48 protein-coding genes are annotated in these 57,671 nt (G+C 71.4%); 33 read left to right on the top strand and 15 right to left on the bottom strand.

Translation table 11 applies throughout. The annotated features are described in order from the left end of the window. The 17 genes from AXW62_RS03195 to AXW62_RS03275 all read left to right on the top strand — a co-directional run. Positions 1-384: hypothetical protein (locus tag AXW62_RS03195; RefSeq protein WP_159060802.1), on the top strand; the 384-nt coding region annotated here is incomplete at its 5' end. A 31-nt stretch (positions 385-415) separates the two neighbouring features. Continuing rightward, entirely contained in the window at positions 416-1,480 is a 1,065-nt protein-coding gene (gene gmd / locus AXW62_RS03200) for a GDP-mannose 4,6-dehydratase (RefSeq protein WP_208618998.1), read from the top strand. Positions 1,481-1,752: 272 nt separating this feature from the next. Continuing rightward, positions 1,753-2,502, top strand: coding sequence for an FkbM family methyltransferase (locus AXW62_RS03205; protein WP_211282402.1), 750 nt, complete (start codon positions 1,753-1,755; stop codon positions 2,500-2,502). Next, on the top strand, positions 2,495-4,234 hold the full coding sequence (locus AXW62_RS03210; RefSeq protein WP_060943146.1) for an N-acyl-D-amino-acid deacylase family protein: 1,740 nt from the start codon (positions 2,495-2,497) through the stop codon (positions 4,232-4,234). The genes AXW62_RS03205 and AXW62_RS03210 overlap by 8 nt, the downstream gene beginning before the upstream one ends. Positions 4,235-4,321: 87 nt before the next feature. Next, positions 4,322-5,557: an aspartate aminotransferase family protein gene (locus tag AXW62_RS03215; RefSeq protein ID WP_169808107.1), complete on the top strand. Its 1,236-nt coding sequence runs from the start codon at positions 4,322-4,324 to the stop codon at positions 5,555-5,557. 2 nt (positions 5,558-5,559) lie between these two features. Beyond that, positions 5,560-5,811, top strand: coding sequence for an acyl carrier protein (locus tag AXW62_RS03220; protein WP_030831191.1), 252 nt, complete (start codon positions 5,560-5,562; stop codon positions 5,809-5,811). Further along, positions 5,808-6,944 carry a beta-ketoacyl synthase N-terminal-like domain-containing protein gene (locus tag AXW62_RS03225; protein ID WP_060943147.1) on the top strand — a complete coding sequence of 379 codons (1,137 nt, stop codon included), beginning with the start codon at positions 5,808-5,810 and terminating at the stop codon, positions 6,942-6,944. Before AXW62_RS03220 ends, AXW62_RS03225 begins: the two co-directional genes overlap by 4 nt. Beyond that, the gene (locus tag AXW62_RS42385) at positions 6,944-7,702 is read left to right on the top strand and encodes a 3-oxoacyl-ACP synthase (protein WP_030831182.1); all 759 of its coding nucleotides are present in this window, start codon (positions 6,944-6,946) and stop codon (positions 7,700-7,702) included. Before AXW62_RS03225 ends, AXW62_RS42385 begins: the two co-directional genes overlap by 1 nt. A gap of 2 nt (positions 7,703-7,704) precedes the next feature. Then, on the top strand, positions 7,705-9,060 hold the full coding sequence (locus tag AXW62_RS03235) for a class I adenylate-forming enzyme family protein (protein ID WP_252368484.1): 1,356 nt from the start codon (positions 7,705-7,707) through the stop codon (positions 9,058-9,060). Between the two features lie 65 nt (positions 9,061-9,125). Beyond that, a complete protein-coding gene (locus tag AXW62_RS03240; protein ID WP_030831176.1) occupies positions 9,126-9,416 on the top strand; it encodes an acyl carrier protein in 291 nt (96 codons plus the stop codon). Continuing rightward, a complete protein-coding gene (locus tag AXW62_RS03245) occupies positions 9,413-10,456 on the top strand; it encodes a cysteine peptidase family C39 domain-containing protein (RefSeq protein WP_252368485.1) in 1,044 nt (347 codons plus the stop codon). Before AXW62_RS03240 ends, AXW62_RS03245 begins: the two co-directional genes overlap by 4 nt. Continuing rightward, positions 10,453-11,193 carry a 3-oxoacyl-ACP reductase FabG gene (gene fabG / locus AXW62_RS03250; protein WP_060943149.1) on the top strand — a complete coding sequence of 247 codons (741 nt, stop codon included), beginning with the start codon at positions 10,453-10,455 and terminating at the stop codon, positions 11,191-11,193. The genes AXW62_RS03245 and fabG overlap by 4 nt, the downstream gene beginning before the upstream one ends. Before the next feature lie 34 nt (positions 11,194-11,227). Continuing rightward, positions 11,228-12,523 (top strand): glycosyltransferase, encoded by a 1,296-nt coding sequence (locus tag AXW62_RS03255; protein ID WP_060943150.1) that lies wholly within the window; start codon positions 11,228-11,230, stop codon positions 12,521-12,523. After that, positions 12,520-13,512 carry a Myo-inositol dehydrogenase Hyg17 gene (hyg17, locus tag AXW62_RS03260; protein ID WP_252368486.1) on the top strand — a complete coding sequence of 331 codons (993 nt, stop codon included), beginning with the start codon at positions 12,520-12,522 and terminating at the stop codon, positions 13,510-13,512. Before AXW62_RS03255 ends, hyg17 begins: the two co-directional genes overlap by 4 nt. A 91-nt stretch (positions 13,513-13,603) precedes the next feature. After that, positions 13,604-14,695 carry an inositol-3-phosphate synthase gene (locus tag AXW62_RS03265; RefSeq protein WP_060943151.1) on the top strand — a complete coding sequence of 364 codons (1,092 nt, stop codon included), beginning with the start codon at positions 13,604-13,606 and terminating at the stop codon, positions 14,693-14,695. Between the two features lie 59 nt (positions 14,696-14,754). After that, positions 14,755-16,005, top strand: coding sequence for an MFS transporter (locus tag AXW62_RS03270; RefSeq protein WP_060943152.1), 1,251 nt, complete (start codon positions 14,755-14,757; stop codon positions 16,003-16,005). Between the two features lie 4 nt (positions 16,006-16,009). Beyond that, complete coding sequence (locus AXW62_RS03275) at positions 16,010-17,125, top strand: hypothetical protein (protein WP_060943153.1); 1,116 nt, start codon at positions 16,010-16,012, stop codon at positions 17,123-17,125. A gap of 72 nt (positions 17,126-17,197) precedes the next feature. On the opposite strand, the gene AXW62_RS03280 is transcribed toward AXW62_RS03275, so the two are convergent. Then, positions 17,198-17,749, bottom strand: coding sequence for an ATP-binding protein (locus tag AXW62_RS03280; RefSeq protein ID WP_030831153.1), 552 nt, complete (start codon positions 17,747-17,749; stop codon positions 17,198-17,200). 174 nt (positions 17,750-17,923) lie between these two features. Here AXW62_RS03280 and AXW62_RS03285 point away from each other — a divergent pair, with 174 nt between their 5' ends. Next, complete coding sequence (locus tag AXW62_RS03285) at positions 17,924-19,189, top strand: acyltransferase domain-containing protein (protein ID WP_159060803.1); 1,266 nt, start codon at positions 17,924-17,926, stop codon at positions 19,187-19,189. Between the two features lie 9 nt (positions 19,190-19,198). Beyond that, on the top strand, positions 19,199-20,176 hold the full coding sequence (locus AXW62_RS03290) for a GDP-L-fucose synthase family protein (protein WP_060943155.1): 978 nt from the start codon (positions 19,199-19,201) through the stop codon (positions 20,174-20,176). Positions 20,177-20,196: 20 nt separating this feature from the next. Here the strand turns inward: AXW62_RS03290 and AXW62_RS03295 are convergent, their stop codons facing one another. Next, positions 20,197-21,060: a MaoC/PaaZ C-terminal domain-containing protein gene (locus AXW62_RS03295; RefSeq protein ID WP_060943156.1), complete on the bottom strand. Its 864-nt coding sequence runs from the start codon at positions 21,058-21,060 to the stop codon at positions 20,197-20,199. A gap of 112 nt (positions 21,061-21,172) precedes the next feature. Here AXW62_RS03295 and AXW62_RS03300 point away from each other — a divergent pair, with 112 nt between their 5' ends. After that, a complete protein-coding gene (locus AXW62_RS03300; RefSeq protein WP_060943157.1) occupies positions 21,173-21,814 on the top strand; it encodes an HAD family hydrolase in 642 nt (213 codons plus the stop codon). 19 nt (positions 21,815-21,833) lie between these two features. On the opposite strand, the gene AXW62_RS03305 is transcribed toward AXW62_RS03300, so the two are convergent. Beyond that, positions 21,834-22,649, bottom strand: a complete 816-nt coding sequence (locus tag AXW62_RS03305; protein WP_060943158.1) for a mycofactocin-coupled SDR family oxidoreductase — start codon at positions 22,647-22,649, stop codon at positions 21,834-21,836. 440 nt (positions 22,650-23,089) lie between these two features. Between AXW62_RS03305 and AXW62_RS03310 the strand changes: the two genes are divergently transcribed. After that, complete coding sequence (locus tag AXW62_RS03310) at positions 23,090-24,307, top strand: 3-deoxy-7-phosphoheptulonate synthase (RefSeq protein WP_214516835.1); 1,218 nt, start codon at positions 23,090-23,092, stop codon at positions 24,305-24,307. A gap of 91 nt (positions 24,308-24,398) precedes the next feature. After that, positions 24,399-26,111 carry an ABC-F family ATP-binding cassette domain-containing protein gene (locus tag AXW62_RS03315; RefSeq protein WP_252368487.1) on the top strand — a complete coding sequence of 571 codons (1,713 nt, stop codon included), beginning with the start codon at positions 24,399-24,401 and terminating at the stop codon, positions 26,109-26,111. Here the strand turns inward: AXW62_RS03315 and AXW62_RS03320 are convergent. Further along, complete coding sequence (locus AXW62_RS03320; protein WP_060943160.1) at positions 26,044-27,180, bottom strand: methyltransferase domain-containing protein; 1,137 nt, start codon at positions 27,178-27,180, stop codon at positions 26,044-26,046. The two genes, AXW62_RS03315 and AXW62_RS03320, sit on opposite strands and share 68 nt — an antisense overlap. A 394-nt stretch (positions 27,181-27,574) precedes the next feature. Next, the gene (locus AXW62_RS03325; protein WP_060943190.1) at positions 27,575-29,869 is read right to left on the bottom strand and encodes a thiamine pyrophosphate-binding protein; all 2,295 of its coding nucleotides are present in this window, start codon (positions 29,867-29,869) and stop codon (positions 27,575-27,577) included. A 205-nt stretch (positions 29,870-30,074) separates the two neighbouring features. Here AXW62_RS03325 and AXW62_RS03330 point away from each other — a divergent pair, with 205 nt between their 5' ends. The 3 genes from AXW62_RS03330 (at position 30,075) to AXW62_RS03340 (ending at position 33,790) form a co-directional block, all read left to right on the top strand. Further along, entirely contained in the window at positions 30,075-30,575 is a 501-nt protein-coding gene (locus AXW62_RS03330; RefSeq protein ID WP_060943161.1) for an Lrp/AsnC family transcriptional regulator, read from the top strand. A 525-nt stretch (positions 30,576-31,100) separates the two neighbouring features. Beyond that, entirely contained in the window at positions 31,101-33,089 is a 1,989-nt protein-coding gene (locus AXW62_RS03335; protein WP_079105580.1) for an ATP-binding cassette domain-containing protein, read from the top strand. A 218-nt stretch (positions 33,090-33,307) separates the two neighbouring features. Beyond that, positions 33,308-33,790, top strand: a complete 483-nt coding sequence (locus tag AXW62_RS03340) for a GNAT family N-acetyltransferase (protein WP_060943162.1) — start codon at positions 33,308-33,310, stop codon at positions 33,788-33,790. 42 nt (positions 33,791-33,832) lie between these two features. On the opposite strand, the gene AXW62_RS03345 is transcribed toward AXW62_RS03340, so the two are convergent. After that, entirely contained in the window at positions 33,833-34,303 is a 471-nt protein-coding gene (locus tag AXW62_RS03345) for a winged helix DNA-binding protein (protein ID WP_060943163.1), read from the bottom strand. Between the two features lie 279 nt (positions 34,304-34,582). On the opposite strand from AXW62_RS03345, the gene AXW62_RS03350 reads away from it, so the two are divergent. Then, positions 34,583-36,100: an APC family permease gene (locus AXW62_RS03350; protein WP_060943164.1), complete on the top strand. Its 1,518-nt coding sequence runs from the start codon at positions 34,583-34,585 to the stop codon at positions 36,098-36,100. A 171-nt stretch (positions 36,101-36,271) separates the two neighbouring features. Here AXW62_RS03350 and AXW62_RS03355 read toward each other — a convergent pair whose 3' ends face one another. From AXW62_RS03355 to AXW62_RS03365, 3 genes are all read right to left on the bottom strand, one after another. Beyond that, positions 36,272-36,829: a GNAT family N-acetyltransferase gene (locus AXW62_RS03355; RefSeq protein WP_060943165.1), complete on the bottom strand. Its 558-nt coding sequence runs from the start codon at positions 36,827-36,829 to the stop codon at positions 36,272-36,274. Between the two features lie 132 nt (positions 36,830-36,961). Further along, on the bottom strand, positions 36,962-37,813 hold the full coding sequence (locus AXW62_RS03360; protein WP_060943166.1) for a PaaX family transcriptional regulator: 852 nt from the start codon (positions 37,811-37,813) through the stop codon (positions 36,962-36,964). A 120-nt stretch (positions 37,814-37,933) separates the two neighbouring features. Then, on the bottom strand, positions 37,934-38,353 hold the full coding sequence (locus AXW62_RS03365) for a RidA family protein (protein ID WP_060943167.1): 420 nt from the start codon (positions 38,351-38,353) through the stop codon (positions 37,934-37,936). Between the two features lie 287 nt (positions 38,354-38,640). Here AXW62_RS03365 and AXW62_RS03370 point away from each other — a divergent pair, with 287 nt between their 5' ends. The 7 genes from AXW62_RS03370 (at position 38,641) to AXW62_RS03400 (ending at position 47,551) form a co-directional block, all read left to right on the top strand. Beyond that, positions 38,641-39,123, top strand: coding sequence for a cupin domain-containing protein (locus AXW62_RS03370; protein ID WP_060943168.1), 483 nt, complete (start codon positions 38,641-38,643; stop codon positions 39,121-39,123). Beyond that, the gene (locus AXW62_RS03375; RefSeq protein WP_060943169.1) at positions 39,120-40,025 is read left to right on the top strand and encodes an acyl-CoA thioesterase; all 906 of its coding nucleotides are present in this window, start codon (positions 39,120-39,122) and stop codon (positions 40,023-40,025) included. Before AXW62_RS03370 ends, AXW62_RS03375 begins: the two co-directional genes overlap by 4 nt. A 39-nt stretch (positions 40,026-40,064) precedes the next feature. Continuing rightward, on the top strand, positions 40,065-41,732 hold the full coding sequence (locus AXW62_RS03380; RefSeq protein WP_060943170.1) for an AMP-binding protein: 1,668 nt from the start codon (positions 40,065-40,067) through the stop codon (positions 41,730-41,732). A 10-nt stretch (positions 41,733-41,742) separates the two neighbouring features. Then, positions 41,743-44,124: a bifunctional salicylyl-CoA 5-hydroxylase/oxidoreductase gene (locus tag AXW62_RS03385; protein ID WP_060943171.1), complete on the top strand. Its 2,382-nt coding sequence runs from the start codon at positions 41,743-41,745 to the stop codon at positions 44,122-44,124. A 178-nt stretch (positions 44,125-44,302) separates the two neighbouring features. Further along, positions 44,303-44,569 carry a hypothetical protein gene (locus AXW62_RS03390; RefSeq protein ID WP_060943172.1) on the top strand — a complete coding sequence of 89 codons (267 nt, stop codon included), beginning with the start codon at positions 44,303-44,305 and terminating at the stop codon, positions 44,567-44,569. A 645-nt stretch (positions 44,570-45,214) separates the two neighbouring features. Beyond that, positions 45,215-45,616, top strand: a complete 402-nt coding sequence (locus AXW62_RS03395) for a cytochrome P450 family protein (RefSeq protein ID WP_060943173.1) — start codon at positions 45,215-45,217, stop codon at positions 45,614-45,616. A gap of 96 nt (positions 45,617-45,712) precedes the next feature. Then, on the top strand, positions 45,713-47,551 hold the full coding sequence (locus AXW62_RS03400) for a glycoside hydrolase family 15 protein (protein WP_060943174.1): 1,839 nt from the start codon (positions 45,713-45,715) through the stop codon (positions 47,549-47,551). 463 nt (positions 47,552-48,014) lie between these two features. Here the strand turns inward: AXW62_RS03400 and AXW62_RS03405 are convergent, their stop codons facing one another. From AXW62_RS03405 to AXW62_RS03430, 6 genes are all read right to left on the bottom strand, one after another. Next, on the bottom strand, positions 48,015-49,211 hold the full coding sequence (locus AXW62_RS03405; RefSeq protein ID WP_060943175.1) for an MFS transporter: 1,197 nt from the start codon (positions 49,209-49,211) through the stop codon (positions 48,015-48,017). A gap of 158 nt (positions 49,212-49,369) precedes the next feature. Continuing rightward, positions 49,370-50,638: a glycosyltransferase gene (locus tag AXW62_RS03410; protein ID WP_060943176.1), complete on the bottom strand. Its 1,269-nt coding sequence runs from the start codon at positions 50,636-50,638 to the stop codon at positions 49,370-49,372. Between the two features lie 528 nt (positions 50,639-51,166). Continuing rightward, complete coding sequence (locus tag AXW62_RS03415; RefSeq protein WP_252368488.1) at positions 51,167-52,183, bottom strand: MDR/zinc-dependent alcohol dehydrogenase-like family protein; 1,017 nt, start codon at positions 52,181-52,183, stop codon at positions 51,167-51,169. Then, positions 52,180-53,454 carry an aspartate aminotransferase family protein gene (locus AXW62_RS03420; protein WP_030841436.1) on the bottom strand — a complete coding sequence of 425 codons (1,275 nt, stop codon included), beginning with the start codon at positions 53,452-53,454 and terminating at the stop codon, positions 52,180-52,182. Before AXW62_RS03420 ends, AXW62_RS03415 begins: the two co-directional genes overlap by 4 nt. Before the next feature lie 23 nt (positions 53,455-53,477). After that, a complete protein-coding gene (locus tag AXW62_RS03425) occupies positions 53,478-54,971 on the bottom strand; it encodes a trehalose-6-phosphate synthase (RefSeq protein WP_060943178.1) in 1,494 nt (497 codons plus the stop codon). 93 nt (positions 54,972-55,064) lie between these two features. Beyond that, positions 55,065-56,003, bottom strand: a complete 939-nt coding sequence (locus AXW62_RS03430; RefSeq protein WP_244502921.1) for an SDR family oxidoreductase — start codon at positions 56,001-56,003, stop codon at positions 55,065-55,067. Positions 56,004-57,671 lie beyond the last annotated feature (1,668 nt).

Genomic DNA, 57,671 nt, shown 5'->3' on the forward strand with positions numbered 1-57,671 from the left:
GTTCCCGCCGCACGCGTCCGGCACATCGGGTGCCATATCCTGGGAGCCTCCCCCGGCACCCTGGTGATCGACCGCCGGTCGTCCATCCTCACCTCGGGCAAGGACGTCATCAGCGTGAACCGGGTCGTGATCGCCGGACGGGACAGCCAAAAACTGGTACCACCGCCCGAACAACCGCTGGGCCCCTACCTGAAAACGGCGGGATTCACACTGACCCGGGAACCGATCGACGTGTCACGGGACATCTGGCCGCTGGACAGCGCCGCACCCGCATGTGTGAGCAAGGAATACGTCATCGACTGCGGCAGCGCCGGGCGGGTGTACGTCCACGAGAAGTTCAACCCCGGTTTCGTACCCCTGGGAAGGGACGGTTCATCAGTATGACCTCTGGAATCCACGCACCCGGCTTGAGCGGATCACCGTGAAGCGGGCACTGATCACGGGAATCACCGGACAGGACGGCTCCTACCTGGCCGACCTGCTGCTGGACAAGGGATACGAAGTCCATGGCATCGTCCGCCGCAGCTCGACCTTCAACACCCGGCGGCTGGACCACATCTACCGCGACCCGCACGACGCGGGCCGGCGTCTGATCCTCCACTACGGCGACGTCAGCGATGCCAGCCGACTGGTGACGCTCCTGGCGCGCGTCCGGCCGGACGAGGTCTACCACCTGGCCGCGCAGTCCCATGTCCGGGTGAGCTTCGATGAACCGGAGAACACCGGTGACATCACCGGGATGGGCACCACCCGGCTGCTGGAGGCCATCCGCATGTCCGCGATGGACATCCGCTACTACCAGGCGTCGTCCTCGGAGATGTTCGGCGCCGCGCCGCCGCCGCAGAACGAGCGGACCACCTTCCACCCCCGCAGCCCGTACGGCGCCGCCAAGGTCTACAGCTACTGGATGACGCGCAACTACCGTGAGGCGTACGGGATGTTCACCGTCAACGGCATCCTGTTCAACCACGAATCGCCCCGGCGTGGCGAGACGTTCGTGACCCGCAAGATCGCCCGGGCGGCGGCGCGCATCAAGGCCGGTTTCGAGAAGCACGTCTTCCTGGGCAACCTCGACGCCGTCCGCGACTGGGGGTACGCCCCGGAGTATGTCGAGGGCATGTGGCGCATGATGCAGCTCGACCAGCCGGACGACTATGTGCTGGCCACGGGGATCGGCTCCACCGTGCGGGAGTTCGCCGAGCACTGTTTCTCCCACGTCGGCCTCGACTGGCGCGAGCATGTGCGGTACGACGATGTCTATCTGCGTCCGGCCGAGGTGGACACCCTGGTGGGAGACGCCGGCAAAGCCCGCGAAGCCTTCGGCTGGACCGCACGGACATCGGTGTACCGGCTGGCCCAGATCATGGTGGACGCGGAACTCGCGCGGCTCGGCTCGGACAGCCGGGAGACCTGGAGCGCGAACCCCTTCACCAGCGCGAGAACGCCCGTGGAGCACTCCGGACGGGTGCTCCCCCGCTGAGGCTCCCCCGCCCCGGCCACGCCCGTCAAAGCCCGGCCCCATTCCCCTTGCGGCCCCGACCCCCGGGAGCAGGTTGTGCCATGACCAGAAGTGACCGTACCGCTTGGCGGTCAGCGCTCGACCGTCGCTCCCACACGGCTGGGTTCCGCGGACTCGCGCAACGCCTGCGCCACCCGATCAGAACGTCGTACCCGAGCACCCGTGCGCTTCGGGCGGGCCGGCACCGTGGTGAGGGCCGCCCCTCGACCGCGAAGACCTTCTGGGGGCAGCGGATGTCGATCGCGCTGCCGGAAGAGGTGTCGGTGTCCATCCACCGCTACGGTTTCGTGGACTACGACCTGACCGCCTTCCTCCTCTCCCACGTGCGTCCCGGCTCCACGGTGGTCGACGTCGGCGCCCACATCGGCTACTACACGATGCTGGCGAGCGCGCTGGTCGGGCCCGCTGGGAAGGTGTGGTCGTTCGAGCCGACCCCGTCCACCCTCTCCGTCCTGCGGAGGAACGTCGATCGCCTCCCCAACGCCTCGGTCGTGCCCGCGGCGGTCTGGTCGAAGAGGGAAGAACTCGTCTTCCATGACCACGGACTCGGATACAGCGCCTACAACTCGGCCTTCCGGGCGCGCCTGCCCGATGCCGTCCGGGAGCGGGTCCCGTCCGTGCCGTTCACCGTGGACGCGGTCAGCCTGGATGAACACGTGCGCGCCGAAGGCATCGACGTCGACTTCGTGAAGATCGATGCCGAGAGCGCGGAGGCGCACGTCCTGGAGGGGATGCGTGATCTGCTGGCCCGCCGGCGACCGGTGATCTCGCTCGAGGTCGGCGATCTCGACGTGCCCGGCGCGCCATCGAGCCGGGAGCTGGTCGACACGCTGATGACCGCGGGTTACGAGCCGTGGGAACTGCGGCGCGGCACACCGGTGCCCCACCGGCCGCGAACCCACTACGTCTATCAGAACCTGCTCTTCGCACCGGCGGGGCAGTGGCACGCAGACGACACGAGGAGGCCGGACCACCATGCATGACCTGATCATTCGAAACGGCTCGCTGTGCGACGGGTCCGGTATTCCCGTGCGCACCGGCGACGTCGCGGTCGACCACGGCGTGATCACCAGGGTGGGCCGGGTCCCCGGACGCGGCCGGACCGAGATCGACGCCGGGGGCCACCTCGTCACCCCCGGGTTCGTGGACATCCACACCCACTTCGACGGCCAGGTCAGCTGGGACCCCCAGCTCACCCCGAGCTGCTGGCACGGGGTCACCTCGGTGGTGATGGGCAACTGCGGGGTCGGCTTCGCGCCGGCCCAGCCGGACCGCCACGACTGGCTCATCGGCCTCATGGAGGGGGTCGAGGACATCCCCGGCGCATCGCTGTCCGAGGGCATCACCTGGGAGTGGGAGACCTTCCCCGAGTACCTCGACGCCGTCGAGCGCCTGCCGCGGGTGATGGACGTCGCCGCGCAGGTCCCGCACGGTGCGCTGCGCGCGTATGTGATGGGCGACCGGGGCGCCGCCAACGAGCCGCCGACCGAGGAGGACCTGCGGCGGATGTGCGCGCTCGTCCGTCAGGGGCTCCAGGCGGGCGCCATCGGCTTCTCCACCTCCCGCACCGTCACCCATCTGGCCATCACCGGCGATCCGGTGCCCGGCACCTTCGCCGCCGAGGACGAGCTGTTCGCGCTCGGCGGTGTGCTCGGTGAGGTCGGCACCGGCGTGTTCCAGCTCGTGCCGTTGGGGGCGGGCGGCGAGAAGGTGGACGACCCGCTGGGCGAGATCAAGTGGATGCGCAGGCTGTCGGCCGCGGTCGGCCGGCCGATCACCTTCGGGCTGTTCCAGAACGACAACGACCCGGACGGGTGGCGCGAGCTGCTCCAGGTCGCCGAGGACGCGGTGGCGGGCGGCGCGGATCTGCACCCCCAGGTGGCGGGCCGGCCCTTCAGCATCATCATCAGCCTGGACTCCACCCACCCGTTCCGCCGGCGGCCGTCCTACAAGAGGATCGCCCATCTGCCCGCGGCCGAGCGGCGCGCGGCGATGCGTGATCCGGCGTTGCGGGAGAAGATCCTGGGCGAGGCCCCGGACGACGCCGACCCCCGCTCGTCGCTGTTCCCCCAGGGCTACGAGCGCCACTTCCCGATGAAGGCGAACCAGCCCGACTACGAGCCCGGGGCCGACGAGTCGTTCGACGCCATCGCGCGGCGCACCGGGCAGAACCCGGAAACACTGATCTACGACTTCCTCACCTCCGAGGACACCAGCGGCATGATCTTCCGTCCGCTGCTCGGCTACTCGGAGTACACCCTCGATCCGATCCGCGAGATGCTGCTGCATCCGCAGGCGGTGCTGGGGCTCAGCGACGCCGGGGCGCACTGCAGGCTCATCTGCGACGCCAGCACGCCGACGTCGATGCTGACGCACTGGGTGCGCGACCGCAGCCGGGGGGCCCGGCTGCCGCTGGAGTTCGTCGTCAAGAAGCAGACCTGGGAGCCCGCGCAGCTGTACGGGCTGCGCGACCGGGGGCTGCTGCGCCCCGGGTACCGGGCCGACATCAACATCATCGACCTCGACCGGCTCAGCCTGCGCTCCCCGGAGTTCGTCCACGACCTGCCCGCGGGCGGCGGCCGCCTGATCCAGAAGGCGGACGGCTATGTGGCGACGGTGGTGGCCGGCGAGATCACCTTCCGCGAGGGCGAGGCCACCGGCGCGCTGCCCGGCAGGCTCGTCCGCGGGACCCGGTCCGGGCCGGTCGTCCTGTGACCGCGAGGCGGCCCGCCGCACCGGCGGGGCGCGCGACCTGCGAACAAGGCGAACACCAGGACGTCAGGCTCTAGAGGGGACCATGCCGTGACCGACCACACCGGAGCGCTCCGGCTCGACAATTCCATGAAGTTGCTCGCCCGCGGCCGGCTCGTCGACGCGACGCTGTCCGAGAAGGACTACGTCATCGAGCGGGACCGGCTGGTGGAGGGGGCCTATCCCGTCTACGGCGAGCGGGCCCGGGGCGCCCGCGTCTGGGACGCCGACGGCAACGAGTACCTGGACTACATCCTGGCCTACGGCACGATCATCCTCGGCCACGCGGATCCGGCCGTGACGAAAGCCGCCCAGCAGGAGATCGAAGAGGGCTTCTCGATCACGCTTCGCAAGCGGACGCACATCGAGCTGGCCGAACGCCTGGTGCGGATCATCCCGGGCGCGGAGCGGGTGTTCCTGCTCAAGACCGGGTCGGACGCCACCAGTGCGGCGGTGCGGCTGGCCCGGGCGTACACCGGCCGCGACCGGGTGGTGCGCTGGGGCTACAACGGGTGGCACGACTGGGCCGCCCAGCGGCCGGGCGGGATCCCCGACACGGTGCGCACCCAGGTCGACACCTTCCGGTACAACGACCTCGACGACCTGCGGGAGGTCTTCCGGCGGCATGCCGGGCAGGTGGCCTGTCTGCTGCTGATGCCGTTCGAACTGGACAGTCCCGAACCCGGTTTCCTCCAGGGCGCCATCGATCTGGCCCATGAGCACGGGGCCCTGGTGGTCTTCGACGAGATGCGCTCCGGGTTCCGGGTGGCCCTGGGCGGCGCGCAGGAGCTGTACGGCGTGCGGGCCGACCTCGCCACGTTCAGCAAGGCGATGGCCAACGGCTGGGCGGTGTCGGCGCTGACCGGCCGGGCCGAGGTGATGGCCATGGTCGGGCAGACCCACATCTCGTCCACCTTCTACTCCAACACCGTGTCGATGGCGGCGGCCGTGGCGACGATCGACCAACTGGCCGACGGGACCGTACTGGACAGGGTCCGCCGGCTGGGCGTCCGGCTGCAGAGCGGCCTGACCGAGCTGGTGGGGCGCCACGGCGTCCCGGCCCGGGTGCGCGGTGTGCCACAGATGCCGTTCCTGGCGTTCACCCACCCCGACCCGGGCCGGTCACGGGCGATGCAGGACGCGTTCTTCGCGGAGACCACCCGCCGGGGTGTGCTGCTGCACCCGACACATCACTGGTTCGTCTGCGCCGCCACCACCGACGCCGACCTCGAGCACACCCTGGCGGCGTGCGACGCGGCGTTCGAGGTCGCGGCGAAGGTGGCGTAACCGTGGACAGCCACCAGAAGTTGCTGGCGCTGGTGCGGAGCAAGCTCGCACACCAGCTTCAGGAAGAGGCGAGTCTGCCGTGGCTGGCCGACACCGATCCGCTGGCGCCCGCCGGGGTCGACTCGGTGCTGCTCATCACGGTGGTCGGGGAGCTGGAGCAGGAGCTGGGCGTGACCCTGCCGGACGACGCCGTTCTCGAATCGGCGAGCATCAGCTCGCTGGCCACGGCCCTGGACCGAGGTGATCCGCGATGAGCACCCAGGGAAGCGCGGTCGCCGTCACCGGTCTGGGGGTGTGCGGCCCGGGAGGCGTCGGCGTGGCCGCGCTGTGGGAGGCGTTGTCCACCGGCCGGGCGCACCGCCCGCCCATCACGGCGTTCGACGCCACCGGCGCCACCCTCGGCGCGTCCGGTGAAGTGCCGGGGCCCACCGGTGGGGACGGCACCTGGCGCGCGCTGGACCTCGCCGAGACCGCCGTGTCGGAGGCACTCGACGGGCTCGACGGCGCCGTGCGCGAGCGGGTGGCGCTGGTGCTGGGGACCACCGATCCCGGTGCCGTCCCGCCCCGGCCGGGATACTGCGCGGGGGAACTGGCCCCCGCCTGCGCCGAGCGGACCGGACTGGGCGGCGAGGCCCTCACCATCGCCAACGCCTCCGCCTCGGGCGCGGCGGCCATCGCGGTGGCCCGGGACCTGGTGGCGGCCGGCGAGGCGGCCACCGCCGTGGCGGGCGGCGCCGACGCCGTCACCGACATGGCCTTCCTGGGCCTGAACTCACTGCGCACCCTCGGCCCGGAGGGGTGCCGGCCCTTCAGCACCCGGCGGCGGGGTATCGGCCTGTCCGAAGGCGCCGCCGTGCTCAGGCTCGAACCGCTCGGCGGCACCGGACCCGGCACCGCCGGGCGCCCCCTGGCGGTGCTGGCCGGCTGCGGGATGACGAACGCCACCGGCCATCTGGCCGCCCCCGGAGCCGACGGCATCGAGCTGGCCGTACGGCTCGCCCTGGCCGACGCCGGGCTGGCACCGGAGGACATCGACTTCGTCAACACCCACGGACCGGGAACCCGGCGCGGTGACACCGCGGAGATCGAGGCGCTGCGCGCGGTGTTCGGCCCGCGGCTGTCCTCGGTGCCCGTCAACAGCGTGAAGGGGGTGCTCTGGCACCTGCAGGGCGGTGCGGGCGCCGTCGAGGCCCTGACCTGCGTGCTGTCCCTGACTCATCGTGCGGTCACTCCCACCTGGGGCGCCGAGCCGGTCGACCCGGTCTGCGACGGCCTCGACCTGGTGGTCGAGGACGCCCCTCGGCCCATGCCGGACCTGCGGACGGCGCTGAGCGTGTCCTGCGGCCTGGGCGGGATGAACACCGCGCTCGTCCTGCGGAGGGCCTGATGGACGACCACGTGGTGATCACGGCCGTGTCCTCGGGTGAGGTCGACACCGAGGACCTGTGGCGCGCGCACACGGCGGGCGCCGAGGGCTGGCGCGAGGTGAACACCTGGACACGGGAACTCCCGGAACGCGTCGCCGAGCTGGCGGGCCGCGCGCTCACCGGCGCCGGTGCGCCGGACCCGGCGGGCACCGGCTGCGTCACCGGCTCGGTGTACGGCTCGGGACATGTGGCGGAGTCCATCCGCGCCCGGCTGGACGCCGGTGCGCGCGCCTCCCTGGCTCCCGAGTCCTTCCTGTACTTCAACGCGCACGGGGTGACGTCGCTGATCTGCCTGCGCCACGGGCTGGGCGGCTACTGCGCCACCGTGCTCGGGCCCGGCGCCGGGATGCAGGCCCTCGCGATCGGGCAGCGCAGGATCCGGCTGGCGGGGGACGCCCCGGTGCTCTGCGGAGCGTACGAACTGTTCAGCCCCGCCGCCGCCCGCGCCTGCGGCAGCGAACCGGTGACGGGGTGGGCGGCGTTCCTGGTCCTGGAGCGGGCCTCGCGGGCCCGCGCACGGGGCGCCCGCGTGCTCGCGCGGACCGGCCCGGTCGAGAAGTGCCCCCCGTCGGCGGCGCGGTCGGCCGACGTACGCGCGACCGCCCCGCTGGCGGAGCTGGCCGCGGTGGTGGCCGGCGACCGCGAGGCGGCCACGGTGACCGTGGCCGCGGCGGGCAGGCGACACGGCTACCGCTGCACGGCGTACAAGGAGGGTTGACCATGACGGACGACACGCTGCTGGACGTCGTCACCGGACATCGCCGGGCCGGCCGGGGGGACCGTCGCGCGCTGGTGGACCGTCAGCGCTCGGTGACCTACGCCGAGCTGGAGCGCGAGGTCACCAGGCGTGCGCGGGAGCTGCGGTCCTCCGGGGTCGGCCCGGGGGTCCGGGTCGGCGCCGTCCTCACGTCCTCGCTGGACTCGGTGGTGGACTTCGCCGCGGCGACCAGCCTGCACGCGGCCGTGCTGGTGGTGCAGGAGCGGGCCGGCGACGCGGAGCGCTCGGCCGCGCTGGCCGATTTCGGCGCGGAGCTGAGCCTCGACCGCGGTCTGGTGACGCGGCTGGCGCCGGCCGGGCGGAGCGGAGGGGAACCGGCCTTCGCGGTGAGCAGTTCGGGCACCAGCGGCCGGCCGAAGGTGATCTCCCGCGAGTGGCCGGGGACCCTGCGCAACTCGGCCGCGTTCGCGCGACAGCTCGGCCTCGACGCCGATGACGTCGTGCTCACCACGAGTCCGCTCGGCCACAGCTACGCGATCGAGGCGGGCACCCTGGCCGTCCTGTCGGCGGGAGCCTGCCAGCTCGTGCCACCCGGCCCGCTGACCCCGGCGCGCGCCGCGCTGCTGGCCGAGCGCCACCGGCCCACCGTCCTGCAGAGCGTTCCGGTGGTCCTGGACTGGTGGGGCCGGGGCGGGGTGCCCCGCGCGGGCTCCTGGGACCGGTGCGTCAGCGCGGGCGACACCCTCCCCGCTCAGGCGGTCACGGCCTGGCACGACGCCGGTATCGCCGTGTACGACCACTACGGCAACTCCGAACTCGGTCAGCTGACCCTCACCCCGGCCGGCGGCAGCGGCAGCGTCGGACACCCTCTCCCCGGGGTCGGGCTGACGGCGGGCTCGGGCGAGCCGGGCCCGGTGGCGGCACGGTTCCCCGGTCTGTCCCCCGTCCGGCTGGAGGAGGGGCGTGCGGTGGCCCTCGCCGACGACGAGGGATGGGTCACCACCGGCGACCTCGGGGTGCTCGACGACGGCGGGCTCCGGCTGACCGGGCGCGCCGACCTGCTCATCAACATCGCCGGGAACAAGGTCTCCCCCATCGAGGTGGAGACCGTCCTGCGCAGCCTCCCCGGGATCAGCGACTGCGCCGTGGTGGGCCGGCCGGGGCCCTCGGGGGAGCAGCAGGTGTGGGCCTTCGTCGAGGCGGACGCCGAGGGGTTCGACACCGCGGCACTGCGCCGCCGGGCCGGTGAGCAGCTCATGACGGTGAAGGTGCCCACGGTGATCCGGAGGGTCGACAAGCTGCCCAGAACCGGCAGCGGAAAGGTCCGCAGGGGCCTGCTGATGGAGGGCGGGGACTGACCCACCGCCCCCAGGCGGACGCGGACGCACACGCCAACGCACACCATGAGGAGAGGGACGCGCACATGACCGACAGTGCCAACACCCAGCAGGTTGACCGCCGGCTGGCCTTGGAGCTCATCACCACCGTGCTCGCGGAACGGCCCCACCTGCCCGATCAGCTCAGCGAAACCACCACGCTCGACGAGATCGGCATGGATTCGCTGGACCTGATCGTGGTGTTCTCCCGCTTCGAGGAGCAGTGGGGAGTGCCCTACAGCGAGGAGGAGACCGACTGGACGGTCTTCGAGAACCTGGGTCACCTGGCCGACACCTTGGTCGCCCGCGCCCGCACCGCGGGACGTGACCTGCGGTGACCGAAGCGATGGTGCCACGGTTCGACCAGCTGGGGGCGCTGGGGTGGCGGGACCGCGCGCTGGACGGGCTGAACTGCGTACTGCGCTGCGTCGAGGCCGTCCTCCGCTTCCGGGGGCTCGACTCACTGGCCGTCGCCCGTGCGCTCAACGGCCCGCTGGATCCGGTGGGCCGGGATCTGGCGAAGGACTTCGACGGCTGCCGGGTGGACTACCGCACGGAGTTCGACGACGGCAGCCGCAATGTGCCCTTCGTGCTCGAGCGCCTGACCGCCGGTGAGCCGGTCATGGTGCTGCCGGACCGCTTCCACCTGCCCGGCGACGTGTACGAAGGCCGCTACCACTTCCATGACCACGCGGTACTGGCGGTGCGCTGGTCCGCTGACGACAGCGTGATGACCGTGCTGGACACCGATGCCGACCTGGACGACGGCTTCCGGCGCCACTGGACACTCACGCCCGAGCTGCGGGCGCTGTTCACCTGGGTGGGCACCGTCACGGTGACCGGCGCGCCGGACGACAGCGACGTGGAGCGGTACTTCGCCGAACGGCTGGCCCGGGACACCGCGCTGCTGTCGGTGGGGGCACACGCGCTCGGTGAGCTCCTGGACCAGCTCACCGAGAGCGGTCTGGGGCTGGTGACGGCCCGTGCGCTGCATGTGCTGGTGCTCGGCGACATCCAGCCCCAGCTGTTCATCTACGGCAACGCGCTCGCCGTGCCCTCGCCCTCCGGCGAGGAGCCCGTTCTGCCCCCCGAGATCGCCGCGGTCCGGACCGCCGCGCTCGACGCCCGGGTCCGCGCCAAGCGGCTGGGGATCGCCCTGATCGCGGCGCACGAGCAACCGGATCCGCTCGCGGTGTACCCGCGCGTCATGGAGCTGAGCCGTCCGCTGCGGACCTCGCTGAACCGGCTGCGGGAGGCCCTGGTCGCCGCGGGCGGCCAGGAGAGCCCACCGGACCCCGGGGCGTCCGCCCGGCTGCGCACGCGGTTCGCGCATATCGAGAACACGTGCTTCCCCCTGCGCCAGGAATCGATGACGTGAGCGACCGGGCAGCCCTGGTGACCGGGGGTTCCGGCCCGCTGGGGCGGGCGATAGCCCAGCAGTTGTCCCGATCGGGCTACGCCGTGGGGGTGCACGCGCACCGGAACGAGGAAGCGGCGGCGGCCGTCGCCGAGGAGCTCCGGACGGCGGGCGCGGCCGCGGTCGCGCTGTCGGCCGACCTGACCCGCCCGGACAGCGGCAGACGGGTCGTCGGGCGGGTCGTCGAGGAATTCGGCCGTCTGGACGCCCTGGTGGTCAATGCCGGGGTGCACCGGGACCGGCTGCTGCTGGGCGTTCCGGAGGACGAGTGGGACGAGCAGATCGCGGTCAATCTCAGCGGGGCGTTCCGCTGTCTGCAGGCCGGGGTGCGGGCCATGACGCGGCACGCGGGCGGACGCGTCGTCCTGGTGTCCTCGGTGGCGGGCCTGCGGGGGCAGCCGGGCCAGGCCGCCTACGCGGCGGGCAAGTCCGGTCTGCACGGGCTGGCATGGACGGTGGCCAGGGAGTACGGGCGGTACGGGATCACCTGCAACTGCGTGGCCCCCGGCCTGGTCGCCGACACCCCCGCCTATCACCTCCTGCCCGCCAGGGCGCGGCACGAGGTGGTGAGCCGGACACCGCTCGGGCGGGCGGGCCGTGCCGAGGAGATCGCCTCGGTGGTGGCCTTCCTGTGCTCCTCTTCGGCGTCGTACGTCACCGGGCAGGTGATCGCGGTGGACGGCGGAATGACGGCCTGAACGACCAGGGACGACCGAACGAGCAGGAGGACGCGTGAGTGAACGAGTGTTGTTCTTCCCCTGGGGCTGGGGAGGCGGCGCGGCCTACACCGGCCGGTGCCTGGTACTGGCCCAGGCGCTGGCCGAGGCGGGCGACAGCGTGGCGTTCGCGGACTGCGGCATCAGCGCCATGGTGCGCGAGGCCGGTTTCCCGGTGCTGGACTCCGCCCCCGAGGCCCCCCGCCCGCCCGACCGGCACCCGATGCCGCCGTATCTGCCGTTCGCCGATGTGGAGCGGGTGTTCGCGGTCGCGGCCACGTACCACCGGATCGAGCGCGTCCGGCAGCGGGTCGCGGCGGACACCCGTCTGATCGAGGCGTACCGGCCGACGGTGGTGGTCATCGACATGTGTCCGACCGCGGCCCTCGCCGCGCGGGCCGCGGGCATCCCGGTGGTCTCCCTCGCCGACGCGGACTTCATCACCCCGAGGCCGAACGGATGGATGCCGTGGTCGACGGTGGCGCCGCGGGACCTGCTGCCGCACCCGCCGAGCCTCCCGGTCTGGGACCGGATGTCGCGCGAGCTGGGGCTGGGGCCGGTGGCCCGGGCGGAGCACCTGCTGTGGGGCGAGGTCACCCTGGTGTCCAGCCTGCCCGACCTGGAACCGGTCGAGGGGCCGCCCCACCGGGGCGATCTGCACTACGTGGGACCGATGTACTGGAACCCGGTGGTGGCGGCCGGCACCCCCACGCCCCCGGAGACCGGCCGGCCGAAGGTGTACGTCACCATCGGCAGCGGAGGCACCGTGGGCCGCCAGGCCCTGCAGAACGTGCTGGACGCCTGCGCGGGGCAGCCGTGGAGCGTGTACGTCTCCAGCGGCTTCGCCTTCGAGGGCGATCTGACGGTGCCGGACAATGTCGTCGTGGCGGGCTTCACCGGCCTGGACACCCCGCTGACGTGGGCCGATGTGGTGCTGAGCCACGGGGGTTCGGCCACCGTGCTGGCCACTCTCGAACACGGCAAGCCCTCGGTCGTCATGCCGTTCATGTCCGAACAGGAGATGAACGGACGGCAGTTGGTCGAGGCCACCGGATCCGGCGTCCTGCTGCGGACCAGTGCGACCACCGCTCACGGGCGGCTGTCCTTCAGCGACCGGTACTCCGGCCCGTCCGACCAGCCGTGCGTCCGCGTCGGCGATGTCCGGCAGGGCATCGCCGAGGTCCTCGGCGACGCCCGGTTCACCGAGCGGGCCGCGCGGTGGGGCGCCCGCCTGCGGGAGCGCCGCGGGTCGGCGGACCTGGTCGCCCTGGCCCATTCCGCCGTCGCGCGGGCCGCGGGGGTGAGCCGGTGAGCGCGCACGCGGTCGTCGGCGTCGTGGGCTGCGGCCGGATCGGCGCGATGTACGCCGAACACCTCGAGGCGCTGGGTCACCGGCGGCTGGTCTTCGTGGACGCGGACCGCGACCGCGCCGAGAAACTGGCGTGGCAGACCACGTCGGGGAGCGTCGCCGGCTCGGTCGGGGAACTGGTGTCCGGTGGCTGTGACGCGGCGCTGGTGACGGCAGCCACCACGAGCCATCCGGAGCTGGTCGGGGCGCTGATCGAGGCCGGGGTGCCCACGCTGTGCGAAAAGCCGCTGGCCACCGACCTCCGGCAGACCGAGACGCTGGGCAGGCTGGCCGAGGCGCGCGGGGTTCCGCTGTGGGTGGGGTTCCAGAGGCACTTCGACCCCGGTTTCGCCGACCTGCGGGCCCGCACCAGCTCCGGAGAGCTGGGCCGTCTGCAGTCGCTCCGGCTGGTGTCGCACGATGTGTCGCCGCCGCCGATCGCCCGGCTCCGCGAGAGCGGTTCGATCTTCACCGACCTCATGCTGCACGACTTCGACATGGTGCGATGGCTGACCGGGCGCGGGATCGTCCAGGTCGTCGCCGACGGCGCGGCACTGTCCTGCCCGGAGCTGACGGACATCGGCGACTTCGACACGGTCACGGCGATGATCCGGCTCGACGACGGCACACAGGCCGTGCTCGCCGCGGGGCGGTGGCAGCCCGTGCGCTACGACGTCCGTGCCGAAGTGCTGGGCGAGCGAGGCCATGTGGCGGCGGGGCCCGCCCGCGCGGCCGAACCGGGGTCGGGCGGCGCGGCGCTCCCGCGCTTCCGCGGGTACTGGGACCGGTTCGCCACCGCCTACCGGGAACAGGTGCGGGCGTTCCTGGCCTCGGCCGCCGGCGGGGCCGGTGACCCGGCCGCGGGCGGCTGGCGCGACTCGTACGAGGCGCTGCGCTGTGCGCTGGCCGCGGAGCGGTCGGCCCGGTCGGGAGCGGTCCCGGTGGAGCCATGACCGGTGGCGTCCTGGCCGGCGGCGCGAGGGGATGACCGGCCGTCAAGGCAATCCGGGCCTGCGGCCCGGAGATTTCGCGAAGGGAAGAACCATGGACAGGATTCGGGTGGCGATCGCGGGCGTCGGCAACTGCGCCGCGTCGGTCGTGCAGGGAGTGCACTACTACGCCGAGGCGGACCCCGCGACCCGGGTGCCCGGGCTGATGCACGTCGACTTCGGCGGCTACCACGTGCGCGACCTGGAGTTCGTCGCGGCGTTCGACGTGGACGCCAAGAAGGTCGGGCAGGACCTCTCGTCCGCCATCTCCCGGTCGGAGAACAACACCATCAAGATCTGCGATGTCCCGCCCACCGGCGTCACGGTGCGGCGCGGGCCCACTCTGGACGGTCTGGGCCAGTACTACCGCGAGGCCATCACCGAGTCGGACCAGGAACCGGTCGACGTGGTGGAGGTGCTCCGGCAGTCGCGGGCCGACGTGCTGATCTCCTATCTGCCCGTCGGCAGCGAGGAAGCGGACCGGTTCTACGCACAGTGCGCGATCGACGCGGGCGTGGCGTTCATCAACGCGCTGCCCGTGTTCATCGCCTCCGATCCGGTGTGGGCCGCGAAATTCACCGAGGCGGGCGTGCCCATCATCGGCGACGACATCAAGTCGCAGGTGGGCGCGACGATCACGCACCGGGTGCTGGCCCGGCTGTTCGAGGACCGCGGCGTCCACCTCGAGCGCACGATGCAGCTCAACGTCGGCGGGAACATGGACTTCCGCAACATGCTGGAACGCAAGCGGCTGGTGTCCAAGAAGACGTCGAAGACCCAGGCGGTGACCTCACAGGTCGACCGCGGCATCGAGAAGAACAACGTGCACATCGGGCCCTCCGACCACGTGCCATGGCTCGACGACCGCAAATGGGCCTACGTGCGGCTGGAGGGCCGGGCGTTCGGCGACGTCCCGCTGTCGCTGGAGTACAAGCTCGAGGTGTGGGACTCGCCGAACTCGGCGGGCGTGGTCATCGACGCCGTACGGGCGGCCAAGATCGCGCTCGACCGCGGGATCGGTGGCCCGCTGACGGCACCGTCGTCGTATTTCATGAAGTCGCCACCCGAGCAGTACCGTGACTCGGAGGCATACGAAGCCGTCGAGGCATTCATCGCCGGCACCCCCGGCCGGCAAGCGCGTCCGTGAGCCGCCGGGCGTTTCCGAACCGAGATCCGACCCGTGCCGGGCGGAAGGGAGCACCAGTGATGTCCGGTCCCGTGGCCACGGCTCCGGAGTCCGTCCGCGAACGGGACTTCCGCCTGCTGTGGGTCGGCAGCGGCATCAGCCAGTTGTGCGGGATGGCGACGGTGGTCGCCTTCCCCCTGCTCGCGGCCCGGACCCTCGGGGCGACGGTGGGCGAGGTCGGTCTGATCACCGCGGCGGGCTATCTGCCGTGGCTCGTCGTCACCCTGCCGGCCGGGGTGTACAGCACACGGCTGCGGCCGCGCACGGTGCTCCTGCTGACCGACCTCAGCCGCGCGGCGGTCGTGACCATGGTGCCGGTCCTGTCCGCGCTCGGACACCTGGCGCTGTGGCATCTGTACCTGTCCAACATCCTGGTCAGCTGTGCCACGGTGTTCTACGAGATCGTGTACCTGTCCATGCCGCCGCGGATGCTGCCGAAGGACAAGCTCGTCTACGGCAACATCCGATTACAGATTGCCCGCGCGGTGTCGCTGGCCTTCGGGCCGACGGTGGCGGGGTTCACGGTGCAACTGCTCGGCCCCGAGCACGCCCCCCTGGTCAACACGGCCGGATTCCTGGTGTCCGCGTCGTGCAATCTGCTCATGCGCTCCCGCATCGAGTCCACCAGATCCTCGGCTCGTGCCGGTGGCATGTGGACCGAGCTGGCGGAGGCCGTCCGGTTCGTTACCCGACAGCGTGTCATCCTGGCCTCGATGGCGGGCTCGGCCGTGGGAAACTGCTGTTTCGCCGCGTACGAGGCGCTCGTTGTCATCTTCCTGGCCGACGACGTCGGAATCGCCCCGGGCACCCTGGGCATGCTGCTGGGGTCGGTGGGCATCGGCGGGCTGATCGGCGCGTTCAGCGCGGGCCGCGTCAGCCGCCGCCTGGGCACCGCGCGCTCGGTCTGGATCCCGGCCACCGTCCTGGCCCCGGCGGGACTGCTGCTGCCCCTGACCCGGCCGGGCCCCGGACTGTCCCTGTTCCTGATGGGCGCCACCCTCTTCCACGCCGGATACGCCGTCTTCACCGTCGGGCAGGCCACGCTCGTACAACTGCTGACACCATCCGATCTGCTGCAGCGGACGCTCGCCTGCGTCCGGTTCGTCAGCCGGGGCATGCTCTTCTTCGGCGGGCTCGTCGGCGGCGGCCTGGGGAGCCTGTTCGGCCCGCGGCTCGGACTGGCCGTCGTGATGTTCCTCTGGCTCAGCGCCCCGCTCATCACCGCGTCCTCGCGGCTGCGGCACTGGCGCGACATTCCCTCTTTGGAGTGACCACATGTCTGAGACCATCGATATCGTCATGACGACCATCGGTTCCGGGTCGTTCCTGGACCACTTCGCCGACGCGCTTGCCGAGGAGGGCGCCCGGCTCGTCGTCATCCCCGACCGCAAGACGCCCAGCACGTTCTACGAGGCCTGCGAGCGGGCCCGCCGCCGGGGGGCCACGATCGTGGCCCCCGATGTGGAGGAGCAGGACCGGCTGCTGGCGAAGCTCGGGATCCCCGATCTCATCCCCTACGACTCCGACAACCGGCGCAACATCGGCTATCTGCTGTCGTACCTGAACGACAGCGCCCTGGCGGTGTCCATGGACGACGACAACCTGCCGGTCGACAGGCCGTTCCTCGACGAACACCGGATCGTGCTCCAGGGCCCGGCGCGCCACCGCGTGGTCTCGGCCGGCAACGGCTGGTTCAACGCCTGCGACCTGCTGACCGTCAGCCCCTGCCGGGTCTTCCCACGGGGTTTCCCCTACGCTCCACGAACGGCCGGCACCGAGGTCACCAGCACGGAGGAGACGGCCGACGTCCGCGTCAACGCCGGGCTGTGGCTCGACGACCCCGATGTGGACGCGATCACCCGGCTCGCCGTCCGGCCGAGGGTCACCGCCTACGGCGGCGAGGCCGCCGTGCTGGCCCCGGACACCTGGTGCTCGGTCAACTCCCAGAACACCGCGGTGCACCACGACGCCCTGCCCGCCTACTACTTCCTGCGCATGGGCCAGTCCATCGGCGGCGCCCCGGTCGAGCGCTTCGGCGACATCTTCAGCGGGTACTTCGTGGCGGCGTGCGCCAAGCATCTGGGGCACGCGGTGCGGTTCGGCGGCCCCCTGGTCAATCACCAGCGCAACGACCACGACCTGCTCGACGACCTCGCCATCGAGCTGCCGGCCATCCGCTTCATGGACGAACTCCTTGACTGGCTGCGGGAGTTCCCGATCGAGGGCAGCGACTACCGCGAGTCCTACGAATCCCTCAGCTACGGCCTGCAGGACTTCGCCGAACAGGCCCGGGGCCGCGGCTGGACCCCCGACGCGCGGGCGTTCCTGCACCGCAGCGCCCACCTCATGCGCACCTGGCTGACCGCCATCCGCCGGGTGCACGGCGGCTGACGGGCGACGGGTCCGTGCGCGGGGCCCGGCAGGAAATCCACCGGGCCCCGCGCGGACCCGCCGCCCGGCGGATCAGCCGTTCGCCAGGATGGCCTCGACCGTCTCCTCCAGGGTCATCGTGGAGCTGTCGAACCACGTGCCCTCGCCCGCGAGTTCGGTGCGCAGCGCCTCGTCCAGGAAGGACCAGTCGTCCGCCAGCACCTTGTCCCGCTCGGCGACCCGCCGGGCGACGACCTCCGCCGACGGTGCGAGGACGATGAGGCGCAACGGCAGGTCCTTCAGGTGCTCGAGGTAGAACTCGAGGTGCGCGCGCCGGACGACGGTGTCGTCGATGACCGGGACGACACCGGCGGCGTGGAAGCTGCGTGCCAGCACCGAAGCGTTGCGGGCGCGCAGCAGTAACTGACGGTCCGCCTCCAGGTCCTCCTCCGGCGAGGGCAGGTGGCCCCCCGACACGATCAGGTCCTGGAGGTGGTCGCCCTCGATGTGCGCGCCGAGGGGGAACCGGCGGGCCAGCTCCGCTGATACCGAGCTCTTCCCGGACCCGGGTATGCCGATGACGAGAAATGCGTCGGAGGCAGGTGTGGTGTCCACGACCTGGCCCTGGAACGAAGTTTCCGGCATTGTTTTCTGCTCCTTTACCCATTCTCGGTCAACGGTCTTGTCGAGCAACGGTCCGAAATGACCGGCACCGTGATGGTAGCAAGAACGAACACCCCATCAGATCCGTTGTGACGGAAAGCGGAAGCGCATATGTCAATCCACAGCGCACGGCCCTCTCCCCCACCCTGGTTGCTGGTGTTTTCCGGCACCGACCGGACAGCATTGGCGGACGCGGCGAGAAGGGCCGCGGAGTTACTCGCCCAAGGTGCCCGGCCCGAATCCGTGATGCCCGAGCGGCCCGTTCCGGCGGGGCGCGACACGGAACGCCTCGCGGTCACCGCCGCGGATCCGGAAGGTCTGGCCGAGGGGCTGTCCTTCTTCGCCGACGGCCTGCCCAGTCCGCGGTGGTTCTCGGGCCGGGCCGACGGCGCCGCCACCCGCACGGCCTGGTGCTTCGGCGGCCATGGCAGCCAGTGGCCGGGCATGGGGCGCGCCCTGGTGGACTGGGCGCCCGCGGCGGCGCGCGTGCTGCGCGAGCTCGACGCGCTGCTGCCGGGCGGGGTCATCGAACCGCTGATGACCATGGCCGACGGTGCGGCCGGCGGGCCGGAGGTGACGCAGCCGCTCATCTTCGCCGTGCAGGTCGCGACCGCCCACTGGCTGTGGTCGCTGGGCCTGCGGCCGGCGGCGGTGGTGGGGCACAGCCTCGGCGAGGTCGCCGCCGCCCATGTCGCGGGTGCCCTGTCGCTCGCCGAGGCGGCGCGGGTCGTCGCCGTGCGCTCCGGCCTGCTCGCGCGGGCGGCGGGCGGCGGGGCGATGGCCACGGTCGGTCTGGACCGGCACACCGCCGAGCGGCGCTGCGCCCGGACACCGGGGACGGTGGTGGTCGCCGCCCACACCGCGCCGAGGGAGACGGTGGTCACCGGGGAGAGCGAGGCCACGCGCGCACTGGTGGACACGCTGGAGGCGGAGGGGGTGCGGTGCAGGATGATCCGGATCAACGCCGCGTCGCACAGCCCGTTCGTCGACGGCGTGCTGCCCGAGCTGCGCGCCGCGCTCGCCGACCTGACCCCCACTGCCCCGCACACCCCCTGGATCTCGACGGTCGATGCCGAGCCGGAGCCGGGCGGGCTCGCCACCGCGGACTACTGGGCGCGCAATCTGCGGCAGCCCGTACGGTTCACCCAGGCGGTGTCCGCCCTGGCGGGACGAGGCGTCCGGGCGTTCGTGGAGATCGGCCCGCACCCGGTGCTGATCCGGCCGATCCGCGACACGCTGCGGGCCGAGGGGGTCGGCGAACCGCTGGTGGTCGCGTCCGGCCACCGGGCGACCCCGGAGCCGGTCTCCCTGCTGCGCCTCCTGGGAGCCCTGTACTGCCGGGGGCTGAAGCTCCCGGAACCGTTCGGCGGCGGCCGGGACGTGCTGCGTCCGGCCCCGGAACCCACCGTAGGCCGAGGATAGGAAGCGACCATGTCCGCGCACCCCCTGCCCCTGGACCGCTCGGCCACCGTGCTGGTGGCCGGTTCCTCCGGTCTCGTGGGCTCGGCCGTCGTCCGCCGTCTCCGGGCCCAGGGGTTCACTTCGGTCGCCGGGATCCACTCGGCCGACGTGGACCTCACCGACGTCCGGGCGACGTTCGACTGCGTCACCTCCCTCCGGCCCGCCGTGGTGATCGACGCCGCCGCCCGGGTCGGCGGCATCGCCGCCAACGACGCGGAGCCGGTGGAGTTCCTCAACGACAACCTCCGGATCCAGACCAACCTCTTCGCCGCGGCGCACGCGGCGGGGGTGGACCGGCTGCTGTTCCTCGGTTCCTCGTGCATCTACCCCAAGCACACCCCGCAGCCGATCCCGGAGTCCGCGCTGCTCACCGGGGCGTTGGAGGAGACCAACGACGCCTACGCGATCGCGAAGATCGCGGGTGTGATCGCGGTGAGGTCCTACCGCAGGCAGTACGGCCGGCGGTGGATCTCGGTGATGCCGACGAACGTCTACGGCCCCGGGGACACCTTCCACCCGACCCGGTCGCATGTCCTCCCCGCGCTGATCCGCCGGTTCCACGAGGCGGTCCGGTCCGGTGCCGAGGAGGTCGTCGTCTGGGGCACGGGCACACCGCGGCGGGAGTTCATCCACGTCGACGATCTGGCGGCGGCGTGCACGCACCTTCTGGACCACTATGACGACCCCTCGCCGGTCAACATCGGCGTGGGCGAGGACCTCACCATCGCGGACCTGGCCACGCTGGTGGCCGACGCGGTCGGCTTCACCGGCCGGATCACCTGGGACACCAGCAGGCCCGACGGGACCCCGCGCAAGCTGCTGGACGTCTCCCGGCTGCTCGCCACCGGATGGCGGCCGAGGATCGGACTGCCGGAGGGGGTGCGGGCCACCGTCCGGTGGTACGCCGATACCGTGGCCGGTTCCGATGGGCGCCGGAGGGCCGGCTGACCCGCCGGCGGCGCACCGGATCACCCCGCCGCGCCGGCGCGCCGGTCGAATCTGCCGCGGTCCAGGACGATCCTGCCGTTGGAGCGCACCTCGAACAGTGCCGACCCGCCGCGCTCCCAGATCCGCACGACGAGCTCCTGACCGGGCAGCACGGGAGCGGTGAAGCCCGCGGACATGGTGCCGAACCCGGACGTCTCACCCTCGCAGAGCGCGTGCAGCAGCGCCCGGCCGGCATACCCGAAGGTGCACAGCCCGTGCAGCAGGGGGCGGCCGAACCCGAGGCGCGCGGCGATCGCGGGATCGGAGTGCAGCGGGTTCAGGTCGCCGTTGAGCCGGTAGAGCAGGGCCTGGTTGGCCGCGGTGCGGTAGCCGACGGCATGGTCGGGCTCCCCCACCGGGCGTTCCCACGGCTCCTCCTCGTCCGGATCGCCACCGAAGCCGCCCTCCCGACGGATGGTCAGCCCGGTGCGGAGATCGGCCAGCGGCCGACCGGTGCCCGCCTCCGCACAGCGGGAGTCGATGACCGCCAGCGCGCCCCGGCCCCGGCCCCGGTCACGCAGCGCGGTCAGGCGGGAGGTCGTGACCGCGGCGCCCGCCACGGGCAGCGGGCCGTGCAGCGTCACCGACTGATAGGTGTGCAGCAGTTGTGACACGTCGTAGTCGCCGAAGACGGGCTCGGCCCGCCGGGACACCAGGATGGTCGCGAACGTCGGCAGCACCGCCGGTGGCGCGCCCGCGGAGTCCTCGGTGGTGAACCGCAGCTCATGGGTGGGGTCCTCGGCGCCCGCCCCGACGCCGATCGCGTAGAGGGCGGTGTCGAAGAAGGTCCAGTGCCGGGTCCCGGAGTCCCAGGTGTGCCCGACGAGATCGTGGTAGAGCGTCATGGTATTCCCCCTCTCCGCCGCTTCCACGGCGCGAGCCGAGCGGTCCGATCCGGACCACTTCTCCCGGAACCGGGACCACGCATGTCCGATACGACCGAATCGGGGTTGAGTGATGATCAACGCGTTGCTGGTCGACGCAGGCGGCGTCCTGTTCAACAACGTCGCGGAGGAGACCTCCTTCGTTCCCGCGATCGCGCGCCGGTACGCCGTGGACGAACGCCGGCTGCTGTCCGGTCTCCTGGCCTCGGCGCACGTCTACGAGCGCGGCGCCGGCCATGTGCACGAGGTCCTGCGGGCGCTCCTGGACGAGGCGGGCAGCCCGCGGACGGACGCGTTCGACGGGGACTGGGTGGACCGCCTGTACGCCGACAGCGTCCGGTGCTACGACGCCAACGTCGCGGAACTGGCCGAGGTGCGGCGCGCCCATCCGGAGCTCACCGTGGTGCTGGCCAACAACGAAGCCGAGCACTGGGACCACCTGAAGAACGCCCGGTACGGTCACTACCGGCTGTTCGGCCGCCTGTGCTCCTCCTGGCGGGTCGGGCAGGTCAAACCCTCCGCCGAGTACTTCGCCGCGACTTTGGACCGCTGCCGGATCGAGCCGCGCGAGGCCCTGATGGTGGACGACCGGGCGGCGGTCATCGCGGCGGCACGCGACCTGGGCATGCGGACGCTGCACATCAGCAGTCCCGCCGTGCTGCGCGCCCGGCTGCGGGCGACGGTCGAGAACCTCGTCCCGTCGGCGAGCGGCTGACCGCGGACGGTTGCGCGGCTCAGAATTCGCTGACGCCGGCGTCGACGGCCATGGCGTGCGCGGTGACGTGCCGAGAGGCGTCGGAGACCAGGAAGAGCACGGCGTTGGTCACGTCCTCCGGCGTAATACCGTCCACCGGCTGCATGTTGACCAACATGCCGCGCAGCCGCGGATCGGCCATGCTCGCCTTCGCGACCTGGGCGAGCATGGCGCGGCTGCCCATCTCGGTGTCCACCCCGGTCGGATGCACGCTGTTCACGCGGATACCGAACCGCGCGAGTTCGGCGGCGAACGCCTTCGCCATCCCGCGCACCGCGAACTTGCTGGTGGTGTAGGGAATCATGAACGGCTGCACCTTCAGCCCCGCCGAGGAGCTCATCAGCACGATCGACCCGCCGCCCGCCGCCACCAGGTGCGGCGCGGTCGCCATCACCGTGTTCCAGGTGCCGCGCACATTGATGTCCATCGTGTCGCGGAAGATCTCCTCGGTGACCTCGTCCCAGGCGCGGGGGATGCAGATTCCCGCGCCTGCCACCACGGCGTCCAGCCGCCCGAGAGTCTCCACGGCCCGGTCGACCTCGGCTCGCAGACCGGCTAAGTCACGGACATCGGCCACCACCGGCACCACCCTCCGCCCCTTCTTCTCGGCCAGGGTGACGGTCTCCTGGAGCTCGGTCGGGGCCGAGGAGCGGTAGGCCACACCGGGCAGCGTCGCGCACAGGTCAATGGCGATCACATCGGCCCCCTCGCCCGCCATCCGCACGGCGTGCTCGCGTCCCTGCCCGCGGGCGGCGCCCGTCACGAGAACGACCTTGTCCCGCATCAGTCCACTCATCGCCCATGCCCTTTCCGCAACGATCAAGGATGTGACTGGAGGGATCCTCCAGGTAGTTCGACCCGAGCCACGGTAGCGAAGCGCCTGACATTCTTCACTCTTTTCGGTGACCGCCGAAATGGTCCAGGAACAGATATTCACACGGCGGCGAAGACGATAAAATCAAAATTGTCGGCACGGCCACCGAGGGGGGAACCGGAGAGGTACGGAGAGGTCCGGATAGCTATGGAGAGGTCCGGCCAAGTACTGAGAGGTACTGACTCGGGTTCACCTCGGTAGCGCCTTCTGGTGAGGCCGTTTCCGCTCGTCCCGCCCCATCACGACGTCGTCGGCTCCATTTACGGTCATGTCGCACTGCATGAGGGGGATCGTTGACCGAACAAGCGCGTACGGCTCCGCCGCTCGCCCCGGCCCGCCCGTCGTCGCCGCCGCCGAACCGCCTGAGCGCCGCGGTGGACAACGCACTCGCCCGGCCCGCGGCGCAGCAGCCGCAGTGGTCCGACGCCGGGGCCGTGCACCGGGTGCGGGCCGTACTGGAGAGCGTGGCGCCGGTGGTCCGTGTCGAGGAGGTGGACCGGCTGCGGGCCCGTCTGGCCGCCGTGGCAGGCGGCCACGCGTTCCTGCTCCAGGGGGGTGACTGTGCCGAGACCTTCGCGCAGACCACCGAGCGGTACATCGCGGGCACCGTCCACACCCTCTCACGGATGACCGCGGTGCTCACCGCCGCCGGCCGGCTGCCGGTGGTCACCCTGGGCCGGATGGCCGGACAGTACGGGAAACCGCGCTCGGCTCCCCTGGACCCGTCGGGTCTGCCGAGCTATCGGGGCGATATCGTCAACGCGGTCGAGGCGACCGCCGAAGCCCGCGCCCCCGACCCGGACCGGATGGTCCGCGCCTACGTCAACTCCAGAGCCGCGATGGCCGTGGTGAACGCGCTGCTCGCCACGGGAGCGGTCGGCCCGGCCGGGCGGGCCCTGGCCGCCAGCGGGCTCTTCACCAGCCATGAGGCCCTGTTGCTGGACTACGAGCGCGCCATGCTGCGCGTGGACGCCCGCGACCCGGACGCGCCGAAGCTGTACGACCTGTCCTCGCACTTCCTGTGGATCGGCGAGCGGACCCGGCAGTTGGACGGGGCGCACATCGCCTTCGCCGAGCTGCTGGCCAACCCGGTCGGGATCAAGATAGGCCCGACGACCACGCCGGAGCAGGCGGTCGAATACGCCGAGCGGCTCGACCCGCACAAGGAGGCGGGCAGGCTGACCCTCATCAGCCGGATGGGCAGCGCCCGGGTGCGCCAGGTGTTACCGCCGATCGTGGAGAAGGTCACCGCGTCCGGCCATACGGTCCTCTGGCAGTGCGACCCGATGCACGGCAACACGCTGACGTCCGGCAGCGGCTACAAGACCCGCCACTTCGACCACATCCTCAGCGAGGTCCGGGGGTTCTTCGAGGTGCACCGCGCGCTGGGCACTCACCCCGGGGGGCTGCACGTGGAACTCACCGGTGGCGATGTGACCGAGTGCCTCGGCGGCGCACAGCGGATCTCCGCCGCCGATCTGCACCGGCGGTACGAGACCGCCTGCGACCCCCGGCTCAATCGGGCGCAGGCCCTCGAACTCGCCTCCCTGGTCGCCGAGATGCTGCGCCCGCGGCCCTGACCTCGCGCACGGCCGGCACCGGGACACGCGAAGCCATCGGGGCCGCCGGGAAACATGAGATCGCCCCTCGGCGGTTAGGATGGGGGGTCTGATGACTGCCACTCTCGTCGCCAAGGATCTGGCCGCCGGGCACGGTGACCGCCCCCTCTTCTCCGGGCTCGATCTCGTCGTCGCGCCGGGCGAGGTGATCGGCCTCGTCGGGGTCAACGGGGCCGGGAAGTCGACCCTGTTGCGGCTGCTCGCCGGGCTCACCGAACCTGAGCAGGGCACCATCCGGCTCAGCCCGCCGCACGCCACCGTGGGCCACCTTCCACAGGAGCCCGAGCGGCGGGCGGGGGAGAGCGTACGGGCGTTCCTGGCCCGCCGTACCGGCGTGGCCGCCGCGCAGGCCGACCTCGACGCCACCACCCAGGCGCTCGCGGACGGCGCGCCCGGCGCGGACGACGCCTACGCCGTCGCGCTGGAGCGCTGGCTCTCGCTCGGCGCCGCCGACCTGGACGAACGCGCCGACGAGGTCGCCGCCTCGCTCGGGCTCGACGTCTCGCTCGACCGCCCCATGACCGCCCTCTCCGGCGGCCAGGCCGCCCGCGCCGGTCTCGCCTCGCTGCTGCTGAGCCGGTACGACATCTTCCTGCTCGACGAGCCGACGAACGACCTGGACCTCGACGGGCTGCAGCGCCTGGAGACGTTCGTGGGCGGATTACGCGCCGGTACGGTGCTGGTGAGCCACGACCGCGAATTCCTGGCCCGTACCGTGGACAAGGTCGTCGAACTCGACCTGGCCCAGCAGCAGGTGAACGTGTTCGGCGGCGGCTACACCGCCTATCTGGAGGAGCGGGAGACCGCCCGCCGGCACGCCCGCGAACGCTACGAGGAGTACGCGGACGCCCGCGCCGCCCTGGAGGCCCGGGCCCGCACCCAGCGCGCCTGGATGGAAAAGGGCATCAAGAACGCCCGCCGCAAGTCCACCGACATCGACAAGATCACGCGCAACGCCCGCATCGAGGCTAGCGAGAAACAGGCCGCCAAGGCGCGCCAGACCGAGCGGCTGATCGAGCGGCTGGAGGTGGTCGAGGAGCCGCGCAAGGAGTGGGAACTGCGGATGGAGATCGCCGCGGCACCGCGTGCGGGCGCGGTCGTGGCGACCCTGCGCGGCGCCGAGGTGCGGCGCGGCGACTTCCACTTCGGCCCGGTCGACCTCCAGGTCGACTGGGCCGACCGGATCGCGGTCACCGGCGCGAACGGCTCCGGCAAGTCCACCCTGCTGGCCGCCCTCCTCGGCCGCCTCCCCCTGGACAAGGGCCATGCGTCACTGGGGTCGGGGGTGGTGGTGGGCGAGATCGACCAGGCCCGCGCGCTGTTCTTCGGCAGCGAGTCCCTGCTCGACGCCTTCGGCGCGGCGGCGCCGGGGATGGTGCCCGCGGAGGTGCGGACCTTGCTGGCCAAGTTCGGCCTCAAGGCCGCCCATGTGCTGCGCCCGGCCGCCACCCTGTCCCCGGGCGAACGCACCCGCGCGGCCCTGGCCCTGCTCCAGGCCCGGGGCATCAACCTGCTGGTCCTGGACGAACCCACCAACCACCTGGACCTGCCCGCGATCGAGCAACTGGAATCCGCTCTCGACTCCTACCAGGGCACGCTGCTGCTGGTCACCCACGACCGCCGCATGCTGGAAGCAGTGCACACCACCCGCCGCCTGGAGGTGGCGGACGGCCGGGTCACCGAGGTGTGGCACGACGTCAACGCGCCCGGACAACGGTCCCCGGATCGTCCAGCCACACGTGCTGAGCGGCAGCGGCGACGGTGAGCCCGAACCGCGTACGGGCCGGCCGTCCGGCCTCTGTCCACCAGCTGTGCGCCGCCTCCAGCTCGGTCCACAGGCGCCGCGGCCCGTGCTGCTGCACGTCGTACTCGCGGGCGTCCGGTTCGTAGTCGACAGAAGCCCACGAGCCGCTGGCCGCGTCGGCCAGCCACAGGGTCCATGCGCCGTCCGGGCCCTGTCCGGTGGCCCACTGGCAGCCCGGGACCAGTACCCCCGCCGCGAACCAGGCGTCGTCGTCGCCGAGGACGTGCGGGTCGAGGCCGGTTCGGCTGTCGTGGGTCTCGCCTCCGGCCCGGGCGACGGCCATGACGTCCCGCGGCGGGGCCTGGGCCCGCATCCACATGAACGCCGCGTCGTCCACGACCGGGCCGGACGCCACGGGTCCCTCGGGCCCCTCGTCGACCGTGAGCCGCAGCAGGACGCCGTTGCGCAGTGTGGTGCCCCACGGGAGGACGATGATCCCTCCGGGTGCGGTCTGCTCGATCCAGGCGCGCGGCACGTCGTGCACGGAGCAGGTCGCGATGGTCCGGTCGTACGGCGCCGCCGCCCGCCATCCCTGGGCCCCGTCTCCGGTCACGACCGCGGGCGCCCGGCCGAGGGCGGCCTTGAGGGAGCGCCGGGCCGCCGCGGCGACGCCGGGGTCGACCTCCACGGTGGTCACCCGCTCGGCGCCGAGCCGGGCGGCGAGCAGGGCGGCGTTGTAGCCGGTGCCGGTGCCGATCTCCAGCACGCGGTGGCCGTCCTCGACCTGGAGCGCGGCGAGCATGCGGGCGACGATGCTCGGCATGCTCGCCGAGCTGGAGGGCGTGAGCGCGACCGCAGCGCCGGGCGGGTCCTCGACCTGGGTGACGACCGGCTCGTCGCGGTAGGCCAGCCGTTTCCACCGCTCCGGGTCGTCGGCCCGGTCGACGGGCGCGTACCCGCCGTCGACGCGGGCCCAGACCCGGTCGGGGAGGAACCGGGCCCGGTCGACGTGCTCGAACGGGGCGCGCCAGTCGGCGGGGAGGTGCTCGCCCTCCGCGAGCTGCTGGACGAGCGCGGAGGGACCGGTCATCGCGGCGGCGTCTCCGGGCGCCTCGGGTCGGGCGGCGGAATGGGTTTGTCGGGCTTGTGGCCGTCGCTCTCGGCCGGGTCCGGCTTCCCTCCGTGCTTCCCCACGAGGGTCTCCCTCCAGTCGGTGATGGGTGGGGCTCCATGGTGGCCGCTGGATCGGGGCACGCGGCAGGGCGCGCGGGTGCGCCGTTGCGGGCAGGCCGGGGTGCGTGCGCTGGGCGGACCGCAGGACGCACGCCCCGCGCCCGGCGCGTCAGCGTGCGGCCTGCGTCGCCGGCGGAGTGCTGCCATGACGGCCGGACGCTCGGTTTCCTCGGAACGGAACACCCGCGACCGCGGCCTGGACGGCATCGGTGCCCCTCGATGGCCGACCGCCGCGAAAGGGCTGGTCCCGTTCAGTCGACGAGGTCGAGGGCGGCGGTGACGATGCTGTCGGTGTCGATGCCGTGGTAACGGTAGACGTCCTCGATCGAACCGCTCTGGCCGAACCGCGTCACGCCGAGGGTGGTGACGGGCGTGTTCCGGACCGCGCTCAGGAAGGCCAGCGTGTGCGGGTGGCCGTCCAGCACGGTGACCAGCGGGGTGGCTCGGTCGGCGGGGAAGACCTGGTCGAGGACCCAGTCGGGGTCCTGCGACAGGCCGCGGCGGGCCTGGAGCGCGCGGAAGAGCAGGTCCGGGCTGGTCACACAGACCACGTCGGCGCCGTGGCCGAGGGCGGCGAGCCGGTCGGCGGCGGCCAGGGCCTCCGGGACCAGGGCGCCCATGGCGGCGAGGGTCACCACCGGCTTCTCGTGCCGTCGCAGCCGGTAGGCGCCCGCGGTCACCTGCCGGCGGCGGCGCTCGCGGGCGGCCGGGTCGCCGGGCACGTCGGCCGCGGACTGGTCGACGGGCCGGGTGGACAGCCGCAGATAGGCCGAACTCCCTTCCGGCCGGCCCAGGTTGCCGAGTGCGGCGAGCAGACACCATTCGGTGTCGATGGCGAACGCGGGCTCATAGGTGACGCAGCCGGGCTGCTCGATGCCCAGCGAGGGTGTGGTGATCGACTGATGGGCGCCGCCCTCCGGGGCGAGCGTGACCCCGGACGGCGTGCCGACCAGGATCGACTGGCCGCCGGCGTAGATGCCGAACGACCACGGCTCCAGGGCCCGGTTGACGAAGGGGTCGTAGACCACGCCGATCGGCAGCAGCGGCTGGCCCCAGCGGCTCCAGGTGGCACCCAGCTCGCCGAGCAGGCCGACCAGGTTGGTCTCCGCGATGCCCAGCTCCACATGCTGCCCGGTGGGCCGCTCCCGCCAGTGCAGGATCGTCTCGGCGTCGTCGGCGAACCAGTTGGGGCGCTCGGCCGGGGACCACACACCGACCTTGTTGAGCCAGCCGCCGAGATTGGTGGTGGAGCTGACGTCCGGGCTGACGGTGACGATCCGGGCCGCCGCCTCCGGCGCCCGCCGGGTGAGATCCAGCAGGACGCGTCCGAGGGCCTGCTGGGTGTTGCCGGAGCCGGTCGGTGCCGGGCGGGCGAGGTCGGCGGGGACCGCGGGGGCCTGCAGCGCCGCGTGGCCGGGGCGGCGCAGCCGCCTGGCGGCCGCCGCGCACCGGGCCGCTTCCGGCGAGCCGCCGGGGAAGTTCGCCCATGGCCGGCCGGGGTCGGTTCCCAGGCGGTCGGCCAGTGTCCTCATCTGGTCGGCGGTCAGCAGTGAGGAGTGGTTCTGCGGGTGGCCTTCGGTGGGCAGCCCGTAGCCCTTCACCGTGTACGCGAAGATGACGGTCGGGCGGGTGTCGTCGACGCTGTCGAACGCCTCCGTCAGCGCGCCGATGTCGTGCCCTCCCAGATTGCGCAGCGCCGCCAGCAGTGAGGCGTCGTCCAGGGGGGCTATCAGGTCCGCGATCGGCCCGGCGGTGGAGCCGGTGCCGGGCAGGCGCTCCCGCAACTCCCCGGCCGAGCAGCGCAGCAGGCGCTGGTATTCGGGGTTGTCCATGGCGTCGATACGGGCGTGCAGGGCCTCGCCGCCCGGCCGCCCGAACAGCTCCCGCAGCACGTTCCCGTACTTGAGGGTGATGACCTGCCAGCCGGCCGCGGCGAACATGCCCCGCAGCCGGTCCGCGGCGATGCCGGGGACGACCCGGTCCAGGGACTGCCGGTTCAGGTCCACGACCCACACCGCCTCGCCCAGACTGGGCACCATGGGGTCCTGGATCGCCTCCCAGATGGCGCCCTCGTCCAGCTCCGCGTCGCCCAGCAGGGAGTACTGCCGCCCCCGCCCGGCCCCGCCGAAGTGGCCCTCCACGTAGCGCCGGGCGAGGGCGCCCCACAGGGGGGCGGTGGCACCGATGCCGACCGAGCCCGTGGAGTAGTCGACCGGGTCGGGGTCCTTGGCCCGGCTGGGGTAGCTCTGCAGGCCGCCGAAGGCGCGCAGCGTGGTCAGGTAGGACTCGTCCAGCTCGCCCAGCAGGTAGTTGATCGCATGCAGCACCGGCGAGGCGTGGGGCTTGACCGACACCCGGTCCTCCGCGGTCAGCGCGTGGAACCACAGCGCCGTCATGATCGAGGTCATCGAGGCGCTGGACGCCTGGTGACCGCCGACCTTCAGCCCCGAGGGGTTCGGCCGCACCCGGTTGGCGTGGTCGATGATCGCGGTGGACAGCCACAGCACCCGCCGCTCGACCGCCTCCAGCACGGCGAGCTCCTCCAGCCCGCCGGGACCCGCACCGTCGACGTCGGACGACCTCAGTTCCGTGACCACCACAGACCACCTCCGCGATCAGCGCCATGCCCTAGAGATTTTCCTGTTGTGCCCCGTCAGTAGACAGGCAGCTCGTCAACTGCACAAGATGTGTCTGCGCGATTGAGCATTCTGCTCATATTCCATGCCAACGGAGAGGCGACGACCGAGCATCATGAACAGTGAACGAGCCCTCGACGCCACGGACGCGCGGATCCTGCTCGCCCTCACCGCCCAGCCACGGGCCACCGTCGTCGCCCTGGCCGAGCAGCTGGGGCTGTCCCGCAACACCGTCCAGACGCGGGTGGCCAGAATGGAGCAGGGCGGCGCGCTGGCTTCCTTCGAACGCCGGATCACCCCCAACGCGCTGGGCCACCCGCTCACCGCGTTCGTCACCGCGCGGGTCGATCAGCACCGGCTGGCCGAGGTGTCCGAGGCGCTGGCGGGCATCGACGAGGTCGTGGAGGTCTTCGGCCTCAGCGGCGAGACCGATCTGCTCGTCCGGGTGGTCGCGGCGGACGCGGAGGACCTGTACCGGGTGGCGGGGCGGATCCTCGCCGTCCCCGGCATCGAACGCACGACGACGGCCCTGGCCATGCGCGAACTGGTGCCGCACCGCCTCACCCCGCTGCTGCGCCGCGCCGCGGGCGACGGCGGCCGGCAACCGGGGCGGTGACCGGATCGGCCCCGTTCGCGGGCGGGTGCCCTCGGCGTTCTTCGGCGGCCGGCCGGGCCTGACCGGTGTCCGACGACCCGGGCGCCGCCGCACCGCGTGCCGCCGTGCCGCCCGGTGCCGCTCCCCCGTGCCGCTCCCCGGCGCCGGAACAGCGGCACCCTCGGCGTTTCGGCCACCGTCGCTTCAGCCCCTGGCCCAGTGGCCGCACGGGTCGATGCACCCCGCACGCTCCGGCGCGCGCTCAATCTCAGGACTACCAACACGACCGAAATACATGTGTTCGAAATTCCGGCCGGGTCGTTGAGCCGCAAGAGCAGCCACACGACCGCCAAGGGGGACCACGTTGACTTCGGCCAGGACACCAGCACCTGCGACTCCCCATGACATGGCACCGGATGCGGAGTACGCGCACCGCGACGGGTCCGGCCCCAGGGCCTCGGTGCGGACGATCACGGTCACCGTGGCGCGGTGGCTGCCCACACCGGCTCTCCGGCCGCTGAGCCGGCCCGGGCCGGGAGGCGCGCTGTGAAGAGGTTCTTCGGACGCGTGCGGATGGCCGAGCCGGAGGTCTCCGACGCCGAACGGGAGCTGTTCGGCGGTCCTTTGCGCTATGACATGGGCTGGTCGGAACATGAGCGTGCCCGGCTCGACCTGACGATGGTGTCGGCTCTGCGCTCCATGCCGAGGCTGGTCGGGGCGACCTTGCGGATGGCGTGGCAGGCAGACCGCCGCGCGCTGCTCACGGTCGCCATCAGCGAGATCGGACAGGGTCTCGCCGCGGCAGTCGGGTTGCTCGCGGTCAACGCCGTCATGCACGCGCTGCTCGGCTCCGGCACCACCGGGCAGCGGCTGCACGCGGTCCTCCCCGGGCTGCTCGCCGCCGCCGGAGCCGCCGTGGTCAACTCGGGCCTGGCCGGATGGTCCACCTCGCGGGCGGGCCGGCTGGAACCGCTGGTCGAGCGGATCGCCACGACCCAGTACCTGGCCGCCGCCGCGTCCGTGGAGCTGGAGGCCATCGAGGACCCGGACTTCCGACGGCTGATCGACGTCGCCCAATACGGCGCCGGATCCGCCCGCCGCATGATCAGCGCCTGCGTGGCCGCCCTGAACGGGACCATCTCCCTGATCTCCACGGCCGGCGTGCTCACCATCCTCCACCCGGTCCTGCTGCCGATGCTGATCCTGATCGCGGCGCCGCGCGGCTGGGGCGCGATGCGGGTGGCGCAGGAACGGTACGTGTCGGTGATGAGCTGGATCGAGCACGTGCGGGCCAGCCGCCTCATCGGCAACCTGCTCACCGAGCGCACGGCCGCCCAAGAGGTGCGTATCCACGCCGTCGGACCGTTCCTGCTCAGCCGCTACGAGCGGATGGCCGAGAGCGCCGAGGCCGAGCAGGAGCGCCTGGCCACCGGCAAAGCCGTCACCGAGTGGGTGGCCGCCGCGCTGTCCGGCCTCGCCATGGCGGCGACGTACGCGGCCATGTTCCTGCTGATCACGAGCGGGCACATGAGTCTGGCGGTGGCCGGGACCGCGGTCATCGCCGTCCGGTCCGGCTCGGCGAGCCTGGGCGCGCTGGTGATGAACGTCAACCAGCTGCACGAGGAGTCCCTCTACGTCCGCGACCACGCCCGGTTCCTGGACGAGGCGGCACGCCACACCATCCCCAGCGGGGGCGATCCCGTCCCGGCACAGGTGAAGCAGGTCGTCCTCGACCGGGTCAGCTATCGCTACCCGGGCCGTGAAGCCCCCGCCCTGGACGAGGTGTCCCTCACGCTGCCCATGGGCTCGGTCACCGCCGTGGTCGGCGAGAACGGCTCCGGCAAGAGCACGCTGATGAAGGTGTTGTCGGGCCTGTTGCTGCCGCAGAGCGGGACCGTGTTCTGGGGGAAGTCCGACATCGCTTCCCTGGACCGCTCCGACGTCTTCGACCGCGTCGCGCTGCTCACCCAGGACTTCCAACGCTGGCCCGTGACGGCGGCGTTGAACATCCGGATCGGCCGGACCAGCCGGGCAGCCGAACCGGAGGACCTTCAGCCGTCCGTGGACTACGCGGGTGCCGGAACGGTCATCGCGAAACTTCCCGACGGCCTGCGCAGCCTGCTGGCCCGGATGTTCCGCGGCGCGAGTGAACTGTCCGGCGGCGAGTGGCAGAAGATCGGCCTCGCCCGGACCCACTGGCGCAGCTCCACCTCGGATGCCGACGGCGTGCTCATCGTGGACGAGCCCACCTCCGCCCTCGACCCGGAAGCCGAGATCGCCGCTTTCGACCGCATCCGCCGGCTCGCCGCACCGAACCGGGCCGTCGTCCTGGTCACCCACCGCATGTCCGGCGTCCGCCACGCCGACCGCATCCACGTCCTGCACCACGGACGGCTCGTCGAACACGGCAGCCACAACGAGCTCATGGCCGCCCAAGGGCGCTACGCCGCGATGTTCGCGGCGCAGGCCGCCCAGTACGCCCCCACGGGCACCATCCCCCGCCCCGGCTCCCCCACCGTCACCGATCCCGCATGACCCGCTCGAAAGGCCCGGCGTGACGACTCCTCCCACCACCGCGCAGGAGCACGATCCCAACCGGCCGCGGCGTCACCCGCCGGCGAGCCGAGCTGCTCCTCTCCCCACCGCCCGCCCCGGCCTGGCGAGCCCTTTGCCGAGTCGGCTGAAGGTGGACACGTCCCCTGGCCGCCCAGCGCTGCTGATCCATCTGCCGGCCGTGCGGCACACTCCACTGCATGGTGAGTCTGCACATCATCACACCCGATGACTGGCCGTTGTGGCAGGAGATCCGTGTTGCCGCCCTGACCGATGCGCCGCACGCGTTCAAAGCCCGGCTCGCCGACTGGCACAGGGGTGGCCAGGAGCAGTGGCGTGCCCGTCTGGCCATTCCCGGTGCCTACAACGTTGTCGCGCGGCAGGGCAGTCGGCCTGTCGGCCTGGTCAGGGGCATCCCCGTGGACAGCGAGACGAGTGAACTCAGGTCGCTGTGGGTCAGCCCCGAGGCGCGAGGCGACGGCGTCGGAGACCGGCTGATCGAAGCCGTCACGACGTGGGCCCTGCGCTCAGGCTCCACAACACTGAAGCTTGCGGTGATCCCAGGCAACGAGTCGGCCATCGCCCTCTACCGGCGCAACGGGTTCCTCGTCACCGACGAGCAAGGGGATCTGTTGCCCGACGGCGTAACCAGGGAACAGGTGATGGCCAAGAGACTTCGCTGACCCCCAACGCCGTCACGTCTCGGGAACATTCCGGCCGGGCTGTCACCAACTGGCGAAACGCATGACCGCGTGCTGTCGCCAGCCGGCCCCGCCGCCGTCGTCCGCCTCTTCCTCTTCCCGGGTCTTCTGGTGCTGGTGGGCTGACCAGGCGGCGTTGTCCTGTCGGCAGCGGATGAGGTAGCGGGCGAACTGGCGGCGCTCGTCGGGGTCCCATCCGGCGGTGACGCGTTCAAAGGCGTCACGTTGTTCGGCGGCGAGGCGGCGGCGTTCGGCTTCCCCGGCCTGGGCCAGGACCTGCGGGCCGTCGAGCGCGGCAACGCCCTGCGACTCTTCCCCCGCCTCGCCTGAGCCCTGGCCCCCAACCCCGGCACCGGCACCGGCACCGAACCTGACACCGACCCCGGCACCGGCCCTGACACCGGCACCGGCCCCGGCACCGGCCACGCCGTCCCGGCAGCCGGCGGCGTCGCACAGACAGATCCCCGGAAGGAACCACGAATGAGCATCAGGCACCTGACCGTCATCGACGGCACCGGCAGTGCGCCCCGCTCCGGCATGGACGTCACCATCGCCACCGGTCCGTTTCTCCGTGCCGCTCGCCGAACCCGGCGTACCCGGATCCGGGATCCGGGATCCGGGATCCGGGATCCGCGCCGCCTGACGCCTGCTCGGGAGGCCCAATCACGGACCGGGCCCCCTCCCCCCGGCAGCCCACCCGACACAGACCTCATACTGTGACACGCGGCGCACGCGCCCCCCTTCGCAGTCTCTTCACCCCCCAAGGAACCGCCCGTGTCTTCCCCCCTCTCGACGACCGGACCACGCGCCGCCCAGCCCGTGGCCGGCGCCCTGCAACGCAGCCTCAAGCGCTTCGACATCACGGCCATGGCCATCGCCGCGGTGCTCTCCTTCGACACCCTCGGGCAGATCGCCACCGGCGGCGGTGAGGCCGCCACCTGGACGGCGGTCATCGCCCTCTTCTTCCTCATCCCCTACGCCCTGCTGTTCGCGGAGACCGGCGCCGCGTTCCCCCAGGAAGGCGGCCCCTACGTATGGGTCAAGCTGGCCCTCGGCCGTCCGGCGGCCGCCCTCACGACCCTCATGTACTGGGTCACCAACCCCATCTGGCTGGGCGGCTCACTGGCCTTCCTCGCCGCGGAGACCTGGGACGGGTTCGTCTTCCACCTCGGCTCGGGCACGGTCGGCGACTACGCCTTCAAGCTGCTGTTCGTCTGGATCGCCATCGCGACGGCCGTCGTCTCCCTGCGCCACGGCAAATGGATCACCACCGCGGGCGCGGCGATAAAGGTCCTGGCGCTCGCGGTGTTCACCCTCACGGCCGTGTTCTACGGGGTGCGGCACGGCTTCCACGGTCTGGCCGACGCCAGCTTCACCCCCACGACCGCCGGCTTCCTCGCCCTGGTGCCGGTCCTGCTGTTCGCCTACGTCGGCTTCGAGGCACCCAACGCCGCCGGTGAGGAGATGCACGACCCGCAGCGCGACGTGCCCACCGCGCTCGGACGCTCCGCGGCCGTCGCGGCCTGCTGCTATCTGCTGCCGGTCCTCGCCCTCCTCGCCGTCGTACCCGCCCACCAGGTCACCGGCATCGGCGGCTTCATGGACGGCGCCCGCCTGGTCTTCAGCGTCTACGGCGGCGCGGCCGGCCCCCTGTTGAAGATCACCGCCGTCATGTTCGTCCTCGCTCTGCTCACCCAGGGCAGCGCCTGGATGATCGTCAGCGACCGCATGCAGGCCATGGCCGCGGCCGACGGGGGCTTCTTCACCCGCGCCCTCGGCACCTTCCACCCGCGGCTCGGCACACCGGTGCGCACCAATCTGCTCTCCGGAGCCGTGGCCACGGTGTTCATGCTCGCCGCCATGCGGCTGGCGAACGGCGACGCGGCCGACGTGTTCGCCGTGGTCCTCACCGTCGCCGTCACCACCCTGCTGCTGTCCTACCTCGCCATCATCCCCGCGCTGGTACTTCTGCGGACCCGTCGGCCGGAGGTCCCGCGGCCCTATCGCGTCCCCTTCGGCACCCGCGGTTTCCTGCTCTGCGCGGGGCTCGTCTACGCGTGGATCCTGATCGGGTCGTGGTCGGCGCTCTTCCCCGGAGCCCTGGAACAGCTCTTCGGCATCGACTACGCCTTCCACGACGTCTGGGGCGTTTCCCGCGCCTCGTTCGAAACCTTCACCCTCGGTACCGTCGCCGCACTGCTGATCGTCGGTGTCATCGGCGTAGCGGTGGCCCGCCGGAGGGACGCGGTACGGGGTGCGGCCGTCGAGGGCGGTTTTCAGGGCGCCGGATGAGTGCGCGGCGGGTGCACCCGCGTGCGGCCGCTTCGCATCGGTGCCGACGGCGTGTTGAGGCGGCGCTCGGTACTGCCCCGGCCTGGGTGCTGACCGAGCCCCGGGCTGAGGGATGGCCGTCACGGTCGCGGGCGACGGGGCCTCCCCCTCCGTGTGCCGCCCGCTGTCGGCTCAGCGGCAGGGCATGCTCATGTAGAGCGCCTGCTCACCCGCGGAGGCGGTGCCCTCGTAGAGGGAGGTGTCGAGTCCGCAGAAGGCGAAGCCCATCCGCCGGTACGCCTGAATCGCCGGCGCGTTGACGCTGGTGACCTCCAGCCAGATGTGACCGGCGCCCCGCTCACGGGCGAACTCCACCGCGAGCCCCATCAGCGCGCGGCCGACCCCCCGTCCCCGGTGCTCCGGGGCGACCTCGATGTCCTCGATGGTCAGCCGGCGGTTCCAGGCGGAGTACGAGACGGCGACGAACCCGGCCAGGTCGCCGGCGGCGCCATGGGCGACGAAGGTGCGGGAGTCCGTGTCGTCCCGGTCGTCGCCGCCCGGTTCGTCCTCGGGGAACACCTTGGTCAGGGGCGGGTCCACCGGGATCTCCCGCAGCGCGAATCCGTCCTCGGTGACGGTCACCTGGAAGACGGTGTCGGTGGTGAAGGAGCCGTCCAGAGCCCCGATAGCCTCGGTGTCCTCGGGGGCAGCGGCGCGGTATCGGTAAGCCGTGTCGTCAACAGGGGCCATGGCACGACGCTACGACCGCTCCGGCCACGGCGGGCCGGGTTTCGGCCGGCCACGCCCGGTCCCCGGCCCAGGCTCCGGGCCATGCGGGAGTGGTCCGCCCTCTCCGCGGAAGGTCTGGTGAGTGACGCCTGTTCAGGCGCCGCGTATCGCGGCGAGAGCGTGTTCCCGGGCCGGCGCACTCAGCAGCCTGTTGAGTTCGTCGAACACTTCGCCGGCCGTGACGCCGTTCCACCCCGGTGGGAGCAGTGCCAGCGGAAGCCCCGGGTCACGGTAGGGAAGTTGGCGCCACTGGGTGAGCAGGGGAATGTAGGCGCGGAAGGCGTCCTGTGGGGTGGACTCGGCCGCTGACCAGCTGTCGAGGAGCGGGCGGTGGTGCCGCAGGAAGTTCGCGTACAGCTCGGTGAGTTCGTCCAGGTCCCACCAGATCCGCACCTTCGAGCGCAGGTCTCCGAAGGCCACGTGGTGACCGGTGAAGATGTCGACGTATGCCGACAGGCCGCGGCGGTCGAGGGCCCGTTCGGTCTCGGCCTTGAGGTTTCCCGGCGCGATCCAGATCCCCGGGGCCGCGGTGCCAAAGCCCAGGCGGGTGAGGCTCGTACGGAGTTCGTAGCGCTTCTCCCGCTCGGACTCGGGGACGGAGAAGACGACCAGGATCCAGCCGTCCGCGGTGTCGGCCCGGGTCCGTTCGAAGATGCGGGCGTCTCCCTCGGCCAGCGTTTCCAGGGTGGAGGCGGCCAGCGCGTATCCCGCCGCGCCGGCGTGGCGTTCGCTGGTCAGCACGCCCCGGCGCTTCATACGGGAAACCGCGGAACGCACCGCCGCGCCCTCCACTCCGAGGTCGGCCATGAGCCGCACCAGGGCGGACACGGACAGCCAGTTCGACCTGCTCCGGGCATACAGCCCGAAGAGGGTCATGATCAGCGATCCGGGCCGGGGGTCGCGCCCGTTCGAGGAGGGAGCCGCCGACTCAAGTGCCGTCGTCATTTCCTCTTCCTCGCCCCCGGTCCATGGCGTTGCATACGCGCAGCTTACGCGCCACCTGCCGCTCCGTCCGCCTGCCCTGTCCCCGCGAGGCCGGAGAGCGCCAAGGGCCGCACGCCGTGTCTATCGCCGGGGTACGACCAGACGGTCCTCGGGGATCACGGCGACGCCGAGGATCTCGATCATGGCTTCGGGCTGCCACAGGGCGGTGCACCCGATCCCGGCCATGGCCGGGTAGACGGGGCCGGCGAGCTCGCGCCAGACGTTGCCGATCTCCTTGCCGTGCGCCTGGTAGTCCGGGATGTGGGTGAGGTAGAGGGTGATGCTCACCAGGTCCACCGGCTCACCACCCGCCGCGCGCAGCGTGGTCAGCACATTGCCGAACGCCTGGCGGAACTGCTCCACGATCCCGCCGGGGACGATGTTCATCCCGGCGTCCACGGCGGTCTGGCCACCCAAGTGGAGGGTATTGCCCACCAGCGTTCCGTGCGAGTACCCGCTCGGGGCGGGGAGGGCTTCCGGGTTCACCGCTACGGGGCGCATGCGATCTCCAGTTCCGTCTGGTCGGCGCCGATCCACCCGGCACCGCTTATTGACAATAAATGATGCTCGTGAAAAAACCGAGATATAGCACCCACGGCCGCCCACCCTGATACGGCACGCGCCTCAGCGATGATCGACGTGCCGTTTCGACCAGTTCCACACCTTCTGCCACCTTCCTGACACCCACCGCCCGTGGCGTAATTGAAACGGCCGGAAGAAAAGCGCCTCAACCCGCCGGTCCCCTCTGCCGCGGGCGTCCCCTGCCCGCTGGAACGGAGTCTTCGGTCATGGAGCCTGACCTCGGCAAGTACCGCCTCGAAGGCGACAACTCGATGTACCGGCTGCCCAGTGGCCTCGTCGCGCCGGTCGTCACGCGCGGCGGCCTGGAGGACGCCGGCACCGCCGACTCCGGCGGTGCGGTGCGCATCTCGGGTGTGAGCATCCAGCACACGCCGGCAACCCGCCTGTGGTTCGGCAAGGTCAGCAACGAACCCGGCTACCGCTCGGTCTCGCACCACCACGGTGAGGCGGAGACCGGTGGGTACGTGCTCTCCGGCCGGGGGCGCATCTACTTCGGCGAGGAGTTCGCGGATTACGTCGACATGGAGGAGGGCGACTGGGTCTTCGTTCCGCCCTTCATGCCGCACGTCGAGTGCAATCTCTCGCGCACCGACCCACTGGTGTGGATGACCACGCGCACACCGGAGAACATCGTGGTCAACCTGCCCGATGTCGCCGATGACGACCTGCGCGACTGGCTGGACCGATGAGCCCGCACCCGGCCCCGACCTCCGAGGTCTTCACCGACTCGGTGACCCTGGCGCCGGCCGAGCCCGCACACTTCGACCTGGCCTTCACCGCGGTGACACAGCCGTGTCCCTGGCCCAAGGCATACGGCGGGGACCTGGTCGCCCAGGCCGCCGCCGCGGCGATGCGGTCGGTCACGGACGGCAAGACCCTGCACTCGATGCACGGCTATTTCCTCCGCCCCGCCGAGATCGGCGCGAGCGTGCGCTACGAGGTGGAGCTGCTGCGCGACGGCCGCGGTTACAGCACCCGGCAGGTACGCGGTTACCAGAACGAGAAACCGCTCTACGTCTGCCTGGCCAACTTCGCCGCGGGCGAGCCCGGCGCCGTCTTCCGCGCGGCGCTCACCGCGCCGGCCCCTCAGCCCGAGGAGCTGCCCAGCTCCGCCGCGTATCTCTCGGGACGCACCGGTGGCACCATGACCGCGCGGTCGAAGTCCTACTGGTCGGGCGGCCGCGGCTTCGACATGAGGCATGTACCCGGCCCCGTCTACCTCACGGTGGAGGGAAAGCGGGTGCCGCACCAGGCGGTGTGGCTACGGCCCTTCGACGGCCTCCGCCCCGTCGTGGGGCTGAGCGACGCGCAGCGGGACCAGGCCGCTCTGGCGTACGTCTGTGACTACACGATCCTCGAACCCGTCCTGCGGGTGCTCGACCTGCCCTGGGCGAAGCCGGGCCTGGTCACCGCCAGCCTCGACCACGCGATGTGGTTCCACCGGCCAGGGCCCATGGGCGACTGGCTCCTCTACGCCCAAGAAGCCGTGGCCGCGGAGGCGGGCCGCGGCCTGGGCACGGGCCGCTTCTTCACCCGCGACCACCTGCACCTGGCCACCGTCGCCCAGGAGGGCGTGATCCGCGCCTCCTGACCCGCCTCCCACCGGCGGGACCCCGAAAGGACTCCCCCGTTGTCCCTTTCGCCCAGGTCGTCCTCAGCCCATCTGGACACCTTCACCCGTGACCACCTGCCACCCGCCGACCAGTGGCCGGTCATCGAATTCACCACTGCCGAACTGCGGTACCCGCCACGGCTCAACGCCGCCACCGCGCTCATCGACGCCCCGGCCGCGGCCTTCGGAGCAGACCGGCCCGCTCTTCGCACACCGGACGGCGGGGCGTGGACCTACGGCCGGCTCCTGACCCACGCCAACCAGGTCGCCCAGGTACTCACCGAGGATCTGGGCCTGGTTCCGGGGCAACGGGTGCTCCTGCGCTCACCCAACACCTGCTGGACGGTGGCCGCCTGGCTGGGCGTGCTCAAGGCCGGCTGCGTCGTGGTGACCACCATGGCCGCCCTGCGCGCCCGCGAGATCGTTCCCATCGTCGAAAAGACCCGCCCCTCCCTCATGCTGGTCGACCACCGCTTCGCCGAGGAGACGCACACCGTCCGTGCGGCCCCGGAATCGTCTGTGCACGTGATGGAGTACGGCGGCGCGGGTCCCGACGACCTGACCGTCCGCGCGGCGGCCAAGTCCGGTGTGTTCACCAACGTCGACACCGCTGCCGATGACGTGGCCCTCCTGGGGCCCACCTCCGGTAGCACCGGCGCCCCGAAAATCACCATGCACTTCCACCGGGACCTGCTGTCCATCGACAACACCTTCGGACGCCACATCCTGCGGCTGGCCCCCGACGACATCATCGCCTGTACCGCCCCCCTCGCCTTCACCTTCGGCCTGGGCATGCTTGTCGTCTTCCCGCTGCGGGCCGGCGCGTGCGCGCTGCTGACCGAGTCCGTCACCCCCTCGCAGCTCGCGCAGGTGGTGGAGCGCCACGGCGTCACCGCACTCGCGACGGCCCCCACGGCCTACCGCGCCATCCTCCGCGAGGGCCAGGTGAGGAAACTGGCGGGGCTGCGGGTCGCGGTCTCCGCGGGCGAACACCTTCCCCGCGGCACCTGGGAGCAGCTGCACGAGCAAGCCGGGCTCAGGGTCATCGACGGCATCGGCGCCACCGAGATGCTGCACATCTTCCTCTCCGCCGCCGGCCCCGACATACGGCCCGGCGCCACCGGCAGGCCGGTACCCGGCTACCGCGCCACCATCCTCGGCCCCGGCGGTGAGGAACTCGGTCCCGGTGAGCCGGGACGCCTCGGTGTCATCGGCCCGACCGGCTGCCGGTACCTCGACGACACCCGCCAGCAGGGCTACGTCGTCCGTGGCTGGAACGTCACCGGCGATGTCTTCCACCGCGACGAGGAGGGCTACTTCCACTTCGAGGCGCGCGACGACAGCTTGATCGTCTCCTCCGGCTACAACATCGGTGCCCCCGAGGTCGAGGCCGCCGTGGAAACCCACCCCGACGTGAGCGAGTGCGCCGTCGTCCCGAGCCCCGACCCCGAGCGCGGTTCACTCGTGTGCGCCTTCATCGTCCTGAAGGACGGCGTCAGCGGCGACGACGCCAAGGCACGGGAGATCCAGGACCACGTCAAACAGGTCATCGCGCCCTACAAGTACCCGCGCGATGTGCGCTTTTGCGCATCGCTTCCCCGCAACCCCAGTGGCAAGGTCCAGCGCTTCACGCTCCGCGGCATCGTCGAGGCCGAGCACACCGCCACCCCCGCCGACCAGCAGTAGAGGACACCCCATGAAGATCGCGATTGTGGGAGGCGGCCCCGGCGGCCTCTATTTCGCGACGCTGATGAAGCAGCTCGACCCGGCCCACGACATCACCGTCTTCGAGCGCAACGCACCGGATGACACCTTCGGCTTCGGCGTCGTGTTCTCCGACGAGACCCTCGGCGGCATCGAGAACGCCGACACCGTCTTCTCCGAGGCCATGGCCCGCCGCTTCGCCCGCTGGACCGATATCGACATCCACTACCGCGGCGAGCGGCACACCGTCGGTGGCCAGGGCTTCGCCGCGATGGGCCGCAAGGAGCTGCTCCACCTCCTCCAGGAGCGCTGCCGCGCACTCGGTGTGACGGTCCGTTTCCGGACCACCGCACCGGATGTCGAGGCGCTGCGCGCCGCCCACGACCTGGTCGTCGGTGCCGACGGTGTCAACTCCGGCATCCGCGCACGCCACGCGGACGTCTTCCGCCCCGCCCTGGACCGGCGCGCCAACAAGTACATGTGGCTGGGCACGGACCGTGTGTTCGAAGCGTTCCAGTTCATGATCAAGGAGACGGAGTGGGGCACGATGCAGGTCCACGGCTACCCCTACTCCGACAGCGGCTCCACCTTCATCGTCGAGATGCATGAGGAGGTCTGGCGACGCGCCGGCTTCGACACCACGCAGGACACCCGGTTTCCCCCGGGCGTCTCCGACGAACAGGCTGTCGACCGGCTGCGCTCCCTGTTCGCCGCGGAACTGGCAGGACACCAGCTGCTCGCCAACAACTCCAAGTGGCTGAACTTCACCACCGTCCGCAACGAACGCTGGCACCACGGCAACCTGGTGCTGCTCGGTGACGCCGCCCACACCGCGCACTTCTCCATCGGCTCGGGCACCAAGCTGGCCATGGAGGACGCCCTCGCCCTCGCCGCCTGCCTGCACGAGAACCCCGATGTCCGGTCCGGGCTGAGCGCCTACGAGAGCGAGCGAAGGCCCGTCGTCGAATCCGCCCAACGCGCCGCGCAGGCATCCTTGGAGTGGTTCGAGAACATCGGCATGTACACGGGTCAGGAGCGCGTGCAGTTCTGCTTCAACCTCCTGACCCGTTCCCGGCGCATCACCCACGACAACCTCCGCGCCCGCGACCCGGAGTTCGCCGCCCGCGTCGACGCCGCCTTCGCGGCCGCCCAGGGCTGCGACCGGGTGGCCCCGGCCATGTTCCAGCCCTTCCGGCTGGGGCAGCTGGAGCTGCGCAACCGGGTCGTGATGTCCCCCATGGACATGTACTCCGCCGTCGACGGCGTCCCAGGCGACTTCCATCTCGTCCACCTCGGGTCCAAGGCCCTGGGCGGCGCCGGCCTGGTGATGACGGAGATGGTCTGCGTCTCTCCCGAGGGCCGTATCACCCCCGGCTGCCCGGGCCTGTGGACCGATGAGCAGCGTGACTCATGGAAGCGCATCGTCTCCTTCGCACACGAGCGCAGTGACGCGGCCATCGGCCTCCAGCTCGGCCACTCCGGCCGCAAGGGCTCCACCCGGCTCATGTGGGAGGGCATGGACGATCCGCTGCCCGAGGGCAACTGGGAGGTCGTCGGCCCGTCGCCGCTGCCGTACGGGCCCGGCTCCGCCGTGCCCCGCGAGGTCACCCGTGCCGACATGGACAAGATCACAGCCGACTTCGCCGCCGCCGCCCTCCGTGCCACCGAGGCCGGCTTCGACCTGCTCGAACTGCACTGCGCCCATGGTTACCTGCTGTCGTCCTTCCTGTCGCCCGTCGCCAACCGGCGCACCGACTCCTACGGCGGCTCCCTGGAGAACCGGCTGCGGTTCCCGCTGGAAGTGTTCGACGCCGTACGTGCCGCCTGGCCGGCCGAACGCCCCATGGCCGTGCGCATCTCCGCCACCGATTGGGTCCCGGACGGCACCACCGAGCACGACGCCGTCGAGATCGCCCGCGCCTTCGCCACGCACGGCGCGGACGCCATTGATGTCTCCTCCGGGCAGGTCACCAAGGCCGAACGGCCGGCGTTCGGCCGCTCCTACCAGACGCCCTTCGCCGACCGCATTCGGCAGGAGGTCGGGGTGGCCACCAACACCGCCGTGATCGCCGTCGGCGCCATCGCGTCCTTCGACGATGTCAACTCGATCCTGCTGGCAGGCCGCGCCGACCTGTGCGCGGTGGGCCGCACCCACCTGTACGATCCGCACTGGACCCTGCACGCGGCAGCCGACCAGGGCTACCAGGGGCCGGGAGCGATCTGGCCGGTGCAGTTCCGGGCGGGCCGCCGCAAGCCGCCCTCCTCGCGCACCGACGCCATCCGCCCCCGCCTGTCGCTGCTCCGGGCAACGCCCCCCGACCAGGCCGTCCACGTGCGCTGGACTCCGCCCCATGAGCCCGCGCCCATCGCCTGAGACGGTGGACGGCCCCGGACGTGTCCAGCCGGGTGCCGCCCGTGATGGCGGCCCCGGCAGATTCCTTCCGGGGCCGCCATCACATGGTTGCCAGGCGTCATACGGAACCCGGTGTGCTTCGGGAGAAGGCGTCGGCGCCGACCGCTGCGGAGCGCGCCACCAGGCGGATCAGGGGGCGGTGCCGGAGTACGTCACCTTCGACGGCCCGGAAGCCGGAGTCGGCTGGTCCTCCGCCGAGGAGGGTCTCCGGGTGACGATGATCCGCTTTCCGCGCAATGAGGTACCTCGGGGAGCAGTGCGGTTGCTCGTGCGGGACGAGAAAGAGCGCATTCTGGTGGAACTGCGCACGGACGCCTCCCGGTTCGGGCCGCGGTGGGCGGACACGTTCCTGGCCGACTACATGGGTCTGATCAAGGACTTCACCGAGCATGCCCGTCCCGGGTGACCATGCCGTCCGGCCGGTCGGCCCGGACGGTGTTCCCGCGGGGGCGAGGATGCCCGTCCCTGACCGACAGTTGCCGGACCGGGGCCCCACGAGCCGGCCATCCGGCGGTGGATCGCCTCGATCCGCCGGGCATACACAATGGCTGACGGGTGAGAAGCCACGGTGCATCACCGGCCTGTGGGGCCGGATGTCGAGGTCGTCGGCAGCCGGCATCCCTGGTCCGAGGCCCCTTGACAGGATGCCGAGGGCCGGACGCTCCCGCCACGGGTCGGAGACCATCTGGCGGATTTCTCGGGCTCGTTGAGCAGGATGTGCTCCAGCCCTCCATCAACATAGTGGACCGTCGGACCGGCCGAGTCCAGTGGCGGCAGGAGGCGGACACGCTGGACGACGATCTCGCCGTGCACGTGTTCGGTTCCCCGGGCCGGGACCGCCTCGCGGTTCAGGCGGGAGCCGGTGGCACGCGGCGCGCATCGGCGCCATTGCCATGGCCGACAACCGCGGCCCGGCCGCCCGGTTCGCCGGCTTCGGCCTTCGGGCGCCGCCGGATTCCGCCCGTCGTCGCGGTCCCCGCCGTCACCTTCGACCAGGCATCCGGATCCGGCGCCAACCGCCCTTGCGAGGCTCTCGAACTCGGTTACTCTGATGAAGATCGGCACCCGGGACCCGCACGCCGGCAACTCCGGGCTCATCGCCTTGATCGGCTACCGCCTCCCCCTACGATCGCCTGAAGAGGAGAAACGCCATGCCCATGCCGGCCGCATCGCCGGTCCTCGACGACCCGCACCCCACGCGGTGCCGCGGTCGCTGGGCCCGGCGGTTCCCCTCGAGGAGCCGGGAATCTGGGCCGTGCCGGGCCACGCGGCGGCGCAGGGCGCACTGAAGGACCTGGACACCTTCAGTTCCATCGGCGGGATCGCGTTGACTCAACTGGCCAATGCCGAGATCCTTTTCGGGACGGTACTCGCCACGTACGGCGAGCAGCACTCCCGGCTGCGCCGGGTGCTGTCCCGACAGCCGGCCAGTGGCCCGGCGTCGCCGCGCTGATCGACATCTGTGGCCGCCCCGTCGCGCGGGGGCCAATCCAGGAACTAGCACACCACGGTGGCCCGACGCTGGGTCACCCCAGAAGGACGGACATTCATGGCTGGGCATATCGAGGACTACGCACTGATCGGTGACTTGGAGACAGCCGCGCTGGTCGGCCGCGACGGGACGATCGACTGGTTGTGCCTGCCCAGGCTCGACTCCCAGGCTGTTTTCGCCGCGCTCCTCGGCACCGAGAACAACGGCTCCTGGAGCGTCGGCCCGGCGGAGTCCAGCGGCCTGAGCCCAACGGCCGACCGCCGCTCCTACCGCGGCGAATCGCTGCTGCTGGAATCGGAGTGGGACACCCCGACCGGTACCCTGCGCGTCACCGACTTCATGCCGCCGCGTGAGGGCGGGGCTCCCCGTCTGATCCGGGTCGTCGAAGCCGTCCGCGGCACCGTCACCGCCGTGTCGACCCTGCGCCTGCGGTTCAACTACGGCAGGGTCGTGCCCTGGGTCCAGAGGACCGACGACGGCCGGGTCCGCGCGGTAGCGGGCCCCCACGCGGTGTGGCTGGACACCGAAGCGGAGACGCACAGCGAAGCGCTCACCACCCACTCCCGCGTCACGCTCGCCGAGGGCGAGCGCACGGCGTTCACCTTGAGCTGGCAGCCGTCGTACGTCGGCCCGCCCGACAGCCTCGACACCGATCAGGTCTCCCAGATACAGGAGGACACGGAGAAGTTCTGGGCGGACTGGGCCTCCCACTGCACTTACCACGGCCCCTACCGCGACGCCGTGATCCGCTCCCTGATCACACTGAAGGCCCTGACGAACCCGCTGACCGGAGGGATCGTCGCCGCGGCGACCACCTCGCTGCCCGAGGATCTCGGTGGCGTCCGCAACTGGGACTACCGCTACGTCTGGCTCAGGGACGCCGCCATCACCATGTCGTGCCTTCTGCGGGCGGGCTACCGCGACGAAGCCCGTGCCTGGCGGGACTGGCTCCTGCGCGCGGTCGCCGGTGACCCCGAGAACCTCCAGATCATGTACGGAATCGCCGGGGAACGGGAGATACCCGAGACCACGCTGCCCTGGCTGGCCGGCTACGAGAACTCGACCCCGGTGCGCATCGGCAACGACGCCGCCAACCAGCGCCAACTCGACGTGTACGGCGAGGTGATCGAGGCCTTACTGCTGGCGGCACACCTCGGCCTGGAGCGCGACGAGACCAGCAACACCCTGCTGTTCAAGCTCGTCCAGTCCGTCGAAGCCCACTGGCACGAGCCCGACAAGGGCATCTGGGAAGTCCGCGGCCCCGACCGGCACTTCGTGCACTCCAAGGTGATGGCCTGGGTCGCGGTCGACTGCGCCATCAAGCTGATCGAAGGCGGCCACGCGGACGGCCCCGTGGATCGCTGGAAGGTCCTGCGTGACACGATCCACCAGGACGTGTGCGAGAACGGTTACGACCCCGAACGCAACACCTTCACCCAGTCCTACGGCAGCCAGGAGCTGGATGCCGCTCTGCTGCTGATCCCCCAGATCGGCTTCCTGCCGGCCGACGACGAGCGCGTCATCGGCACCATCGAGGCGATCCAGCGGGAACTCTCCACCCCCGATGGGTTCCTCCGGCGCTACCCGACCGACGGGGACAGCGCCGGCAGCGACGGTCTGGACGGGCATGAGGGGGCGTTCCTCGTCTGCGCGTTCTGGCTGGTCGACGATCTGGCGATGATCGGCCGTGCCGACGAGGCGCGTGACCTGTTCGAGCGGCTGCTCGCCCTGCGTAACGACGTCGGTCTGCTGGCCGAAGAGTGGGACCCGCACCAGCAGCGACAGGTCGGAAACTACCCGCAGGCCTACTCCCACATCGGCATCGTTGACGCCGCCCTCTCCCTCCAGAGCCCGGCCCAGCGGCATCCGCTCGCTCTCAGGAGCACGCAGCGATGACCTCCTGCCGGCCACGGCTCACCGCGAGCTGTTCGCGATAGCCGGGCAACCGGCCTCTCCTTCCCATCCTCACGCGGTACGGCGCGGCCCGTCCGGTCTCCACCTTCCGTGAGGATGGGCCCATCACGGTCCCCGGTCCCCGGCAGAGGGCCACCCGGGGCGCGCGTAGGGGAGAGAACCGGCATGAGCCGGCTGCCGGGCCTGCGTCGTCGCGATCCGCGCCGGGACCGGATCGCGGGAACGCCCACGACCAGCGGCGAACGTGCCTGACTGGCGTGAACGTGCACGCCAAGGACGCCGAGGGCGAGGGGCAAGCCCTGGGCGTCGGACAGGACGTGAGGTGGGTCGCCCCTCTTGCCCTGGAGATGGGTCGCCGCTCTTGCCCTGGAGGTGGGTCGCCCCGCTTGCCCTGGTCGAACGGATCGCGCCCGGTCAGCGCATCACACGGCGAAGTCGCCCTGGGTCAGGAGAAGAGGTCCACCCGCTGCGGCGCGTCCTCTCCCCCCTTGGGCGGCCGGTCCGGCCCCGCGAGCGTGCCCGCGAGGAACAGCGGGCCCGCCGCGAACGCGGTGACCAGTGCGAAGGCCGCCGGCAGGGAGGTGGCATCAGCGACGGCGCCCGTCACGGAGGGAGCCAGGAGGGATGAGGTGTAGGTGAAGGTGGCGACGCCCGCGATGTGCCGGCTGGGATCTCCTCCGTGCCGGCCGGCAGCGCTGAGGGAGAGGGGCAGTACAACGGCGACGCCGGTGCCGATCAGGGCGAATCCGGCGATGGCGACGGGTGGGGTACGGGCCAGCACGACCAGCGTGCCGCCAAGCGCCGCGATGCCGCCGCTCAGCCGCACCGTGCGGACCGGTCCGAGGCGGCTGACGACGAAGCCGCTGGAGAGCCTGGCCAGCGCCAGGGTGAAGCTGAGCCCGGTGTAGCTGAGCGCGGCGACCCCCTCGGACGCGTGCGCGGTCGAGCTCAGGTACACCGCGCTCCAGTTTCCGCTGGCGCCCTCGGCGAACACGGCGCAGAAACCGAGGATGCCGATGGGGAGGGTGGACAGCGGGGGGAGCGCGAAGCGAGGCGGTGGCTGCCGGGCCTCGGTCGGGTCCGACTCCAGCAGGTGCCGCCTGGTGGCCAGCAGCCCGATGCCCGCCAGGACCGCGGCGGCGACGGCGAAGTGCAAGCGGGCGTCCATGCCGGCGCTGGCGGCGAGTGCGCCGCAGCCCGAGGAGACCAGCCCTCCCACAGCCCATATGCCATGCAGGCCGGCGATGAGGGGTTGGTTCAGGCGCTGCTCGACCTGTACCCCCTGCGCGTTCATCAGGACGTCCATCATGCCGGAGGCCGCGCCGAACAGTCCCAGGGCCACCCACAGGGCGGGCAGGTTCGGCGCGAGTGCCGGCAGGATGAGCGAGGCACACCACAGCGGGAGCAGGCAGGTCAGGGCACGGGGGTTACCGAAGCGGTGAACCAGGCGGCTGGTGAAGGGCACCGCCCCGAACGAGCCGAGAGCCGGGGCGAGGAGTGCCAGGCCGAGAGTGCTGTCGCTGAGGCCGAGGTGCTGCTGCAGCCAGGGGATGCGGGTGGCGAACGCCCCCACGGCCGCCCCGTGGGCGGCGAAGACGACGGAGATCCGACGACGCGAGCGATATAACACGCGCTCGGTCATGGTGATGAACCCTTCTCGATCGTGTCGTGCTGCGCCACCGGCCCGCGTGGTCGGAGCAGGGCGGTCGGGGGGAGGCGAGGGTGGCACACAGCCACCGCGGGTGGACAGCGCGCCACAGGCTGTGGGGGTGGATGTGGTGACCGCCGTGGACGCGGCCGTCAGTCGCCGCGCGGGGACGGCTCGACGACCGAGCCCGCGATCCGGTGTGCCTCCTTGGTGATCCCCTCACCCCACGCCTGCCGGGGTTCGTCCATGCGCGAGGTGATGATGACGAGGTCGAAGTGCTGGTCGGGCCAGGGGGTACGCAGCCCGGACAGGTGCCACGTCGAGACCGCGTCACCCTCGCGGCCCTCCTGTCGTGCGAGCACCCCCTCGTCGAAATCGCACAGGAAGAGTTCGACATTCTCCCGCGGCGCGGCGGGGAGGGACTCCGTGCCGCTTCCGAACACCGCCACCCGCTGGGTGCGCTCCAGCGGCGGCAGGGTGTCCAACCCCGCCTCGATCTCGGCCAGGACCTTGTGCCCGCGAGCCCGCTTCGCCCATTCCTCGAAGCGAAGCCGCTCCGTCTCGACCGAGCCGTAGATGCCCCTGTTGGTCACGGCCCAGAAGAGCTCGGGGAGCAGGGAGGGGTGCTTGCGGATGAACAGATCACAGTTACGCAGGAGGGTGGAGACGTTCGCGTCCTGGGTGCGCTCGTGCGGCGCCTCGATCCCCCAGCACTCACGCGAGACCGTCATGGGGATGCCATGCTGGTGCAGCCGGTAGCCGAGTTCGATGTCCTCCCCTCCCCATCCGGTGAAGTCCTCGTCGAACCCGCCGACCCGCCGGAAGACGGCTGTCGGCATCGACACGTTGAGCGTCCAGAAGAACAGCCAGGGCATGTGCATTCGGCTGAGGTCGAAGTCGACCGCGGCGAACTCCGACAGCCGCATGTCCTCGAACCAGGAGGCGCCCGCGACCCTCCTCACGACCTCCTCCGGGGGGAAGTCGGCGACGAGAGAGTGGAGTTCGGGACGGGGGTTCTGCGGGTCGTAGCCGTAGCTGTAGCCGAAGACAACCTGGGCGGGCGCCGGCGCGGCGTGGGCGGCGAGTACCGCCTCGACGTACTGCGGCCCGGCCAGGACACCGGTGTCGAGGAAGGCCAGCAGTGGCGCGGAGGCCAGGCGCGCACCACCGTTGCGCGCGCTGGCGACCCGGTATCCGAGGTCTTCCTGGAAGACGTACCGCATGCGCAGCCGGTCCTCATAGGACCGCACCACGTCGCGGGTGGTGTCGTTCGAGCCGTCGTCGGACACCACGACCTCGAAGGTCTCGGGCGCCGCCGTCTGGCGAGCCAGCGTGCTCAACGTCCGGTCGAGGAGCGCGGCTCGGTTGTAGGTCGGGATGACGATCGAGAGCAGTGGCACGTCAGACGTCGCACCGGGCATGGAAGTCACCTTTGCGTCAACTGGATGGGCATGGGCGTCGGGTTTGCGCATACCCGCCGGGCGGAGGGTGGCCGGGTCTGTCGGCCCCCGTCGCGGCAGGCGTGGGGATGCGGGAGGGCGTCGGAGGCGCTCACCGCCAGGTTCCGGCTCTGGCCACGGGGACCCCGGTCCGCGCGTGGTGAGTCTACCCCTTGATCGTGGCGCCTGGACAGCTGAACCCGTGATGTCCGAACGTCTCTTGACGGCTCGTCACCCGATGCGGCCGGCCGTTGAACACCCGTTGTTCTACAGGGAGTTCGCCCGCCCTTGGGCTTCTTGGCCGGGTGGTGGGACCGCCTTCCGCGGGCGGGGGGAATCGACGGCGCACCGCGGCTTCCACCGGTCCGGATGACGTGGTGTACCGCCGGCCGCCACCCGGGCGGCATCCTGGCAGTGCGCGCCGACGTGCGGCCCGTCGCCTACGTGGGAGCGGTCTTTCGCCGCATCCCAGGGCCGGTCGCTCACCTCGAACACGGTGGGCAGCCGCCGTCATGGGCGTCCCGTCAGGGGGGGTTCGGGATGGACGACGATCTTGCCGGGGCCGAGTGCGTCCGGGGTCCGCAGCAGTCCGAGCAGCCCCGGCAGGTCCACTTCGCCGGCCACCAGGGCTTCGGCGCGCAGAGGTGCCGCGACGTCGGTGAGGTCGCCGATCGCGGCAGCGAAATCCTGCGGGGTCGTGCCGTAGCTGCCGGCCACCCGAAGCGAGTGGCCCCGCCAGGTGCAGGCGGCGACCGTTCCGGTGCGCCGCACGTGGTCCAGGTCGCAATCCAGCCCCGGGTACCGGTCGCCTGGCGCGGTGCCACCGTACAGCAGCACCAGACCACCGGGCGCGACCAGACGCAGCGCCTCGTCCAGCCCGGCGGGCAGCACGAAGCTGGTGGCGACCACCACCACGTCGGCCCTGCCCGCGGCCGGTTCGCCGAACAGCAGCCAGGGCACGTCGAGCAGGCCGGCCTTGCGGGCCTCATCCATCCGGGCGCGGCTCCGGTTGTGCACCGACACCCGGGCGCCCGCTCGTCCGGCGAGCGCCGCGATGAGAAGCCCGGCGGTCCCGGCACCGAGCACCATGACGTGAACCCCCCGCAGGTCGCCGACCTGGCGCTGGACGGCGCCCAGACAGTGCTGGGCGCAGGCGATCGGCTCGGCGAAGACCAGGCGACGGGCGGCCGGACCGTGCGGCACCGGTTGCAGGGCCTGCCGCAGCAGGTCAGCCGGACCCGCCGCCCACATGTGGTCGGCGAACCCGGTGCCCCGGTCCACCACGACGTTCGGGTCCAGGACGACGCGGGTGCCCTCGGCGAGGGCGGGGACAGTGGACTCGCGGATGATGCCGACGAGTTCGTGCCCGAACTGGCTGGGACCGTGGCGGCTACCAGCCACCTCCTTGAGGTCGGAGCGGCACAGCGCGGCCAGTTCGATGTCCACGAGTACCGCGGGGTCCTCGCGCGGGCGCGGCGGCGGCGAGCGGCGCAGGCGGGGCCCGCCCTCCTCCAGGATCACTCTCATGCGATGGCCTCCAGTGCCTCGCCGAACCGGTCGGCGATGGTGTGGGCTTCGGCAGGGGTGAGGATGAGAGGCGGGCGCAGCTCGATGGTGCTGCCGTTTCCGTGCTCGGAGACCCGGGTGAGGATGCCGTGGCTTTGGAGCGACCGCTGGTAGGCGTTGGCGCGGGCGGTGGCCTGGCTGCCGTCGGGTTCCACCAGCTCCACCCCGATCATCAGGCCGACCCCTCGGACGTCGCCGATCACGGGGTTGTCCTTCTGGAGGTCCCGCAGCCGGCCGAGGAGCACGTCGCCGCTGGCCCGTACGTTCTCCAGGAAGCCGGGCCGCTGGACGATTTCCAGGGTGGCCAGGGCGGCGGCGGCCGACAGGGTGTGGCTGCCGTAGGTGAAGCTGTGCAGGCTGCGGTCCCAGTCGGCCATGCGTTCCTCGGTGAGGATGGCGGCCATCGGAAGGCCGCTGCCGGTGAGCCCCTTGGCAAGGGTCATCATATGCGGCTGAACACCGAAGTGGTCGGCGGCGAACATGCGTCCGGTGCGGCCCAGCCCGGTCTGGATCTCGTCGAAGACGAGCACGATCTCGCGCTCGTCGCAGAACCGGCGCAGCTCCTGGAGGTAGCCGTCGGGCGGGACGATGTTGCCGCCGGCGCCGCTGATCGGCTCGATCACTACGCAGGCCACGCTGCCGGAGCTGGCGTAGGTGATGAAGTCCTCGATGCGGTCGACGCAGAGCATGCCGCACGTCTCGGGCGTCTGACGGTAGAAGCAGCGGAAACAGTAGGGGCCCGGCACGTGAAGGCCGCCGGGGTAGCGGTACGGGAATGGCGCGCGCATCTTGGTGGTGCCGTTGAGGCTCGCCGTCGCGAGGCTCTGGCCGAGGTGGGCGCGGAAGGGCACGATGACGTCGCGGCGGCCGGTGTGCAGCTGGGCCATCTTGATGGCGCCCTCATTGGCGGTGGAGCCGCTGGAGCTGCGCAGGTTGACCCGCGTGAGATTGGGCGGGCTGATGGCGGCCAGTTCCTGGATGACCCGGTTGGTGGGTTCGGTCTGGAAAGAGGAGCTGGCGAAGACGAGCCGCTCGGTCTGTTCCCGTACGGCGGCCATCACCTCGGGGTGGTTGTGCCCGAGCAGCAGGTTGAAGGTGCCGGAGACGCAGTCGAGAAATTCACGTCCCTCGGCATCCCAGGCGCGGATGCCCTCACCGCCTACCAGCATGATGTCGCCGAGCTGGTACTGCGCCGCCTCCTGCGGCGCGGGGAGGCGTTTTGTCGTTGTCATGGCGCGCTCCGTGGTCGTGGCGGTCAGAGGTCTGCCCGTGCCGAGATGGCCGTCGCGGCGTCGGGGCCCTCAGCGGCCCTCGTGCGGGCCGCGTGGTCGGCGGCGAGTCCGTCCAGCTGGGCCTGCACCCAGGCTTCGAGCGTCCAGGGGCGGGCAGCGTCACGACGGCGTGCGGCGTCCTCCGCCCGCTGTCGCGGCCCGGCGGTGAGCGCGGCGGAGATGGCCTCGGCCTGTTCAACGAGATCGAAGGGGTTGACGGTGCGGCAGTACTCGCCCAGGACCTCGGCCGCGCCGCACGTTTCCGACAGGATGACGTCGGCGTCGCGTTCGTTGACCAGCGGCGCTTCGAACGTGCTGAGGTTCTGGCCGTCGACGGTCGAGTTGAAGATGAGCAGGTCGGCCCGGCGGAAGCAGGCGATGGTGTGGTTCACGTCGTTGTCGTTGTCCATGCGCACGGTGTCGGGGCCCAGCTCGGCGTTGGCCTCCGCCACGGCGGCCTCCACCCGGCGTACGTAGTCGGCGTTGGCCGGCACGTACAGTCGGTTGGGATTCATCCGCACCAGCATGCGGGTTCCCTCGAGTCCGCCGTTCCGGGCGGCCAGGACGAAGGCGCGCACCGCGCGTGCGGCGTTCTTGATCGGGTCGGTGCGCCCGCTGTGCACCACCAGCCGGTGGCCGTCCGCCCACTCCTCGATCCCGTCGGGCAGTTGCGGGTCGCGGCCGTCGAGGGTGAGCGGGCTGTAGCCGAGCGGCATGGTGCGCAGCCGGGTGCGGTGGCCGCGCCACTCGACGGTCATCGCCTCGCGGTCGATCCGGGCGTCGGGCAGGAGATCGGCCACGCATTCCAGGAAGTTGCGGCACCAGCGGTCGGCGAAGAAGCCGATGGTGGTGGCCGGTAACATGCTCTGGAGGATGCTGGTGCGGATCTCCTTGGGCAGCACCCTCCAATAGTCGGCCGACGGCCACGGGATGTGCACGAAGACCAGGATCGGCGCGTCCGGCCGCTTTTCGCGCAGCAGCGCGGGGACCCCGACCAGCTGGTAGTCATGGACGAGGTAGACGGGGTCCGGCGACTGGGCCGAGCTCTGGAGGATGGCGTCAGCGAAGTCCTGCGTGAAGCGGCCGAAGTCCGCCCAGCCCGCGCGGGCGTCGGAGTCGAACGACGGCTGGGTCCAGCGGTCCCAGCCGTAGTTGTTGGCCGCCCACATCAGGTTGGCGGTCATGAAGTTCTGCACGTTGCGGAAGACATCGGGGTCGTGCCTGATGAGCCGGACCAGGATCTCCCGGCCGGAGTGCAGCTCCATGGTCACGCCGTCGGGGTTGCGCGCCGAGGCGCGGCGGTCGTCCTCGGAGTCGGCGCTGGCTATCCAGGAGATGTTGAGGACACCGGCCTGTTCGGCGACGACGTTCCCGGTGCCGCCGGGGGCCAGCCAGGCACGGGGTTCGCCGGTGGCGGGATCGGTGTCATAGGTGATCGCCGCGCGCTTGCTGGCGAGGAAGATCTCAGATCCGGTCACGGGTGCCCCATTCACGGGTCGGGGGCCGGAAGCGGGCCGGCCGGGATGGACAGAACGTGCGCATGCGGTTCGGAGGGGGGGCGGATGGTGGCGTCAGAAGGTCAGGGCGTGGGTGGCTTCGAGGACGTCGACCGGACGGTGGCGGCGGAGCTCGGGCAACTGCGCGGCCACCTCACTGTGCAGACAGGCGTTGCGCGGCCGACAGGCGTAGGCGGTGCCGGCACGCGGTGTCGGCACGATGAGCGCGGGGTCCGCTCCGAGCTGCCGGGCGATGTGCCTGGCCCAGTCGACCCGGCCGATGCGGCGCGGCCCGCCGAGGTGCAGCGTCCCGGTGCGGCCGGAACTCATCAGCGTCGCCGTCCACGCGGCCACGTCCGCCACGAGAACGGGCGTGTTCCAGTGGTCATCGGGGATCCGCAGCCGCTCCCCGCGCATCAGCGAACGGGCGACGCTGGTAAGGAAGTTGGGCCGTGGTCCGTGGTCCTCCCATCCGTAGACCAGGCTCACCCGCAGGACAAGGGCGGAGGAGGTGGCGAGCAGTTCCCGCTCGGCCGCGAGCTTGGCCCGGCCGTAGGCGTTGGCCGGGGAGGTCTGTGCTGACTCGCCGTGGCTCTCCGCCTCGCCGGGGAAGACGTTGTCGGTCGACACCAGCAGTACGGGCCGGCCGTCCAGCGCGGCTGCGATGTTGCGGGCGCCGCCGTGGTGGGTGGCGTACGCCTCCTCGGGATGTGCCTCGCACCATGTGATGTCGGACGGGCCGTGTACGGCCACAACGGCGTCGGGCTGGATGGCCTCCATCAGGGCGGCCACCTGCGGCCTTGAGGTGACATCGACCTGGGCCCAGCGCATACCGCGGCTTTCGGGGAGGACCGGGGCGCTCCGGGAGCTGAGCACCGTCTCGACGCCGAGCCCGGTGAGGCGGGCGGCGATGTGCCCGGCGAGGTAGCCGGAGCCGATGACCAGGACCCGGCCAGGCATGGCGCCCGCCGTCGACCCGGGTGGCGCGAGGGGCGACGGGCGAAGATCAGACATGTACTTCCTCCAGCTGATGCGGCGGGCGGACAGGGCGGGGCGTGTTCCGGTCGGGTATGCGGACGTTCCGTGCCGGCGCGTCCGCGGCCACGCGGGTTCCCCGGCCGGTGCCGACGGTGAGCGCGCCGAGCAGGTTCGTGGTGTCGTGTCACCGTCGCGGGTACGGCACGGTTGCGGCGACGGTTCGGCACCGGTGGGGTTCGGCTCCAGTGCCCGTGCCTGGTTCGCTCATCACCCGACAGCACGACGGCGCACCCGGACGGGTCCAGGTACGGCCCGGTGATGCCGGCGTCCCTTTCCGTGAACTCCGGGTCTTCGACAGTTTGAAAAGGCCCGACCGGTGTGGCTTCTTCATTCTTCTCCCGCCAGAAGCGGCGCGTAGGAGAAAAGAAAGAGACCTCGATTCCCTCACGCCGATTCGCGCGACGCTCCAGCACAGGAGTCGACGAGCGAGACCCGCTCGATTTCGGCGGCCGGGACAACCTGCTCAGTGCGATCACGTGGCCTGCGGCGGCAGCACCTGGCCCTTTGCGGCTCCGCCGCTTTTTTCACCGGCCCCGCCGACCCGAGTTCCTCACAACGGGTTCCGGTGCGGTCCCATCTCTCATGTGGACACGACCGCCGGTTCGGCGACGTCCTCACGGTGGCACCGCTCGTCCACCACATTGCGTCAGGCCCCGGAAAAGGCCGCAGACACTGTCACCTGCCGACCCGTGATCAACGCCTGCACCATAGGGGTGGAGAAAAATCTGACTGGTACGCGCGCCCAGGTTGGCGCCCGAGCGGCAGCAGAGGCTTCCGTCGTCGCTCTCGCGCCGGCCCCGCCGCTGAGGAATGTCGCCGAAGGTGAAATGTTCGCTCCAGGCGGTTGGCGCTGCGGAAGCCGCCCCTGTGCCCAGTCCCATTGTCGTCGCTGCGCGCCCGCAACCAGCGCGGCAAGAGCTGCGCGCTTCATGTACCACAAGAGCATGCTTTCTCCACGTGTGCCGTGGGTGACTCATGCGCTTTACATCTTCACTTATTACAAGCGGCGATCAACTTGCTGTCAAGGATGCGATCTTTCTTGGCTCAATCGGCCCGGTGGCGTTTCCCGCGCCCATGTGAGTCAGCCTGTCAGGCCGCAGGTGACACCCTGTCACATGTCACGACAACGGCCAGAAGATGGCGGTGCTCGGCGACGCATAACCGATCGAGCAATTCAAACCAAGATGGACATAAGGGATCACGTGTCTCTTGACAAGGTCATGTGCGCGGCCTTTAGATCGATAAGGTATCGGTAAGGTATTGATCACTTACCACCGACTGGTCCGAAGCCGCAGCGGGAACCGCCGTACCGGCAGTTCACCGCTTGGCGCGGACGCGGCGCGCAGGAAGCCCGGTCAGGCAGCGGTGGCGCGTCCGTGGGGGACCGCCCACCCATCACCGCGATCACACATCCGAACCTCTATCCGACGCCAGGAGTAGTGTGCCGGTCCCTGTCACCTGCTGCGGGACGCCCACCACCGCCCGGTCGCGCCTCTGCCCGGAGCGCCACCACCCCATCTTCCGTACCGTCAACTCGCCCCCACGACTGCCGAGTTCCCCCGTTGCGCGGCTGGGCGACCGCCGTCCGCACACCGCGTGCCGCGGCCCGCGGGTGATGGCCTGCTCCGGCGGCGCCCGTGCCCA

This window comes from Streptomyces hygroscopicus subsp. hygroscopicus, assembly GCF_001553455.1.
In the GTDB taxonomy this organism is placed as follows: Bacteria; Actinomycetota; Actinomycetes; order Streptomycetales; family Streptomycetaceae; genus Streptomyces; species Streptomyces hygroscopicus.

Coding starts and splice junctions, on each gene's coding strand:
- AXW62_RS03300 (WP_060943157.1), top strand. CDS start 21,173: ATGATCAACGCGTTGCTGGTCGACGCAGGCGGCGTCCTGTTCAACAAC.
- AXW62_RS03330 (WP_060943161.1), top strand. CDS start 30,075: ATGAACAGTGAACGAGCCCTCGACGCCACGGACGCGCGGATCCTGCTC.
- AXW62_RS03355 (WP_060943165.1), bottom strand. CDS start 36,829: ATGGCCCCTGTTGACGACACGGCTTACCGATACCGCGCCGCTGCCCCC.
- AXW62_RS03225 (WP_060943147.1), top strand. CDS start 5,808: ATGAGCACCCAGGGAAGCGCGGTCGCCGTCACCGGTCTGGGGGTGTGC.
- AXW62_RS03430 (WP_244502921.1), bottom strand. CDS start 56,003: ATGTCTGATCTTCGCCCGTCGCCCCTCGCGCCACCCGGGTCGACGGCG.
- AXW62_RS03395 (WP_060943173.1), top strand. CDS start 45,215: ATGAAGATCGGCACCCGGGACCCGCACGCCGGCAACTCCGGGCTCATC.
- AXW62_RS03295 (WP_060943156.1), bottom strand. CDS start 21,060: ATGACGCTCTACCACGATCTCGTCGGGCACACCTGGGACTCCGGGACC.
- AXW62_RS03270 (WP_060943152.1), top strand. CDS start 14,755: ATGTCCGGTCCCGTGGCCACGGCTCCGGAGTCCGTCCGCGAACGGGAC.
- AXW62_RS03240 (WP_030831176.1), top strand. CDS start 9,126: ATGACCGACAGTGCCAACACCCAGCAGGTTGACCGCCGGCTGGCCTTG.
- AXW62_RS03415 (WP_252368488.1), bottom strand. CDS start 52,183: ATGAGAGTGATCCTGGAGGAGGGCGGGCCCCGCCTGCGCCGCTCGCCG.
- AXW62_RS03405 (WP_060943175.1), bottom strand. CDS start 49,211: ATGACCGAGCGCGTGTTATATCGCTCGCGTCGTCGGATCTCCGTCGTC.
- AXW62_RS03210 (WP_060943146.1), top strand. CDS start 2,495: ATGCATGACCTGATCATTCGAAACGGCTCGCTGTGCGACGGGTCCGGT.
- AXW62_RS03385 (WP_060943171.1), top strand. CDS start 41,743: ATGAAGATCGCGATTGTGGGAGGCGGCCCCGGCGGCCTCTATTTCGCG.
- AXW62_RS03315 (WP_252368487.1), top strand. CDS start 24,399: ATGACTGCCACTCTCGTCGCCAAGGATCTGGCCGCCGGGCACGGTGAC.
- AXW62_RS03280 (WP_030831153.1), bottom strand. CDS start 17,749: ATGCCGGAAACTTCGTTCCAGGGCCAGGTCGTGGACACCACACCTGCC.
- AXW62_RS03365 (WP_060943167.1), bottom strand. CDS start 38,353: ATGCGCCCCGTAGCGGTGAACCCGGAAGCCCTCCCCGCCCCGAGCGGG.
- AXW62_RS03265 (WP_060943151.1), top strand. CDS start 13,604: ATGGACAGGATTCGGGTGGCGATCGCGGGCGTCGGCAACTGCGCCGCG.
- AXW62_RS03290 (WP_060943155.1), top strand. CDS start 19,199: ATGTCCGCGCACCCCCTGCCCCTGGACCGCTCGGCCACCGTGCTGGTG.
- AXW62_RS03320 (WP_060943160.1), bottom strand. CDS start 27,180: ATGACCGGTCCCTCCGCGCTCGTCCAGCAGCTCGCGGAGGGCGAGCAC.
- AXW62_RS03205 (WP_211282402.1), top strand. CDS start 1,753: ATGTCGATCGCGCTGCCGGAAGAGGTGTCGGTGTCCATCCACCGCTAC.
- AXW62_RS03235 (WP_252368484.1), top strand. CDS start 7,705: ATGACGGACGACACGCTGCTGGACGTCGTCACCGGACATCGCCGGGCC.
- AXW62_RS03305 (WP_060943158.1), bottom strand. CDS start 22,649: ATGAGTGGACTGATGCGGGACAAGGTCGTTCTCGTGACGGGCGCCGCC.
- AXW62_RS03420 (WP_030841436.1), bottom strand. CDS start 53,454: ATGACAACGACAAAACGCCTCCCCGCGCCGCAGGAGGCGGCGCAGTAC.
- AXW62_RS03360 (WP_060943166.1), bottom strand. CDS start 37,813: ATGACGACGGCACTTGAGTCGGCGGCTCCCTCCTCGAACGGGCGCGAC.
- AXW62_RS03275 (WP_060943153.1), top strand. CDS start 16,010: ATGTCTGAGACCATCGATATCGTCATGACGACCATCGGTTCCGGGTCG.
- AXW62_RS03410 (WP_060943176.1), bottom strand. CDS start 50,638: ATGCCCGGTGCGACGTCTGACGTGCCACTGCTCTCGATCGTCATCCCG.
- AXW62_RS03375 (WP_060943169.1), top strand. CDS start 39,120: ATGAGCCCGCACCCGGCCCCGACCTCCGAGGTCTTCACCGACTCGGTG.
- AXW62_RS03400 (WP_060943174.1), top strand. CDS start 45,713: ATGGCTGGGCATATCGAGGACTACGCACTGATCGGTGACTTGGAGACA.
- AXW62_RS03370 (WP_060943168.1), top strand. CDS start 38,641: ATGGAGCCTGACCTCGGCAAGTACCGCCTCGAAGGCGACAACTCGATG.
- AXW62_RS03340 (WP_060943162.1), top strand. CDS start 33,308: ATGGTGAGTCTGCACATCATCACACCCGATGACTGGCCGTTGTGGCAG.
- AXW62_RS42385 (WP_030831182.1), top strand. CDS start 6,944: ATGGACGACCACGTGGTGATCACGGCCGTGTCCTCGGGTGAGGTCGAC.